At 55.8% G+C, this 57442-nt stretch carries 53 protein-coding genes and 7 pseudogenes (1 of these 60 cut by a window edge); 26 read left to right on the top strand and 34 right to left on the bottom strand.

Features of this window, described 5'->3' with window-relative positions; all coding sequences use genetic code 11:
* Positions 1-504, bottom strand: partial view of an acyl-CoA synthetase gene (locus tag A3OI_RS0104930; RefSeq protein WP_018403210.1) — the beginning only. It extends 1125 nt beyond the left edge of the window; the window shows 504 of its 1629 coding nt (coding positions 1-504); the start codon lies at positions 502-504; its stop codon lies beyond the left edge, outside the window.
* Positions 505-685: 181 nt separating this feature from the next.
* On the opposite strand from A3OI_RS0104930, the gene A3OI_RS21065 reads away from it, so the two are divergent.
* Together A3OI_RS21065 and A3OI_RS0104920 are read left to right on the top strand one after the other, a co-directional pair.
* The gene (locus A3OI_RS21065; RefSeq protein WP_177313683.1) at positions 686-1411 is read left to right on the top strand and encodes a response regulator transcription factor; all 726 of its coding nucleotides are present in this window, start codon (positions 686-688) and stop codon (positions 1409-1411) included.
* The gene (locus A3OI_RS0104920; protein ID WP_018403208.1) at positions 1411-2595 is read left to right on the top strand and encodes a BaiN/RdsA family NAD(P)/FAD-dependent oxidoreductase; all 1185 of its coding nucleotides are present in this window, start codon (positions 1411-1413) and stop codon (positions 2593-2595) included. The genes A3OI_RS21065 and A3OI_RS0104920 overlap by 1 nt, the downstream gene beginning before the upstream one ends.
* Before the next feature lie 55 nt (positions 2596-2650).
* Here A3OI_RS0104920 and A3OI_RS0104915 read toward each other — a convergent pair whose 3' ends face one another.
* Together A3OI_RS0104915 and A3OI_RS0104910 are read right to left on the bottom strand one after the other, a co-directional pair.
* Complete coding sequence (locus A3OI_RS0104915) at positions 2651-3592, bottom strand: universal stress protein (RefSeq protein ID WP_018403207.1); 942 nt, start codon at positions 3590-3592, stop codon at positions 2651-2653.
* Between the two features lies 1 nt (position 3593).
* Complete coding sequence (locus tag A3OI_RS0104910; protein WP_018403206.1) at positions 3594-5081, bottom strand: SulP family inorganic anion transporter; 1488 nt, start codon at positions 5079-5081, stop codon at positions 3594-3596.
* Between the two features lie 201 nt (positions 5082-5282).
* Here A3OI_RS0104910 and A3OI_RS0104905 point away from each other — a divergent pair, with 201 nt between their 5' ends.
* Together A3OI_RS0104905 and djlA are read left to right on the top strand one after the other, a co-directional pair.
* Positions 5283-6569: an MgtC/SapB family protein gene (locus tag A3OI_RS0104905; protein WP_018403205.1), complete on the top strand. Its 1287-nt coding sequence runs from the start codon at positions 5283-5285 to the stop codon at positions 6567-6569.
* A gap of 118 nt (positions 6570-6687) precedes the next feature.
* Positions 6688-7467: a co-chaperone DjlA gene (gene djlA, locus A3OI_RS0104900; protein WP_018403204.1), complete on the top strand. Its 780-nt coding sequence runs from the start codon at positions 6688-6690 to the stop codon at positions 7465-7467.
* Here djlA and A3OI_RS21675 read toward each other — a convergent pair.
* Positions 7428-7904, bottom strand: a pseudogene (locus A3OI_RS21675) (hypothetical protein); the annotation flags it as partial. The gene djlA and the pseudogene A3OI_RS21675 sit on opposite strands and share 40 nt — an antisense overlap.
* A 661-nt stretch (positions 7905-8565) precedes the next feature.
* Here A3OI_RS21675 and ilvG point away from each other — a divergent pair.
* Entirely contained in the window at positions 8566-10311 is a 1746-nt protein-coding gene (gene ilvG, locus A3OI_RS0104890) for an acetolactate synthase 2 catalytic subunit (protein ID WP_018403202.1), read from the top strand.
* The gene (locus A3OI_RS0104885) at positions 10308-10604 is read left to right on the top strand and encodes an ACT domain-containing protein (protein ID WP_218185812.1); all 297 of its coding nucleotides are present in this window, start codon (positions 10308-10310) and stop codon (positions 10602-10604) included. Before ilvG ends, A3OI_RS0104885 begins: the two co-directional genes overlap by 4 nt.
* 167 nt (positions 10605-10771) lie before the next feature.
* Here A3OI_RS0104885 and A3OI_RS0104880 read toward each other — a convergent pair whose 3' ends face one another.
* The 3 genes from A3OI_RS0104880 to A3OI_RS0104870 are packed head-to-tail and all read right to left on the bottom strand — an operon-like array spanning position 10772 to position 13969.
* Positions 10772-11965 carry an acetyl-CoA C-acyltransferase gene (locus tag A3OI_RS0104880; RefSeq protein ID WP_026224004.1) on the bottom strand — a complete coding sequence of 398 codons (1194 nt, stop codon included), beginning with the start codon at positions 11963-11965 and terminating at the stop codon, positions 10772-10774.
* Between the two features lie 53 nt (positions 11966-12018).
* Positions 12019-13170, bottom strand: a complete 1152-nt coding sequence (locus tag A3OI_RS0104875; RefSeq protein ID WP_018403199.1) for an acyl-CoA dehydrogenase family protein — start codon at positions 13168-13170, stop codon at positions 12019-12021.
* A 37-nt stretch (positions 13171-13207) separates the two neighbouring features.
* Complete coding sequence (locus tag A3OI_RS0104870; RefSeq protein ID WP_018403198.1) at positions 13208-13969, bottom strand: SDR family NAD(P)-dependent oxidoreductase; 762 nt, start codon at positions 13967-13969, stop codon at positions 13208-13210.
* A gap of 91 nt (positions 13970-14060) precedes the next feature.
* Between A3OI_RS0104870 and A3OI_RS0104865 the strand changes: the two genes are divergently transcribed.
* The 12 genes and pseudogenes from A3OI_RS0104865 to A3OI_RS0104815 form a co-directional block, all read left to right on the top strand.
* Positions 14061-14474 (top strand): MerR family transcriptional regulator, encoded by a 414-nt coding sequence (locus tag A3OI_RS0104865; RefSeq protein ID WP_018403197.1) that lies wholly within the window; start codon positions 14061-14063, stop codon positions 14472-14474.
* A gap of 24 nt (positions 14475-14498) precedes the next feature.
* A complete protein-coding gene (locus tag A3OI_RS0104860; RefSeq protein WP_018403196.1) occupies positions 14499-15665 on the top strand; it encodes an isovaleryl-CoA dehydrogenase in 1167 nt (388 codons plus the stop codon).
* 179 nt (positions 15666-15844) lie between these two features.
* Positions 15845-17452, top strand: coding sequence for a carboxyl transferase domain-containing protein (locus tag A3OI_RS0104855; protein WP_018403195.1), 1608 nt, complete (start codon positions 15845-15847; stop codon positions 17450-17452).
* Between the two features lie 13 nt (positions 17453-17465).
* Entirely contained in the window at positions 17466-18311 is an 846-nt protein-coding gene (locus A3OI_RS0104850; RefSeq protein WP_051078066.1) for an enoyl-CoA hydratase/isomerase family protein, read from the top strand.
* Positions 18311-20317: an acetyl/propionyl/methylcrotonyl-CoA carboxylase subunit alpha gene (locus A3OI_RS0104845; RefSeq protein WP_018403193.1), complete on the top strand. Its 2007-nt coding sequence runs from the start codon at positions 18311-18313 to the stop codon at positions 20315-20317. Before A3OI_RS0104850 ends, A3OI_RS0104845 begins: the two co-directional genes overlap by 1 nt.
* Positions 20317-21228, top strand: a complete 912-nt coding sequence (locus tag A3OI_RS0104840) for a hydroxymethylglutaryl-CoA lyase (RefSeq protein ID WP_018403192.1) — start codon at positions 20317-20319, stop codon at positions 21226-21228. Before A3OI_RS0104845 ends, A3OI_RS0104840 begins: the two co-directional genes overlap by 1 nt.
* A 31-nt stretch (positions 21229-21259) precedes the next feature.
* The gene (locus A3OI_RS0104835; protein ID WP_018403191.1) at positions 21260-21838 is read left to right on the top strand and encodes a peroxidase-related enzyme; all 579 of its coding nucleotides are present in this window, start codon (positions 21260-21262) and stop codon (positions 21836-21838) included.
* Between the two features lie 66 nt (positions 21839-21904).
* A complete protein-coding gene (locus A3OI_RS0104830; protein ID WP_018403190.1) occupies positions 21905-23608 on the top strand; it encodes an AMP-binding protein in 1704 nt (567 codons plus the stop codon).
* 4 nt (positions 23609-23612) lie between these two features.
* Positions 23613-23846, top strand: a pseudogene (locus tag A3OI_RS0104825) (NAD(P)-binding protein); the annotation flags it as partial.
* 74 nt (positions 23847-23920) lie between these two features.
* Complete coding sequence (locus A3OI_RS0104820; protein ID WP_018403188.1) at positions 23921-24610, top strand: aspartate/glutamate racemase family protein; 690 nt, start codon at positions 23921-23923, stop codon at positions 24608-24610.
* 156 nt (positions 24611-24766) lie between these two features.
* Positions 24767-24904, top strand: a pseudogene (locus A3OI_RS21670) (spermidine/putrescine ABC transporter substrate-binding protein PotF); the annotation flags it as partial.
* A pseudogene (locus A3OI_RS0104815) lies at positions 24894-25148 on the top strand (ABC transporter permease subunit); the annotation flags it as partial. The pseudogenes A3OI_RS21670 and A3OI_RS0104815, both read left to right, overlap by 11 nt.
* A 68-nt stretch (positions 25149-25216) precedes the next feature.
* Here A3OI_RS0104815 and A3OI_RS0104810 read toward each other — a convergent pair.
* From A3OI_RS0104810 to A3OI_RS0104755, 12 genes are all read right to left on the bottom strand, one after another.
* Positions 25217-26212, bottom strand: a complete 996-nt coding sequence (locus A3OI_RS0104810; RefSeq protein ID WP_018403186.1) for a branched-chain amino acid ABC transporter permease — start codon at positions 26210-26212, stop codon at positions 25217-25219.
* A gap of 2 nt (positions 26213-26214) precedes the next feature.
* Entirely contained in the window at positions 26215-27102 is an 888-nt protein-coding gene (locus A3OI_RS0104805) for a branched-chain amino acid ABC transporter permease (protein ID WP_018403185.1), read from the bottom strand.
* Positions 27103-27209: 107 nt separating this feature from the next.
* Positions 27210-28424: an ABC transporter substrate-binding protein gene (locus tag A3OI_RS0104800; protein ID WP_018403184.1), complete on the bottom strand. Its 1215-nt coding sequence runs from the start codon at positions 28422-28424 to the stop codon at positions 27210-27212.
* A gap of 104 nt (positions 28425-28528) precedes the next feature.
* Positions 28529-29266, bottom strand: coding sequence for an ABC transporter ATP-binding protein (locus A3OI_RS0104795; protein WP_018403183.1), 738 nt, complete (start codon positions 29264-29266; stop codon positions 28529-28531).
* Positions 29263-30048, bottom strand: a complete 786-nt coding sequence (locus A3OI_RS0104790; protein WP_018403182.1) for an ABC transporter ATP-binding protein — start codon at positions 30046-30048, stop codon at positions 29263-29265. Before A3OI_RS0104790 ends, A3OI_RS0104795 begins: the two co-directional genes overlap by 4 nt.
* 142 nt (positions 30049-30190) lie before the next feature.
* Entirely contained in the window at positions 30191-30607 is a 417-nt protein-coding gene (locus tag A3OI_RS0104785; protein ID WP_018403181.1) for a PaaI family thioesterase, read from the bottom strand.
* A complete protein-coding gene (locus A3OI_RS0104780; RefSeq protein WP_018403180.1) occupies positions 30604-32253 on the bottom strand; it encodes an AMP-binding protein in 1650 nt (549 codons plus the stop codon). Before A3OI_RS0104780 ends, A3OI_RS0104785 begins: the two co-directional genes overlap by 4 nt.
* Before the next feature lie 514 nt (positions 32254-32767).
* Positions 32768-33655, bottom strand: a complete 888-nt coding sequence (gene mmsB / locus A3OI_RS0104775) for a 3-hydroxyisobutyrate dehydrogenase (protein ID WP_018403179.1) — start codon at positions 33653-33655, stop codon at positions 32768-32770.
* A gap of 60 nt (positions 33656-33715) precedes the next feature.
* Entirely contained in the window at positions 33716-34810 is a 1095-nt protein-coding gene (locus A3OI_RS0104770) for an enoyl-CoA hydratase/isomerase family protein (protein ID WP_018403178.1), read from the bottom strand.
* Between the two features lie 33 nt (positions 34811-34843).
* Positions 34844-35644 carry an enoyl-CoA hydratase gene (locus A3OI_RS0104765; RefSeq protein ID WP_018403177.1) on the bottom strand — a complete coding sequence of 267 codons (801 nt, stop codon included), beginning with the start codon at positions 35642-35644 and terminating at the stop codon, positions 34844-34846.
* A gap of 34 nt (positions 35645-35678) precedes the next feature.
* Positions 35679-36845: an acyl-CoA dehydrogenase family protein gene (locus A3OI_RS0104760; RefSeq protein WP_018403176.1), complete on the bottom strand. Its 1167-nt coding sequence runs from the start codon at positions 36843-36845 to the stop codon at positions 35679-35681.
* Between the two features lie 24 nt (positions 36846-36869).
* Positions 36870-38363, bottom strand: coding sequence for a CoA-acylating methylmalonate-semialdehyde dehydrogenase (locus tag A3OI_RS0104755; protein WP_018403175.1), 1494 nt, complete (start codon positions 38361-38363; stop codon positions 36870-36872).
* Positions 38364-38549: 186 nt separating this feature from the next.
* On the opposite strand from A3OI_RS0104755, the gene A3OI_RS0104750 reads away from it, so the two are divergent.
* The 4 genes from A3OI_RS0104750 (at position 38550) to A3OI_RS0104735 (ending at position 42031) form a co-directional block, all read left to right on the top strand.
* A complete protein-coding gene (locus A3OI_RS0104750) occupies positions 38550-39425 on the top strand; it encodes an AraC family transcriptional regulator (protein WP_026224002.1) in 876 nt (291 codons plus the stop codon).
* 147 nt (positions 39426-39572) lie between these two features.
* Positions 39573-40307, top strand: coding sequence for a YebC/PmpR family DNA-binding transcriptional regulator (locus A3OI_RS0104745; protein WP_018403173.1), 735 nt, complete (start codon positions 39573-39575; stop codon positions 40305-40307).
* Positions 40308-40325: 18 nt separating this feature from the next.
* Positions 40326-41072, top strand: a complete 747-nt coding sequence (locus A3OI_RS0104740; protein ID WP_018403172.1) for a glutamine amidotransferase — start codon at positions 40326-40328, stop codon at positions 41070-41072.
* A gap of 98 nt (positions 41073-41170) precedes the next feature.
* Entirely contained in the window at positions 41171-42031 is an 861-nt protein-coding gene (locus tag A3OI_RS0104735) for a DMT family transporter (RefSeq protein WP_018403171.1), read from the top strand.
* A 679-nt stretch (positions 42032-42710) separates the two neighbouring features.
* On the opposite strand, the gene A3OI_RS0104720 is transcribed toward A3OI_RS0104735, so the two are convergent.
* Positions 42711-43364, bottom strand: a complete 654-nt coding sequence (locus A3OI_RS0104720; protein WP_026224001.1) for a class I SAM-dependent methyltransferase — start codon at positions 43362-43364, stop codon at positions 42711-42713.
* 182 nt (positions 43365-43546) lie between these two features.
* On the opposite strand from A3OI_RS0104720, the gene rluF reads away from it, so the two are divergent.
* The gene (rluF, locus tag A3OI_RS0104715; RefSeq protein WP_018403167.1) at positions 43547-44500 is read left to right on the top strand and encodes a 23S rRNA pseudouridine(2604) synthase RluF; all 954 of its coding nucleotides are present in this window, start codon (positions 43547-43549) and stop codon (positions 44498-44500) included.
* A 66-nt stretch (positions 44501-44566) separates the two neighbouring features.
* On the opposite strand, the gene A3OI_RS0104710 is transcribed toward rluF, so the two are convergent.
* Positions 44567-45265 (bottom strand): SDR family oxidoreductase, encoded by a 699-nt coding sequence (locus A3OI_RS0104710; RefSeq protein WP_007350900.1) that lies wholly within the window; start codon positions 45263-45265, stop codon positions 44567-44569.
* A gap of 159 nt (positions 45266-45424) precedes the next feature.
* Here A3OI_RS0104710 and A3OI_RS0104705 point away from each other — a divergent pair, with 159 nt between their 5' ends.
* Positions 45425-46510 (top strand): alpha/beta hydrolase, encoded by a 1086-nt coding sequence (locus A3OI_RS0104705; protein WP_177313684.1) that lies wholly within the window; start codon positions 45425-45427, stop codon positions 46508-46510.
* Here the strand turns inward: A3OI_RS0104705 and arfB are convergent.
* The 8 genes from arfB to A3OI_RS0104675 all read right to left on the bottom strand — a co-directional run bounded on the left by arfB (position 46507) and on the right by A3OI_RS0104675 (position 51667).
* Positions 46507-46920 (bottom strand): alternative ribosome rescue aminoacyl-tRNA hydrolase ArfB, encoded by a 414-nt coding sequence (gene arfB / locus A3OI_RS0104700; RefSeq protein ID WP_018403164.1) that lies wholly within the window; start codon positions 46918-46920, stop codon positions 46507-46509. The two genes, A3OI_RS0104705 and arfB, sit on opposite strands and share 4 nt — an antisense overlap.
* Positions 46921-47086: 166 nt before the next feature.
* Complete coding sequence (locus tag A3OI_RS0104695; RefSeq protein ID WP_018403163.1) at positions 47087-47695, bottom strand: LysE/ArgO family amino acid transporter; 609 nt, start codon at positions 47693-47695, stop codon at positions 47087-47089.
* 70 nt (positions 47696-47765) lie between these two features.
* Complete coding sequence (locus A3OI_RS0104690; RefSeq protein ID WP_018403162.1) at positions 47766-48350, bottom strand: copper chaperone PCu(A)C; 585 nt, start codon at positions 48348-48350, stop codon at positions 47766-47768.
* 90 nt (positions 48351-48440) lie between these two features.
* On the bottom strand, positions 48441-49688 hold the full coding sequence (locus tag A3OI_RS23675) for a putative bifunctional diguanylate cyclase/phosphodiesterase (RefSeq protein WP_267283279.1): 1248 nt from the start codon (positions 49686-49688) through the stop codon (positions 48441-48443).
* A 21-nt stretch (positions 49689-49709) separates the two neighbouring features.
* Positions 49710-50081, bottom strand: a complete 372-nt coding sequence (locus A3OI_RS23670) for a hypothetical protein (protein WP_228702893.1) — start codon at positions 50079-50081, stop codon at positions 49710-49712.
* Positions 50082-50143: 62 nt separating this feature from the next.
* Positions 50144-50710, bottom strand: coding sequence for a PDC sensor domain-containing protein (locus tag A3OI_RS23665; RefSeq protein WP_228702892.1), 567 nt, complete (start codon positions 50708-50710; stop codon positions 50144-50146).
* Between the two features lie 146 nt (positions 50711-50856).
* Positions 50857-51192 (bottom strand): zinc ribbon domain-containing protein YjdM, encoded by a 336-nt coding sequence (locus A3OI_RS0104680; RefSeq protein WP_018403161.1) that lies wholly within the window; start codon positions 51190-51192, stop codon positions 50857-50859.
* Positions 51193-51250: 58 nt separating this feature from the next.
* The gene (locus A3OI_RS0104675) at positions 51251-51667 is read right to left on the bottom strand and encodes a GFA family protein (protein ID WP_026223999.1); all 417 of its coding nucleotides are present in this window, start codon (positions 51665-51667) and stop codon (positions 51251-51253) included.
* 292 nt (positions 51668-51959) lie between these two features.
* On the opposite strand from A3OI_RS0104675, the gene dacB reads away from it, so the two are divergent.
* A complete protein-coding gene (gene dacB, locus A3OI_RS0104670) occupies positions 51960-53531 on the top strand; it encodes a D-alanyl-D-alanine carboxypeptidase/D-alanyl-D-alanine endopeptidase (RefSeq protein WP_018403159.1) in 1572 nt (523 codons plus the stop codon).
* Between the two features lie 259 nt (positions 53532-53790).
* On the opposite strand, the pseudogene A3OI_RS22605 reads toward dacB, so the two are convergent.
* From A3OI_RS22605 to A3OI_RS19380, 3 genes and pseudogenes are all read right to left on the bottom strand, one after another.
* Positions 53791-53883: pseudogene (locus tag A3OI_RS22605) on the bottom strand (short-chain dehydrogenase); the annotation flags it as partial.
* A 38-nt stretch (positions 53884-53921) separates the two neighbouring features.
* Entirely contained in the window at positions 53922-54332 is a 411-nt protein-coding gene (locus A3OI_RS19385) for a histidine phosphatase family protein (RefSeq protein ID WP_228702891.1), read from the bottom strand.
* A pseudogene (locus tag A3OI_RS19380) lies at positions 54332-55039 on the bottom strand (acyl-CoA dehydrogenase family protein); the annotation flags it as partial. The pseudogene A3OI_RS19380 and the gene A3OI_RS19385, both read right to left, overlap by 1 nt.
* 13 nt (positions 55040-55052) lie before the next feature.
* On the opposite strand from A3OI_RS19380, the pseudogene A3OI_RS19375 reads away from it, so the two are divergent.
* Positions 55053-55608, top strand: a pseudogene (locus tag A3OI_RS19375) (LysR substrate-binding domain-containing protein); the annotation flags it as partial.
* Here A3OI_RS19375 and A3OI_RS0104645 read toward each other — a convergent pair.
* Entirely contained in the window at positions 55605-55961 is a 357-nt protein-coding gene (locus A3OI_RS0104645) for a hypothetical protein (RefSeq protein WP_018403155.1), read from the bottom strand. The pseudogene A3OI_RS19375 and the gene A3OI_RS0104645 sit on opposite strands and share 4 nt — an antisense overlap.
* Positions 55962-56171: 210 nt before the next feature.
* A complete protein-coding gene (locus A3OI_RS21060) occupies positions 56172-57425 on the bottom strand; it encodes an RNA-guided endonuclease InsQ/TnpB family protein (RefSeq protein WP_456085378.1) in 1254 nt (417 codons plus the stop codon).
* Positions 57426-57442: the final 17 nt, after the last annotated feature.

Raw genomic sequence — 57442 nt, 5'->3', positions numbered from 1 at the left:
TTCTTGCAAAAAGGCTTCGTAATCCAGATCGCTGACCTTAACGCCTTCACCGTATTCAGGGTCGTCTACATCAATTATCAGCGGCTTTTTGTCCAAACGGCTGACGGCGTCCAGAATCACTTCGCCAAATTCGCGATCAACCAGGATGACTTTGGCTTCTGCGTGCTCAAGCATGAAGGCAATCACTTCGGCATCTAGCCGAACGTTCAGGGCGTTCATGACGGCGCCGGTCATGGGCACACCAAAATGACACTCGACCATGGCTGGAATATTGGGCAGCATGACGGCGACGGTATCGCCTTTTTTGATGCCGCGGCCGACCAGCGCCGACGCCAGGCGCAAACTGCGCTCGTGGGTCTCGGCCCAGGTTCGGCGAATGGCACCGTGAATAATCGCAGGATAATCCGGATAAACACTGGCGGTGCGAGTGATAAAATCGATAGGTGTTTGAACGGCGTAATTGGCATCAACGGGCGTAAGGCCCTGGTCGTAGATCGAAGTCATTCTGTGTGGTCCTATAGGTAGGCATAACGCTGTTTTGCTTGGTATATTCTGACGAATCACCAAATTAGTTATAATTTACAGCTGAACAAATAGTATTAAATAGAAGTCTTACTATAAATTGCACCAACGTATTATAGTAAAAATACTATAAAATTGACCGCATATCGAAGATCTGCTTGCCATGAACGCAAATTGCTTTGACTTATCAATGGGCTTTGCCGCCACCGATCCGCAACCACTGCTGATTGTTGACCACAAAAGCCGCACGCTGAGTATGAATCCGGCCATGAAAAATCTGGTTGAAGCGATTGATGAGTCGCCCAATGCGGCTGACCATTCCGGCGCGATGGCCGACCCGGTACTGCTAGAGCAGGTGCTCATCAACCTGGTGCGCAACGCCATCGAAGCGAATGTGGAGGCCCGTGTTGATACCAGCTCCGAATCGGCCATCATCGTGACCATTCGGGTGAACAATCTGGGCGAAACCCTGGTCGAAGTGACGGACCAAGGGCCGGGGTTGAACGCCGATGTGCCCATTGTGGTGCGCGCGTTCAAATCCGGCGCCTTTGATTTTATTGAAAAGCCGTTTAACGAGCAGTTGCTGCTAGACAGCGTGCAGCAGGCACTGCAGGAGCGGCAACAGACCCGCCATCAACAGCAGGACAGCAGCCAGACCACAGCATTGCTGGATACCCTTACCCGTCGCGAGCGCGATGTATTTCTACCGCCGGCCAAAGGCTACACCAGCCGTGAAATCGCCGAACAGTTGGGGGTAGGCGTAAAAACCATCGACCTTTATCGTGCGCGGGTGATGAAACGGCTAGGGGCAGACAGGCTGCCAGACGTCACTGGCATCGCCCTTTCTGCGGGTTTGGTGGATGCGCTGGATTTGCGAGGCAATCAATAATGGCCATTACCGAATACGACGTCATTATCATCGGCGCCGGCGCGGCCGGGCTGATGTGCGCCGCTACCGCTGGTTATCGCGGCCGTAAAGTGCTGGTGCTGGACCATGCTAATAAGGCCGGCAAGAAAATTCTGATGAGCGGCGGCGGGCGTTGTAATTTCACTAATCTGAACAGCACCACCGCGAACTTTCTGTCAGACAACCCGCATTACTGCATTTCGGCGCTGAAACGCTACACCCCCAGGCATTTTCTGGAGCTGGTGGAACGGCACGGAGTGGAGTACGAAGAGAAGGCACCGGGCCAGTTATTCTGTCAGCACAGCGCCAAAGACATTCTGAACATGCTGCTGACTGAATGTGAATGGGCCGGCGCTGAAGTGCGCCTGAAAACCGGCGTAACGCAGGTGGCCAGAACGCCCAAAGGTTATTGCCTGACGGCGGGTGGCCAGGCATTAACCTGTGAGTCTTTGGTCGTTGCCTGTGGCGGGCTGTCTATCCCCACCCTGGGGGCTTCCGGCTTCGGCTACGACCTGGCCCGCCAATTCGGGCTGGAAATACTACCCACCCGCGCCGGGCTGGTGCCCTTTACCCTACACCCCGAGCTGAAGATGACACTGGCGCCGTTGGCTGGCATCAGCTGCCCGGTAAGCGCGGAGTGCAATCATGAACAGTTCCAGGAACCAATGCTGGTTACCCACCGCGGTTTAAGTGGCCCAAGCATGCTGCAAATTTCCAGCTTCTGGCAGCCCGGTGACGAACTGCACATCAACCTGCTACCGCAGCAGCAGGTTGAGCAAGATCTGCTAGGCCTGCGCAAGCTCAAACCGCAAAGCACGCTCGAACACTATCTGAACGCGCACCTGCCAAAACGCTTCGCGCAAGCCTTCAACGAGCTGCAGCGCTGGGCGGGCCCGCTTCAAAGCTACCGCAACCCGGATATCGAGCACATCAGCCGCACGCTGCAGCAGTGGACCATAAAGCCCGCAGGCACCGAAGGCTATCGCACCGCGGAAGTGACCCTGGGCGGCGTAGATACCCGCCAGCTGTCCTCTAAAACCATGGCGGTTCTGGAACAGCCGGATTTGTACTTTATCGGTGAAGTGGTAGACGTGACTGGCCACCTGGGCGGGCATAACTTTCAGTGGGCCTGGGCATCGGGGGTGGCGGCCGGGCAAGCGGCGTGAGTTTGGGAGCCAGACCGGGGACAGATTTGAAATCTGTCCCCTAGTGCGTAATTTCTCAGCGCAGAATAACCAATGGTTTTTTGGCCGTTTTCAGCATGTTGGTGGTGGTACTACCGAGCAGGAACCTGCGGATTTTTGAGTGGCCGTAGGCTCCCATCACCAGCAAATCGATGTTGTGCTCGTCCTGATAACTGTGCAGCACTGGCTCTACCTCACCACTGCGGATGGCCAGGGTTATTTCGGCTTCCAGCGGCGCCAGCATGGCTTCGGCTTTGCGCAACTGCACCATGGCCTCTGGGCTTTCCTCGCCCACCATCACCAGGTGCAGCGGCATGCCTTTCAAAACCTGGCTGGCGGCTAAGTGTTCTACTCCACGAAACGCGGTAGCACTGCCGTCAAAAGCCAACATGGAGCTTTGCGGCGCGGAAAAGTTGTCTGGAACCAGCAGAATTGGGCGGCTCATGCTGCGAATCACCGTCTCCAGCTGACTGCCAATGCGCACATCGCGGTCGGAGCTGCTTTCGCCATAAAGGCCCATCACCAATAAGCGCGTCTGTTCCTGAAGCGCCAGTAGGGATTCGGTTAGGTCGCCGTGGCGCTGACGCTTTTTGATGTCGCTGATGCCCGCCTGCTTAACTCGCTGCTCGGCGTTTTCCAGCATGTGATTGCCGTGCTCCAAAGCGAGTTTAGAGCGTTTGCGATCCAGTTCGGCCAGTTCGTCCAGCAAATGCTCGCGGCTGCCCAGGCCAATGTTGCCGGCCAGGTCCGGCTCTGACGGGTAGCGCTCTTCGTCCAGCACGTGCAGCAGGGTCAGCGGCGAGTCCATATATTTGCTCGCCCAGGCAGCGTAGTCACACACCGCCGGCGCAGCGCGTGAGCCGTCAATGCAGGCCACCACGTACAAGGTGTCTTGCGGCGCGTTTTGCTGCGTCTCTTGTGACGCTTGTTGTGACGCCTGTTGTGAAGGATGCTTGGCGTTCGGTGTCGTATTTTGCATATTAATGGCCTATAAGCTGGTCAACGCCTTCCGGCTTGTCGTGCACACCAAAGCGGTCAACGATGGTGGCACTGGCTTCGTTCATGCCAATGACTTCTACCTCGGCGCCTTCGCGACGGAACTTGATAACAACCTTGTCTAGCGCACCCACGGCGGTAATGTCCCAGAAGTGAGCGCGACTCACATCTATTACTACCTTATCGACCACTTCACGGAAGTCAAAGGCGGCTACAAACTTTTCCGACGAACTGAAGAATACTTGCCCGGTAACCGTGTAGGTACGAGTGCTGTCGGCCTCGTTCAGAGCACTATCCACGCCCATGTAATGGCCAATTTTGTTGGCGAAAAACAGCGCCGCCAACAACACACCGGCAAATACGCCCAGTGCCAGGTTGTGAGTGAACACGACAACCACGACCGTCACCAGCATCACGATGTTGGACGACAACGGATGGGTTTTCAGATTGCGGATAGACTCCCATGAGAAGGTGCCGATGGACACCATAATCATCACCGCCACCAACGCGGCCATGGGAATGCGCACCAGAAAGTCGTCCAACACCAGAATCAACACCATCAGAAAAACACCCGCGAACAGCGTCGACAGGCGGCCACGGCCACCGGATTTTATATTGATGATCGACTGGCCAATCATGGCGCAGCCCGCCATACCGCCCAGCAAGCCAGAACCGATGTTGGCAATACCCTGCCCCTTGCATTCGCGGTTACGGTCGCTTTCGGTATCGGTCAGGTCGTCCACGATGGTGGCTGTCATCATCGATTCCAGCAGGCCCACTGACGCCAGCGGTATGGCGTAGGGCAAAATAATCATCAGGGTTTCAAGATTCAGCGGCACATCTGGCCACAGGAAAATCGGCAGTGTGTCCGGCAGATCGCCCATATCACCCACGGTACGCACGTCGATATCAAACAGGAACGCCACAACCGTCAGCCCCACAATGCAAACCAACGGCGACGGCAGCACCTTGCCCAGCTTCGGTATATAAGGAAACAAATAGATGATGCCCAGGCCCGCCGCTGTGAGTGCGTAGACGTGCCAGGTAACGTTGGTCAGTTCCGGTAACTGTGCCATGAAAATCAGGATGGCCAAGGCGTTGACGAAGCCGGTCACCACCGAGCGTGATACAAAGCGCATCAGGCTGCCGAGCTTTAAATAGCCGGCCACCAGCTGAATAAGGCCTGTTAGCAAGGTGGCTGCCATCAGATATTCCAGGCCGTGTTCTTTTACCAGGGTGACCATTAACAGCGCCATGGCGCCGGTGGCGGCAGAAATCATGCCCGGCCGGCCGCCAACAAAGGCGATGATCACGGCAATGCAGAATGACGCGTAAAGCCCTACTTTCGGGTCTACGCCGGCAATAATGGAAAAGGCAATGGCTTCGGGAATCAGCGCCAGCGCCACCACCACGCCCGCGAGTAAATCGCCGCGCACATTCGACAGCCATTGATGTTTAAGGGTGTTCACCATATCGGGTTCCGTTTTTACTTAAGAGCTTCTTAAGAGTTGCTTAAGGGTTACTCAGGTCGGGTCATTGCGACAGCCGCTATCGCCAGCAACCGTCTGCGGTTGTGGTAATGGGTTGTAAGCGTGAAAATAGCTGTGAAAAGGCGACAGAGTTTAGCAGATTGTGTTGCCTGGCAAAAACCGCTGTGCAGGACAGTTATTACCATGGACAACGTAACCACCGATTTTTTGGCCACTAATCAATCCACTATCCGTTTGGCCATTGCTTTGTTGCTGGGCGCCATTGTGGGCCTGGAACGGGGCTGGGATGCCCGCGAACAGAAATCCGGCGATCGTATTGCGGGTATTCGCACCTTTGCGCTCGTCGGCTTACTGGGCGGGGTGGCCGCGCTGATTACCCGCGAACTTTCAGCCTGGGCATTCCCGGTATTGCTGATTGCCGTGGTTGCGACAGGCCTGGTTGCCTACAACAGCCGTTTGCAGTACATCCGCAACTTCAGCATTACCGGAATCATCGGCATGGTGCTGACCTTTTGTTTTGGCGCCATTGCGGTGGCCATAGATCCTGTGATTGCCACGGCAGCAGCGGTGGTCACGGCTATCATTCTGGACAATAAGGAAGAGATTCACAGCCTGGTACATAAACTTCAGGCCAGCGAGCTGGACGCAGCGCTGAAGCTACTGCTGATTTCCGTGGTGATGCTGCCCTTGTTACCCAATCAAAGCATGGGCCCCGGCGGTGTGCTGAACCCGCGGGAAATCTGGTGGATGGTGGTGATGATTGCCTCCATTTCCTTTGTCGGCTATTTCGCTATGCGTTTGGCCGGCACTCAAAAGGGTATTCTGTTCACCAGTCTGTTCGCCGGCTTGAGCTCGTCTACCGCGCTGACCCTGCACTTTGCGCGGCAGTCTGCAAAGGCGCCGCAAATAGCGCCGCAACTGGCGGCCGGCATTTTGATTGCTTGCGGCACCATGTTTCCGCGCATTCTGATTTACTGCTTTGTGATTGCGCCGGCTCTGCTTCCCAGCCTGGTGCTCCCGGTTCTGGTGATGACGGCGCTGCTTTACGGCCCGGCCCTGATAATCTGGTATCGGCACAGCCACAACAGCAATGTCAGCCAGCCGGTGCTAAGCCAGAATCCGTTGGACTTAACCTCGGCCCTGGTTTTTGGTGCTCTTCTGACCGGCATCCTGCTGTTGGGTGAGTTCCTGAAAAACTGGCTGGGCGATACCGGCATCTATGTGCTGGCCGCCAGTTCAGGCATCGCAGATGTGGATGCCATTACTCTGTCGCTCACCCGCATGTCCCTCGCTGGTCTGGACAGCAATACCGCGGTAATAGGCATTGTGATCGCCGCGGCGGTGAACAATCTGGTGAAATCCGGCATGGCACTGGGTATTGGCAGCCGCCAGACTGGATTGCTGGTGACGGTGCCCATGGTATTGTCGCTGGCGGCCGGTTTGCTAACGGCATTGTTACAAGCGCCTTAAACCCGGTCCAGAAGCCGAGAATTGTGCGAAAAAATACCCTTGTAACGCGCTATTCATGTATTAAGTGGCAAAAACCCGTATATTTCCACGATCTAAATCTTTTACAAAGGATACCTTAATGCTGTTTGCAATCATTCTGGGTGGCCTGATTGGCTCGGCCTTTGGCGGCTTCGCCGGCTTCGTTATTGGCGGCGCGATTGGTGCATTTTTACTGAACCGAATAAAAAGCCGGTTAATCGGAAAACTGCAAAATATTCAAAGCGGTTTTGTTGAGTCTGTGTTCGCGGTCATGGGTGCGGTGTGCAAAGCCGACGGCGTGGTTTCACAAAATGAAATCGCCGTGGCAGAAGCCATGTTTACCCGCTTTCGCCTGAACGAAAGCCAGAAGACCAACGCCCGCGCCGCGTTCAACCGCGGCAAAGCACCAGAGTTTGATCTGGACGCCGAACTGCAACGCTTTATGCGCGTCAGCGGCGGCCAGCCGGCTTTGCTGCAGATGTTTCTGCAGGTTCAGGTATCGGCTGTAGCCGCCGATGGCGTAGTGCACCCGGCCGAGCACGAGATGCTGGTTAAAATTGCCCGTGGCCTGGGGTTGCCGGAAAGCCAGGTTGACCAGCTGGAAGCCATGCTGCGTGGTGCCCATTACAGCCAGACCGGCGGCGGCCAGCGCTCCAGCGTCCAACAGACCGACGACGCCTATAAAGTGCTGGGCGTGTCGCCCCAAGACAGCGATGACGACATCAAAAAGGTGTACCGCAAATTGATGAGCGAGAACCATCCGGACAAACTGGCCGGCCGCGGATTACCGGAAAGCATGCGCGAGATGGCCGAAGAGCGCACCGGTGAAATCACCCATGCTTATGACGTAATCAAAGACGCCCGCAGTGCAAATGGATAGTGCGACTCCCGGGGACAGGCTCTAGGGGACGGATTTGAAACCCGCCCCCTAGCTCCCAGCAACTGTTTCACTTTTTGCCCGCTTTGCTCACCCAATACCAGCAGCGCCGGTGTTAGCAGCAGCGTAAGCAGGGTTGCGAACGTCAGCCCGCCGGCAATGGCGCTGGACATCTGGGTCCACCATTGGGTGGATGGCGCGTTTAGCCCTAGTGACGGCGTAATCAAATCTACGTTTATGCCCAGCACAATGGCCGACAAAATCAAAAAGCTTTGGTACAGCGAGTTGAACTGGGTCACCAGAATCAGCAGCATCAGCCCTATGGCCACCAGCCGCACGGCATTGCCGATGCTGGCCACGTCGGTACCGAAACGGGCAGCCGCTTCGCGATTCACCTTCAGGCGCCATTCAATGCCGTCAAGGCTGCGGTCGTCGGTGAGGGTGAGGGTGAGGGTGAGTAATGTTTGCCCCTGGCTGACGGTGTCACCCAGTTCCACCACCAGTGATTTCACCGTTGCGGATACCCGGGCCGACACCATAACGGATCGCCACGGTAAGACCTGCCCTTGTACCAACAATTCGGGCTGATAATTACGAGCGTTCAGGGTTGTGACCTCTACCCGGCTCAACTCGGTGTTCTGCTGTGCCGATCGTTCCGGCGCTTTGGTTTCTGTCTGTTTGATTTCGCCGCTGGCCATCCAGACTAGCAACGCCACAATTAACACGACGGACAGGCCGACAGAGCTCCATTTGAATTTGTTCATACTGCTCTCATAGAAAAAACCGGTTGTTGCGAACACCACTGAAAAAACAGGTTGCCAGGCGCATAAAAATCAGGTTAGATTCTACACAGATTCGGTAAATGAATTTTAAAGAGACACGTATTAAATGAACTTTAACGTTGTTGTTGTCCTCGTGAAGCTAGTCCTGGTGGTGATGGTATCCCCCGGGGGCTTTTGCGTGGATACACAGTTGAGGCGAGATTTCTAAACCGATACTGCAAACACCAAAGCCCCCGGCACCGAAAGGTCCCGGGGGCTTTTTTTTGGCCTTTTTGAAAACACTTTAAACGGTAAACCAACACTCGCAGGGACTCAGACCATGAACGGCGCGCAGCACATACTTCAGACTTTCCAGCAGCACAGTATTGCCACGGTATTTGGCTATCCCGGCGGTTGCATCATGCCGCTATACGATGCTCTGGTGGGTGATGTGAGTGTGGAACATGTGCTGTGCCGCCATGAGCAAGGCTGCGCCCTGGCCGCCGACGGCTACGCCCGCGCAAGCGGCAACTTGGGCGTGTGCATTGCCACGTCCGGCCCGGGCGCTACCAACCTGATTACCGGCGTGGCCAACGCGTTTCAGGATTCGGTGCCGCTGCTGGTCATCACCGGCCAGGTGCCCTCCGAGCTGATTGGCACCGATGCGTTTCAAGAGACCGATGTACTGGGCATGACTCTGGGCATTGTTAAACACAGCTATCTGGTGGATGACGCCGACAGCCTGCCCGGCATTCTTATTGAAGCGATTACTTTGGCGCAAAGCGGTCGGCCAGGACCGGTATGGATCGATATTCCCAAAGATATTCTGCTGACTCAGGTAAACCCGGAAACAGCTGATCATGAAGGGTGCGAACATTCTGAGAGTACAGAGCCACGAACCGATTCAGCCACACATAACGCCGCTATTGATAAAGGTATCAACGAGACTCTGCGCCTGCTGCGCGAGGCCCGTCAGCCATTATTGTACAGCGGCGGTGGCATCACGTTAGCCGGCGCTGAGGACAGCTTTCGCGAGTTTGCTGAACACTCTGCCCTGCCCGGTGTTGTAACTCTAAAGGGCATTGGCAACCCGGGCCGGCACAACCCGAACCACTTGGGCATGCTAGGCATGCACGGCTGTCGTGCGGCCAATCGCGCGGTGGACGAATGTGATCTGCTTCTGGTGTTCGGCGCCCGCCTGGATGACCGTGCGACCGGCAAGCCGGAAACCTTTGCTCCCAACGCAAAGATTATTCACATCGATGCCGACAGCGCCGAGTTCAACAAGATAAAAGCCGCGGCTGTGACCATCAACGCCAATTTAAATGACGTGTTGCGCGCCCTTACCCGCGAGGTACAAGCACAGCCGCTGAATATTGAAGCCTGGCAGAAGCAATGCCGCACCTGGCTCACCACCGGTGGCTTTCAGGCGGCGGATAACGAGGAAGCCCTGGCACCCATCACCGGCCCGGCGTTTGTTCGCCAGCTGTCCCGCATTGCCGGTGATGACACGATTATTTCTTGCGACGTGGGCCAGCACCAGATGTGGGTGGCACAGCACTACCAGTTCAATCACCCGCGCCAGCACCTGACCAGCGGCGGCCTGGGCACCATGGGTTTTGGCCTGCCGGCGGCCATAGGCGCGCAGTTCGCAAAGCCTGGTACCGCGGTTATCAACGTAGCCGGCGACGGCTCGTTCATGATGAACGCCCAGGAGCTGGCTACTATTCGCCGTTATCGCTTGCCGCTGAAAATAATCATTCTGGATAACCAGTGCCTGGGCATGGTGCGCCAGCAGCAGGAGCTGTTTTACGGCAACCGCGAAAGCCACATTAACCTGGACGACAACCCGGATTTTGTCGCTATGGCGCGGGCTTTTGATATTCCAGCGTTGCACATCAACCGCACCGATCAGATTCGCCGGGGCATCGAGACTATTTTTGCTTACAAGGGCCCGATGCTGTTGCACGTGGCTATTGCTCGCGAAGAGAACGTTTGGCCGACGGTAAAACCCGGCGGTAGCAACCGAGACATGATGGAAAATACCAAACCAGCGAAGAAGAAAACCGAGGAGAATGCAGCATGAGCCAGGCCATCACATCCAGCATAACGACATCCGGAACAACTATATCCAACCGGCATGTTTTGCATTGTCGTATGCAGTCAGAGCCGGCTGGCCTTGAACGCTTGTGCCGCGTGGTGCGGGTTCGGGGTTTTCGGATTGCGGGTATGTCAGTTGAGAGCAGCGGGGAGCATTTTGATATTGCTCTGACTCTGGAGGGTAGCCGGCCGATTTCTATGCTTCAGTCGCAGTTGCTGAAGCTGCATACGGTGGGTGAGGTTGTTCTGGGCGCTCAGCAGGCTCGCTCTGTTGCGTGAGCATTTACACTCGGTAGCCTGTTGATTTGGTGGCGGGTACGCGGAGTGGAGGTGTCTTTCTGTCAGGGAAAAGGTGTCTGAGCGAAGCGAGTTCTTTTCCCAGAAGAAAGGTACCCCCGCCTCGCTGCCCTCCACCACTGTCAAAATACGGAAAAAACAACCCAAGGTCAGACCAATTCAATGGCGACCGCCGTGGCCTCGCCACCGCCAATACACAGTGCCGCAACGCCACGTTTCAGGCCTTTTTGCTTCAATGCGTTGATCAGGGTGACCAGGATGCGGGAGCCGGAGGAACCGATTGGGTGGCCAAGGGCGCAGGCGCCGCCGTACACGTTCACTTTATTGGCATCCAGGCCCAGTTCGTTGATGGCCAGCAGGGAGACTACCGCGAAGGCTTCGTTGATTTCGTAGAGATCTACGTCGTCTTTGCCCCAGCCGGCTTTTTTCAGGACTTTGTCGATGGCGCCGATGGGGGCCAGAGTGAACTCTGCGGGTAGCTGGGCGTGGGTGGCGTGGGCGATGATTTTTGCCTGTGGGTGCAAACCACGAGCTTTGGCTTCTTTTGCAGAAGCCAGTACCAATACTGAGGCGCCGTCGCTGATGGAGCTGGCGTTGGCGGCGGTTACGGTGCCGTCTTTTTTGAACGCGGGCTTCAGCGTGGGGATTTTGTCCGGGCGGGCATTGCCGGGCTGTTCGTCTGTATCTACCACTGAATCGCCACCGCGACCAGCGACGCTAACCGCACAGATTTCCGGCGCGAACCAGCCGTTGTCGATGGCGGCATTGGCACGGTTGAGGGATTCAATGGCAAAGTTGTCCATTTGCTCGCGGGTGATTTTGTAGTCATCCGCGCTCTTTTGTGCAAAAACGCCCATCAGACTGCCTTCGTAGGCGTCTTCCAGGCCGTCCAGGAACATGCTGTCCATTACCTGGCCATGGCCCATGCGCATTCCGCCGCGGGCTTTGGGCAGAAGGTACGGTGCCTGGCTCATGTTTTCCATGCCACCGGCAATCATGATGTTGTTGGTGCCGGCTTTGATCTGGTCGTGGGCGATCATCACCGCCTGCATGCCCGATCCGCACATTTTGTTGACGGTGGTGCAGCCAGAGCTGTCTGGTATACCGGCACCGCGGGAGGCCTGGCGCGCGGGTGCCTGGCCCAAGCCGGCCGGTAATACGCAACCCATGATGACTTCGTCAATGTCAGCCGGCTTCAGGCCGGAACGCTCGATGGCGGCTTTTATCGCAACCGCGCCCAACTGCGGCGAAGGTACGCTGCTCAGCGAACCCATCATGCCGCCCATGGGTGTGCGGGCGGCGCCGGCTATGACTACGAAATTATCATTAGAGGTGTCAGTCATCATTGCTTGTCCCCGTTTTATTGAAAGGTTTGGTTGTTATTGGCCATCGTTAATCAGGCGCGCCCGAAAATTGAGCGTGCAATAATTTCCTTCATAATTTCCGACGTACCGCCGTAAATGCGCTGCACGCGGGCATCCGCAAAGGCCCGTGAAATCGGGTACTCACTGGTATAGCCGTAACCGCCAAACAATTGCAGGCAGCCATCGGTCACCCGGCACTGCATTTCAGTCGCGCTGTATTTGGCCATAGACGCCGTCGCAGCATCCAGAGTGCCGGCGACGTATTCGTTGATGCACTGATCCACAAAAGCCTTGTTGATGCGGTATTCGGTTTCCATGCGGGCCATTTCGAAACGGGTGTTCTGCAGCTGCGCCAACTTCTGGCCGAACAGCACCCGCTCCTGGCAGTAAGCAACGGTCAGGTCGAGGGCTCCACGGGCAGCCGCAACGCCCAGCGCGCCAATTACCAGGCGTTCACGGGGTAGCTCCTGCATCAAGTAGGTAAAGCCTTTACCGGCCTCGCCCAATAACGCCGACGCCGGCACCCGCATATCCGCAAAGAACAATTCGGAGGTGTCACCGGCATGCTGGCCAATCTTGTCCAGATTGCGACCAACGCCATAACCTTCCAGCTTGGCGTCCACCAAAAACAGGCTGACGCCCTTGGCACCGGCGGAAGGATCGGTTTTGGCGGCCACGATCACCATATCGGCGTGCTGGCCATTGGTAATGAACGTTTTGGAGCCGTTCAGAATGTAGTCGTCGCTCTCTTTTACGGCACGGGTGCGCATGGCCTGCAAATCACTGCCGGCGCCGGGTTCGGTCATGGCGATGGCGCCCACGGCTTCACCGGAAACCATTTTTGGTAGCCACTGCTGTTTTTGCCCGTCGTTGCCCAAGTGGCTCAGGTAAGGCGCGACAATGTCGGAGTGCACCATCACATTGGTGGACAGCGCACCAAAGCCCATCCGCGCCAATTCCTCGCCCACCACCACCGAATACTGAAACGGCGCGTCGCAGCCGCCACAGTCCTCGGGCACGTCTACGCACAGCATGCCGGCGTCGCCCAGGGTGTTCCAAAGCTTGCGTGGGGCAATGCCGTCTTTTTCCCACTGCTCGTAGTGGGGTTTGATTTCTTTTTCCAGTGCCTTGATTACCGACTCACGGAACAACGCTAACTCTTCTTGATCGACAGTCGCAGTCATACAGACTCCTGCTTATGACGAATTGCTGAAAGACCGCTTATCGCGGGGCCATACGCAAAGCGCTATCAAGACGGATGACTTCACCGTTTAACACCGGGTTCCGCACCATCTGGTCCACCATCATGCCGAACTCTTCCGGCTTACCCAGGCGCTTGGGAAACACCAAGGTTGCCGCCAGGCTGTCTTGTACTTCCTGGGGCATGCCGGCAATCATCGGCGTCATAAACAGCCCAGGGGCAATGGTGTTCACCCGAATACCCTCACGCGCCAGCTCACGGGCGGCCTGCAGCGTTAGGGCAACAACGCCGCCCTTAGACGCACTATACGCTGTCTGGCCAACCTGGCCTTCATAAGCGGCAATAGACGCGGTATTGATAATAACGCCCCGTTCACCGTCGGCATTGGGTTCACGCTGGGCCATATCCGCAGCGGCCAATCGCAATATGTTAAAGGTTCCGATCAGATTGACTTGCACCACCTTACTGAAATTTTCCAGTGGCAGCACACCCTCGCGCCCCAGAATTTTGCCTGCGGTGGCGACGCCTGCACAGTTTACAGCAACGCCGCAAAGCCCATGGGCCTCACGGGCTTTAGCAAATGCCGCTTCAGCACTTGCGGCGGAACTGACGTCGCACTCAACAAAGATTCCGCCCAACTCTTTTGCAACGGCTTCACCGCGTTCTTTCTGTAAATCGAAGATCGCTATTTTACAGCCGGCTGCCGCCAGCGCCCGCGCTGCACCTTCGCCAAGGCCAGATGCACCACCTGTTACAATAGCCGCTACGTTCTGAAATTCCATCGGATACTCCCGTTGCTGTGGATAACAATACAATCAAATGCTTTACGTTTACGTAAACTTTAACTAACCTGACAAAAAAAGGAAATACTCAATGGTCCAAAAGAAAACCTACAGCATCAGCGAACTGGCTCAGGAGTTCGATGTAACAACCCGTAGCGTTCGCTTTTACGAAGATCAGGGCTTGCTAAAGCCCAGCCGTAGGGGCCAGACCCGCATCTTTAGCTCCAAAGACCGGGTGCGCCTGAAGCTGATCCTGCGCGGTAAGCGCATGGGGCTGTCGCTGGCCGAGACCAAAGAGTTGTTTGACCTGTGGGATGAAACCACCAGTGGTAATGAAAAACAGCTGTTGCTGATGCTGCAAACCATCAAACGCCGCCGTGAGGCGCTGGCGCAGCAGAAAGAAGACATCGCGATCGTTGAGATGGAAATGGAAAACGCCGAGGCCCGCTGCCTCGAAGCATTAAGCGAACTGCAAATTAAAAAACAGACGGCAACACAGCGCTGACGCCCCAACAACAAGGTGACCATCATGAAATCGCAATACTCGGAACTGAACTTCGGCCTTGGCGAAACCCTGGACATGCTGCGCGAACAAATCAACGGTTTCGCCACCCGCGAAATTGCACCGCGTGCGGCAGACATTGACCAGTCCAACGAATTCCCCATGGATTTGTGGAAAAAGTTTGGCGACATGGGCCTGCTCGGCATCACCGTCGACGAAGCCTACGGCGGTTCCGGCATGGGCTACCTGGCCCACGTAATTGCGATGGAAGAAATCAGCCGCGCCTCCGCATCGGTAGGTTTGTCCTATGGTGCCCACTCTAACTTGTGTGTGAACCAGGTTCACAACAACGGCACCGAAGAGCAGAAACAGCACTATCTGCCCAAGCTGCTCAGCGGCGAACACATAGGCGCTTTGGCGATGTCTGAACCCAACGCCGGTTCCGACGTCATCTCCATGAAACTGAGCGCCAAAGACGCCGGTGACCACTACGTGCTGAACGGCAACAAAATGTGGATCACCAACGGCCCGGACGCTCACGTTTACGTGATATACGCCAAAACTGACGTGAAAGCCGGTTCCAAAGGCATCACCGCCTTCATCGTAGAACGCGACGCACCTGGCTTCAGCCGCCACCAGAAACTCGACAAACTGGGCATGCGCGGCTCCAACACCTGCGAACTGGTGTTTCAAGATTGCAAAGTACCCAAAGAAAACATCCTCGGCCAACTCGGTGGCGGTGCCCGGGTGCTGATGAGCGGCCTCGACTACGAACGCCTGGTACTTGCAGGTGGCCCGCTGGGCATTATGCAAGCTGCTATGGACGTGGTTGTGCCCTACATCCGCGAACGCAAACAGTTCGGCCAGGCCATCGGCGAATTCGAACTGGTACAAGGCAAAGTGGCCGACATGTACACCTACATGAACACCGCCAAATCCTATGTCTACATGGTTGCCCAATCTGCCGACCGCGGTGAAACCACCCGCAAAGACGCCGCCGGTGCAATCCTCTACTCCGCCGAAATGGCCACAAAACTGGCCCTGGACGCAATCCAGCTGCTGGGCGGCAACGGCTACATCAACGACTACCCCACCGGCCGCCTGCTGCGCGACGCCAAGCTGTATGAAATCGGTGCCGGCACCTCGGAAATCCGCCGCATGTTGATTGGACGAGAGCTGTTTCTGAACAAGTGAAACACCGGGGAATTCAGCAACCAATCTACAACGAGGGTCTGGGGTGTTTGGCGTTCCGGGAATTTCTGTGGCCATGGATGGCCACAGCGAAGCGCACATGGATGTGCTCGTAGCGTTTCCCGGAACGCCAAACGCCCCAGACCCGATGCACCGAAACCCGATGCACGGGAACCAAGGCTATGACAATACTCCAAAGCAAAATCAACTCCAGATCTGAAGAATTTCAGGCCAAACACCAATCCATGGCCGACGCCGTAGCCGACCTGCGGGACAAAGTGGCCACCATCCAGCAAGGCGGCGGCCCCAGCTACCAGGAACGCCACATCGCCCGTGGCAAACTGCTGCCCCGGGAACGCATTAACCGCTTGCTGGACGACGGCTCGCCGTTCCTCGAAATCGGCCAGCTCGCCGCCTATGACGTCTATGAAGACGACATACCCGCCGCCGGTCTGATCGCCGGTGTCGGCCGCGTTAACGGCACCGAATGCATGATCATCGCGAACGACGCCACCGTAAAAGGCGGCACCTACTACCCGCTGACCGTTAAGAAACACCTGCGGGCCCAGGAAATCGCCCTCGCCAACCGCCTGCCCTGCATCTACCTGGTAGACTCCGGCGGCGCCTACCTGCCGCGCCAGGATGAAGTGTTCCCCGATCGTGATCACTTCGGGCGCATCTTCTACAACCAGGCCCGCATGTCCGCCGAAGACATCCCCCAGATTGCCGTGGTGATGGGCCTGTGCACCGCCGGCGGCGCCTACGTACCGGCCATGGCCGACGAATCCATCATCGTGCGCAACCAGGGAACCATCTTTCTGGCCGGCCCACCTCTGGTCAAAGCCGCCACCGGTGAAGTGGTCAGCGCCGAAGATCTGGGCGGTGCCGACGTACACTGCAAAGTGTCCGGTGTGGCCGACCATTACGCCGAAAACGACGCCCACGCTTTAGACATCGCGCGCCGCTGCGTGTCTAACCTGAACCGCCGTAAACCCGCAGACGTGCAAATTCGCAAACCCAAAGCGCCCCTGTTCGACGCTAGCGAAATTTACGGCATTGTCGGCACCGACCTGCGCAAACAGTTTGACGTGCGCGACGTTATCGCCCGCGTTGTCGACGGCTCGGAATTCGACGAATTCAAACGCTATTACGGTCAGACTCTGGTCACCGGCTTTGCCCATGTGCACGGCTATCCCGTAGGCATTATTGCCAACAACGGCATACTGTTCAGCGAATCCGCCCAAAAAGGCGCGCACTTCATAGAGCTTTGCTGCCAGCGCAATATTCCGCTGCTGTTCCTGCAAAATGTGACCGGCTTTATGGTGGGCCAGAAGCACGAAGCCGAAGGCATTGCCAAACACGGCGCCAAAATGGTGATGGCCGTCGCCTGCGCCAACGTGCCAAAAATTACCGTACTGATCGGCGGCAGCTTCGGCGCCGGCAACTACGGCATGTGCGGCCGCGCCTACAGCCCTGATTTCCTGTGGATGTGGCCTAACGCCCGCATTTCCGTAATGGGTGGCGAACAGGCTGCCGGTGTGCTGGCACAGGTTCGCCGCGACGGCATGGAACGCGATGGCGAAACCTGGAGCCGGGACGACGAAGCCGCCTTCAAACAACCCATTATTGACACCTACGAACACCAGGGCCACCCCTACTTCGCCAGTGCCCGCCTGTGGGACGACGGCGTGATAGACCCAGCCCAAACCCGCGAAGTAGTGGCTCTTAGCCTGTCGGCCACACTCAACCGCCCCGCCCAGCCAACACGCTTCGGCGTGTTCCGCATGTAACGGGGGGATGACCATGACCGAACCAAATTCTGTCCCAAATTCTGTCTCAAACTTGGCGCCAAACTCTGCCGTTGTGATCAACACCCGCAGCTCCGGCGTGACCGAGGTGGTGTTAAACCGCCCCGAAAAACGCAACGCCTTTGACGACGTGATCATCGGCCAGCTGATTGCCGCGTTCGAACAGATCGGGCAAGACAGCAGCACTAACGTGGTGGTACTGCGCTCCGAAGGCAAACACTTTTCCGCCGGAGCCGATCTGGGCTGGATGCGGCGCATGGCCGACAACAGCCAACAGGAAAACCTGAACGATTCGCGGCAGCTCGCGCGCCTGATGTCGGTGCTGAACAGCCTGCCACAGCCAGTGATTGGACTGGTTCAGGGTGCCGCTTTTGGCGGTGCCGTGGGCCTGGCAGCCTGCTGCGATATGGTGATTGCGACCGAACAAAGCAAGTTCTGCTTAAGCGAAGTGAAGCTGGGGCTGATTCCAGCGGTGATCAGCCCTTACGTGGTGCGTGCCATCGGCGAACGCCAGGCGCGGCGCTATTTTCTGACGGCGGAAGTATTCGATGCCCAGCAGGCCTGCGAGTTCGGGCTGGTCCACATTGTTGCGAGCGACAACGACGACCTGCAAACCCGCTGCGACCAGATGCTGCGGCAGCTTGCCGGCAATGGCCCGCAAGCCATGGGCGCCGCCAAAGCGCTCATTTTTGCCGTCAGCCAACAGCCACTAAGTGCAGATGTGATTGAAGACACGGCCCGGCGCATTGCCGATATCCGCGTGGGACAAGAAGGCCAGGAAGGCCTTGCCGCTTTCCTTGAAAAACGTGCCGCCAGCTGGGTTCCGGAGGACCAACACTGATGTTTACAAAACTACTGATCGCCAACCGCGGCGAAATCGCCTGCCGGATCATAGAAACCGCACACGCCATGGGCATCCGCTGCGTGGCTGTCTATTCCGATGCCGACGCCAACGCCCGCCACGTGGCCATGGCCGACGAGGCCTTTCGTATTGGCCCCGCTGCCAGCTCTGAAAGCTATTTACGCGGTGATATCATTATTGAGGTCGCGCTGAAAAGCGGCGCCCAGGCCATTCACCCCGGTTACGGATTTCTGTCCGAAAACACCGGCTTTGCCGAGTCCTGCGAGGCTAATAATCTGGTATTTATTGGCCCGCCCTCCTCGGCCATCGCCGCCATGGGTTCCAAATCCGCCGCCAAGGAGATTATGGGCAAAGCCGGCGTGCCGTTGGTGCCCGGCTACCACGGTGCCGACCAGGCACTGGCAACCCTGCGCGCCGAAGCCGAAAAGTGCGGTTTTCCGCTGCTACTGAAAGCCGTCGCCGGCGGCGGTGGCAAAGGCATGCGAGTAGTGGAGCACATAGGCGAGTTTGATGAAGCCCTGGCCGCCGCCCAGCGTGAGTCCAAAAACGCGTTCGGCAACCCGGATATGCTGATCGAGCGCTATCTGACCCAGCCCCGCCACGTGGAAATCCAGGTGTTTTGCGACCAGCACGGCAACGGCGTGTACCTGGCCGAGCGCGACTGCTCGGTACAACGGCGCCACCAGAAAGTGCTGGAAGAAGCCCCCGCGCCCGGTCTGAGTGATGAAACCCGCAAAGCCATGGGCGAAGCCGCGGTCACTGCCGCTAAGGCAATCCACTATGTCGGCGCCGGCACCGTTGAATTCCTCTACGACGTCGACGGCTCGTTCTTCTTTATGGAAATGAACACCCGGCTGCAAGTAGAGCACCCGGTCACCGAAATGGTCACCGGCCAGGATCTGGTGGAATGGCAATTGAAAGTGGCCTGGGGCGACCTGCTGCCACTGGCGCAGGACGACGTAAAAACCCGTGGCCACGCACTGGAAGCGCGGATTTACGCCGAAGACCCGGACCAGGACTTTCTGCCCGCCACTGGCACCCTGCGCTATTTGACCACGCCCGATGAAAACGCCCACGTACGGGTAGACACCGGTGTGACCGAAGGCGACGAAATCAGCATTCATTACGACCCGATGATTGCCAAACTGATTGTGTGGGATGAAACCCGGGAACAGGCCATCAACCGCATGGTGCAGGCGCTGGAGAGCTACCGCATCGCAGGGGTGAAAACCAACATCCGCTTTTTGCACGCTCTGGCCGACGCCCAGCCCTTCCGCGAGGCCAAGCTAACGACCGGGTTCATCGACGACCACCACGATTTGCTGTTCCCGAAATCACGGTTAGACACTCAAAAAGCCCTGGTACTGGCCGCTGGCTTCGTACTGGAGCAGCGTAAAGCCGGTGAAGTGAACGCCCAGGATCCCTGGTCGCCGTTCGGTCGCCAGAACAGCTGGCGCATGAACTCGGAATACGCCCAACCCTTGCAGTTCAAAGTGGGCGACGACATCCACGAATTGAAGGTGTTGGAGCAAGACGACGGCTATCAGGTAACGGTTAACGGTAGCCTATACAACCTGACTGCCCGGCTCGACGATGATCACCTGCAAGCGGTGGTTAACGGCCACCGTCTGAGCGTGCACGGCAACCTGCATAACGATCAGCTGGTGCTGTTCCATCAAGGGCAGACTTTCCCGTGTGTGGTCTATCGTGAAACTTACGGCTTTGAAGAAATGGCCAGCGAGGGCAGCTTGGCCGCACCCATGAACGGCGCAGTAGTGGCGATTCAGGCCAAAGTAGGCGATAAAGTAGTCAGCGGCCAAACTCTGGTAATTATGGAAGCCATGAAAATGGAGCACGCCATTAAGGCGCCAGCCGATGGCGTAGTCACCGACATCTTCTACGCCGAGGGTGATCAGGTGGCGGAAGGCGCAGAATTGATCGCAGTGCAAGTAGAGACTGAAAGCGAGCAACAGGAGGCAGGCTAATGGCCTTTCCCAAGCGTGTAAGACTGGTAGAAATGAGCCCCCGCGATGGCTTGCAGAACGAGCCCGGCCCGGTGATTCCCACCGCGGTCAAGGCGCGGCTGATCAAGCGTTTGGTAGACTGCGGGCTTACCCATGTGGAAGCCGCCAGCTTTGTATCACCACGCTGGGTGCCGCAAATGGCTGACGCCAGCGACGTGATGGCACTGATCGAGCGCAAGCCCGGTGTGTGTTATGCAGTGCTGACGCCCAACTTGCGTGGCTTTGAAGGCGCTCTGGCCGCGGGTGCCAGCGAAGTGGCCGTGTTTGGCGCGGCTTCAGAATCGTTCAGCCAGAAAAACATTAACTGCTCCATCGCCGAAAGCCTTGAGCGCTTTGTTCCGGTCATGGAAGCCGCAAAGCACAACGGCATTCCGGTGCGTGGTTACGTGTCCACCGTGCTGGGCTGCCCTTACGAAGGCGAGGTTGCCCCGGCCAAAGTGGCCGAAGTAGCCAAAGCCCTGTTTGACATGGGCTGCCATGAAATTTCACTGGGCGACACCATTGGTACCGGCACCCCGGCCAAGGCCAAGCGTATGCTCGAAGCCGTTGCCCGTCATGTGCCGGTTGAACACCTGGCGGCACACTTTCACGACACCTACGGCCAGGCCCTGGCCAATTTGTACGCGGTGTTGGAAGAAGGCGTTGCGGTCATAGATGCCTCGGTAGCCGGCCTGGGTGGCTGCCCCTACGCCAAGGGTGCGTCTGGCAATGTAGCCACCGAAGACGTGCTGTACATGCTGGACGGACTGGGCATTGAAACCGGCGTTGATTTGCGCCAGCTGGTGGCGACAGGAAACTGGATCAGCCATCGCCTGAAGCGCCGCAACGGCTCCAAGGTCGGACTGGCTCTGGCAGAACCTGACGCTCGCTAATGGCACCTTGAACTTAATAAAAGGATCTGACATGAATCATAAAAACAACGCTGTCGCTCTTGATCTTCCTATTCCCGAGCTTGCTGAGTTACCGGACGACGTTCGCAAGTACTTTGAGATCTGCCAGCAAAAGCTGGGCATGATTCCAAACGTGCTGACCGCCTACAGCCAGAACCTGAAACAGCTGGATGGTTTTTCCCGCCTTTACAACGAGCTGATGATGGGCGAAGGCGAGCTCAGCAAACTCGAGCGGGAAATGATCGCCGTGGTGGTGTCCTCGGAAAACAAATGCTTTTACTGCCTGGTGGCCCACGGCGCCGCGGTGCGTGTTATGAGTGGCGACCCGACTTTAGGCGAGCACCTGGTGATGAACTACCGAACCGCAACGCTGGATAAACGCCAGCGAGCCATGCTGGATTACGCCTCGCTCCTGACCCGCTCACCCGCCACCGTCGGCGAAGAGCAGGTGCAAGCCTTGCGCGATGCTGGTTTTAGTGACGGCGGCATCTGGGATTTAGGCAACGTGATCGGTTTCTACAACATGTCGAACCGCGTAGCGATCACCAGCGATATGCGACCTAATCCCGAATACCACAGCCAGGCCCGCTAACGGTACCGTTAACTTTTTTAGCCGGTGCGCCGGCCCGGCCTAGACAACAATAATCGGAGGCAAACAATGAGCCAGACACTTTCAAGTAATCCTTTACCTAGTTATAGCAGCGGCCCATCCACCACCCCACTGCTGGGCATGACCATCGGTGAAATGCTCGACCGCACCGCTGAGAAGTTTCCCGATAACGAAGCCCTGGTGTGCCTGCATCAAGACATTCGCTGGACCTATAAAGAATTCTTGGCCAAGGTCAACCAGGCCGCGCGAGCTTTCCTGGCCATCGACGTCAAGCGTGGCGATCGGGTGGGCATCTGGTCACCCAACCGTTACGAATGGACCGTTACCCAGTTTGCCACCGCCAAAATAGGCGCCATTCTGGTGAATATAAACCCGGCCTACGGTGCCCATGAGCTGGAATACGCCATGAACCTGTCGGGCATCAGCGTGCTGGTCACCGCTGACCGATTCAAAGCGTCTGATTACCGCAAAACACTCTATGAACTGGCGCCCGAACTGAAAGCCAGCACCGCTGGCAAGATCAAAGCCCGGCGCCTGGCGGACTTGCGTGTAGTGATCAATATGGACACAGAACAACACGCAGGCATGTGGAGCTGGGACGAATTTATTGGGTTTGCCGATCAGGTCGACCAGAAAAACGTCGACAAGATCCAAAGCCAACTCCAATTCGACGACCCTATCAACATCCAGTTCACCTCTGGCACCACCGGCAGCCCGAAAGGCGCCGCCCTTACCCACCACAACATCCTTAACAACGGCTTTTTTGTCGGCGAAAGCCAGCGCCTGAGCGAGAAGGACCGGTTGGTCATTCCGGTGCCCCTGTACCACTGCTTTGGCATGGTGATGGGCAACCTTGGCTGCGTCACTCACGGTTCTACCATGATCTACCCCGGCGAAGGCTTCGAGCCAAAAGCCGTGTTGCAGGCCGTGCACCAGGAAAAAGCGACTGCGCTTTACGGCGTGCCCACCATGTTCATTGCGGAATTGGCTGAGCCAGAGTTTGAAACCTACGACTTGTCGACCCTGCGCACCGGCATTATGGCCGGCTCTATCTGCCCGGCCGAGGTGATGAAAAAGGTCAACGGCAAGATGAACATGAAGGAAGTTCAAATTGCCTACGGCATGACCGAAACCAGCCCGGTATCTACCCAGACCAGCGCCCAGGATCCGTTCGAAAAGCAGGTGACCACCGTAGGCCGCACCCAGCCCCACCTGGAAAGCAAAATTGTTGAGCCGGCCAGTGGCAATATAGTGCCCCGCGGCGAGATTGGAGAGCTGTGCACCCGCGGTTACAGCGTCATGCTGAAATACTGGAACAACGCCGAAAAAACCCGCGAAACCATAGACGATGCAGGCTGGATGCACACCGGCGACCTGGCCACCATGGATGAGGACGGCTATATCCAGATTGTTGGCCGAATAAAAGACATGGTGATTCGCGGCGGTGAGAACATCTATCCGAAAGAAGTTGAAGAGTTTTTGTACACCCACCCTGCCATTGAAGAAGTTCAGGTAACCGGCGTTCCAGACGAAAAATTCGGTGAAAAACTGGTGGCCTGGGTGAAACTCCGGCCCGATGCAGACCCGGTCGATGCCGATGACCTGATCGCATTCTGCAAAGGCAAAATCGCCCACTACAAGATTCCGCGGAACTACAAATTTGTGGAGGCGTTCCCGATGACAGTGACCGGCAAGATCCAGAAGTTCAAAATGCGGGAAATGTCCATCGAAGAAATGGGGTTAAAAAAATAACACCGATGCCATTGTGATTGGCTCTGGCATTGGCGGGCTAGCCGCGGCGGCTTGCATGAGCAAACTGGGTAAAAAGGTGGCAGTGTTTGAACAGCACTACACCGCCGGCCTATACCTGACAGGCCAGGACATCATGACGTGCGGCGTAGTAGGCGCCATGATTGACGGGCTATTAACGGCAGTGGCAGTGAGCGGTTTACGCGGCCTGCCACTGGCCAAAAAGATGTTTGTAGGCTGACACCGTCTTTGCCTGAGACACGCACTCATTATTTTACGCCCAGGAAACCGGCGCCTTGTTAACAAGGAGGTTACATGAAAACCATTGGCCTTATCGGCGGTATGAGCTGGGAATCAACTCAGACTTATTACCGCCTGATTAACCAGAAAGTACGCGAACAGCTCGGCGGGCTCCACTCGGCAAAACTCATACTCTACAGCGTGGACTTTTCCGAGATTGAAGCGCTCCAGCACCAGGACGACTGGGAGGGAGCGGCCAAAATACTGGTAGCCGCAGCGCAATCCGTGCAATCCGCCGGGGCCGATTTTCTGGTTATTTGCACCAACACCATGCACAAGGTTGCCCCGCAAATTGAGCAGACCACGGCCATGCCCCTGCTTCATATTGCCGACGCCACCGCTAAAGCGCTGCTCAACGATGGAATAACCTCGGTGGGACTGCTTGGCACCCAATTCACGATGGAACAGGCGTTCTACCGGGAACGGCTTGAGCAAAAGGGCATCACCGTTATCATTCCAAGTGATAACGAACGGGCTGTGGTCCACCGAATAATCTACGACGAACTGTGTCAGGGCATCGTTAATCCTGAGTCAAAGGCCTGGTATCTTGATGTGGTCGCTGCATTGGCCGCTCGAGGGGCGCAGGCCGTTATTTTAGGGTGCACCGAGATCGGCCTGCTCATCCAAGCCTCCGACACACAGGTTGCGCTTTATGACACAACAGACATTCATGCCGACCAGGCTGTTACGCTCGCACTGAATTGAACGTATCGAGCCTGACCCTAAAATACTCACCAAAATGCCCCGGGAAGGCTGAGAACCTGCGATCACCCTCAGTCGCCAGGACGAGAAACACACCGATCCGTACAAACCTAAAGCCCGCAACTAAAATTTTTGTAGCGCTCCGTGCGTCCTCGTGGTGAAGTCATTTATGACGTGTACGACAGCAACGAAGTGCTGGAAGCCGCCCTCTTGTCGGGCCGCTCCGGCTACGATTTGGTGGTGCCATCCAACCACTGCGTGGCCAGGCAGATTTCGGCCAAAGCCTTTGACCGGCTGGCCTGCCGACCGAGGCATGGTGACCATCTGGATTGCCCACACCACCTTTTGCAGCGCTTATGTGGCTGTGGTGGTTAGCGCGCGCTTGCAGGAAGTGGACCGCTCGATTGAAGAAGCCGCCATGGATTTGGGCTGCACGCCGTTGAAAACGTTTTTTGTGGTGACACTGCCGGTGATTACCCCGGCGCTGGCGTCTGGCTGGTTGCTGGCGTTTACCCTATCGTTGGACGATCTGGTGATTGCCAAAACCGGGGACCGATTTTGGGGACAGATTTGAAATCTGTCCCCTACTTTATATCTCCTATCTTATGATTAACCGATATTTTTCTTCATGAACTTCTGTACCTGGCCAACAATCCCGCTCTGGAACATCAGCACGGTCAGTACAAAGATAGCGCCAAGAATCGCATCTACCCAGTCACCCAGCGGGCCTTGCGACAGCTGATATTCCAGGTTAACCACAAAAGCCGCGCCCACCACCGGGCCCAACAGGGTTCCGGTGCCGCCCAGCAACGTCATCAGAATGACTTCGCCGGACATGTGCCAATGAGCATCATTGAGAGAGGCCAGCTGGAATACCACGGTTTTCATGGATCCGGCCAAACCTGCCAGGCCTGCTGAAATCACAAAAGCGATGATCTTGTAACGGTTGACGTTATAGCCCAGGGAAATCGCCCGTGGCTCATTCTGCTTGATGGCTTTGAGCACCTGGCCAAAAGGGCTGCCCACAATCCGCTGAACAAAAAGATACCCGGCTAGAAACACCGCCAGCACAAAATAGTACATGTTGAGATTATCATTCAAATCGATCAGCCCCAGGAACTGACCACGGGGTATGCCGTGCAAGCCGTCTTCGCCGCCGGTGAAACTCGATTGCACAAAGAAGAAAAAAACCAGTTGTGACAGCGCCAGGGTGATCATCGCAAAGTAAATACCCTGGCGGCGAATAGCCACCAGTGCAAAGCCAAGACCCAGTAAGGTTGCCACCAGTGTGCCGGCGATAATGCCAAGCTCAGTACTCAAACCCGAAAAAGTGGTTAACAGATAACCGGTGGTATAGGCACCACTGGCCAAGAAGGCTGCATGGCCAAACGACAGCAAACCGGTGAAGCCCAGCAGCAAGTTAAACGCGACCGCAAATAAGGCAAAGCACAGGATTTTCATCAGAAACACCGGGTACATCACCATCGGTGCCGCCACAAGCAGCGCTAGCAACACCAGATTCAATATCAAGCGTCTACGATGATCTGATTTTTGCTGATCAAGCATGGTTTTGTGAATATCCGCCGGATTTACGGAATTGCTCATGGTTACGCCTCCTTTCCAAACAAGCCGGATGGGCGCACCAACAGCACAACCACCATCACCAGAAAAATCACTGCCGACGAGGCCGGTGGGTAGAATGTTTTGGTCAGCCCTTCCACCACCCCCATCAGAATCCCGGTAATGATTGCACCGGAAATCGAGCCCATGCCGCCGATCACCACCACCGCAAACACCACAATGAGGATATGCGAGCCCATCACCGGTGTGACCGAGTAAATCGGTGCCGCCAGCGCGCCGGCAAAAGCCGCCAGCATCACCCCAAAGCCGAAGGTAAGGCTGACCAGCAAGGGCACGTTGATGCCAAAGCCCTGCATCAGTTGCGAATCTTCGGTGCCGGCCCGCAGATAAGCACCGAGCTTGGTTTTTTCAATCATGAACCAGGTACCAAAGCACACCAATAGCGCAATCACGATCACCCAGGCGCGATAATAAGGCAGGAACATGAAGCCCAGATTCATGCCGCCTTTGAACACGTCAGGCATGGAGTAACGCAAGCCAGACACGCCGTACATGTTGGTCAGCACGCCCTGAATGATCAGCGCGACGCCAAAGGTCAACAAGAGACTGTAAATATGATCCTGACCCGCGATTTTACGCAGCAGGAAATACTCAATGGCAACACCCACACAGCCCACCAGAATCGGCGCGACAAACAGCGCCGCCCAATAGCTGATACCCAGGGTATCGAACAGAATGACTGTGGCCATGGCGCCGAGCATATACAGGGCGCCGTGGGCAAAGTTGATAATTTTCAGAAGACCAAAAATGACAGCGAGGCCCAGGCTCAACAGCGCGTAAAAGCCTCCGTTAATCAGCCCAAGCAGTAACTGGCCGAAGAGCACAGCGACGGGGACTCCCAGAATCATGGACATGTAGCTAACTCCAAAAGCAATGCAGGGGGCACCAGGGACTGGTGCCCGTTCTGCTTGATTCCGAGGGCTCCCCGCCGGGAATGCCGGGAGCCCCATGGTTCAACCGCTTACTTGCTGGTTACCAGCGGGCACTGGCTTTCAGACAGCGGGCGGAAAGCTTCCTCAGCCGGAATGGTGCGCACGATGTTGTACAGATCCCATTCGTTTGTGGACTCGGCCGGGGTTTTCACCTGCGCCAGGTACATATCGTGGACCATGCGGCCGTCTTCACGAATGCGGCCGTTGGTGGCGAACATATCGTTGATGGGCGTTGCTATCATCTGCTTGCGCACTGCTTGAGCTTCGTCCGAACCCGTGGCTTTTACCGCATTCAGATATTGAATGGTGCTGGAGTAGATGCCGGCATGAACCATGGTTGGGCGCACTCCGGTTTCTTCCATAAAGCGATCGGACCAGGCACGGGCGTCGGCATTCATATCCCAGTACCAGCCGGTGGTCAGCTGAATACCCTGGGCCGCTTCAGCGCCGAGTGCGTGTACGTCGGTGAGGAACAGCAGCAAGGCGGCCAACGTCTGGCCCGACTGGGTGAGCCCAAACTCGCCAGCCGTAGTGATAGCGTTGGTCGTGTCCGCACCGGCATTGGCAAGCGCTACAACGTCGGCGCCAGAGCCCTGTGCCTGCAGAATAAACGAGGAGAAGTCCGGTGTCGGGAATGGGTGGCGAATATTACCGATGACTTCACCGCCGTTGGCTTCCACTACCTTTGTTACGTCTGCCTCCAGAGCGTGGCCAAAGGCGTAATCGGCGGCGAGGATAAACCAGGTTTTGCCACCCTCTTTTACGATGGCGCTGGCGGTGCCGTTGGCCAGTGGGTAGGTGTCATACACATAGTGAATGTGGTTAGGCGTGCAATGCTCGTTGGTAATGCTGGAGGCCGCAGACCCGGACACAATGCCCAGTTTGCCACTTTCTTCCAGAATGTCGCTGACCGCGATGCTGACCGACGATGCCACCAGGCCGGCAATCATGTCGACGTTGTCATTTTCAACCCAGCGACGCGCCGTGCTGGAGGCAACGTCCGGGCTGTTGCGGTCATCTGCGCTGACGATTTCAATTTTTTTGCCGTTCACCTGGCCACCAACGTCGGCCACAGCCATTTCCAGGGCTATCAGGCCATTTGGACCCGCCAGGTCACGATAGGTGCCTGACATATCGGCCAAGTAGCCGATTTTAACCATATCATTGGAAATTTCTGCCTGGGCAGCGCCTGCCATCAAGGTAGTTGCTATGGCGGTGGTCAGCAGCTTTTTTATCATTGTCATTGTTATTTCTCCACTACGTTCATGCGTGATTTTTATTGGTTTTCGACGTCGATTACTGCACTTACACTTGTTTTTACTGAACCCCGTTCCTCAAGTTTTTGTGATTACACCCCCAGATAGCCGTTCAGCAAAGAGCGCTTGGAGTCCAGCTCTGAGGCACTTACTTCCTCCGCAATCTGGCCATGCTCGACCACGTAGTGCCGATCCGCCAGAGGCGCAGTGAAGTGGAAATTCTGCTCTACCAGAATAATAGTCAGACCTTTACTTTTGAGATTCATAAGAACCTCACCCAGCTTTTCCACAATCACCGGGGCCAGGCCCTCGGTAATCTCATCAAGCAGCAGCATATTGGCACCGGTGCGAAGAATGCGTGCCAAAGCCAGCATCTGTTGCTCGCCGCCTGACAGTTTGGTGCCAGGGCTGGCGCGGCGCTGATACAGGTTAGGAAACATGGTGTAAATTTCTTCCAGACTCATACCACCACTGCGCACAACAGGCGGCAACGTCAGGTTTTCCTCTACGTTCAGCGCCGCGAAAATTCCGCGGTGTTCGGGACAGAACCCCACGCCCAGATGCGCTATGTGGCGGGGCGCGCAACTCATGGTTTCTTCACCGTTGATCATGATCGAACCGGTGCGCCGGCCCACCATGTTCATAATAGCTTTGAGCGTGGTGCTACGCCCGGCGCCATTGCGCCCGAGCAGGGTAACCAGCTCACCCCGATTCACCACCAGATCAATACCGTGAAGGATGTGGGATTCGCCGTAAAACGCATGCAAGCCAGAAACACGGAGCTGTTCGTAGTCTTTTTTTCCAACTTGGTTTGGGACAGCCGGGCTCATGCGTTTACCTCCTTTTCTGACGCCTTAGAATCGCTGGCGCTGCCCATATAAACTTCCCGCACCCGCGGGTCTGCCGACACGGTTTTGTAGTCGCCTTCGGTAAGCACCGCCCCCTGGGCCAGCACAGTGATGCAGTCGCAGAGTTTACTGACAACCCCAAGATTGTGTTCCACCATCAGCACGGTGCGGCCCACGGCCGCTTTGCGCACCAGTTCGACCACCTGATCAACATCCTCAGCACCCATTCCCTGGGTGGGCTCGTCCAGCAACATCAACTGCGGTTCCATCGCTAGAGTGGTGGCCAGTTCCAACGCGCGCTTGCGGCCGTAGGCCAGCTCGACGGTGGTAATGTGGGCGAACTCTGCGAGCCCTACCGAATCCAGCAACTCCATTGCGCGATGGTTCAATTTGTTCAGGCAGTTGCCGGATTTCCAAAAACTGAATGAGTTGCCTTCAAAGCTTTGCAACGCCACCCGGATGTTCTCCAGGGCCGTCATGTGAGGGAACACCGCCGAAATCTGAAACGACCGCACCACGCCTTCGCGGGCAATAGCGGCGGATTTCATCGTGGTGATATCGCGACCATTGAATAAAATCTGGCCTCGAGTAGGAATCAGGAATTTTGTGAGCAGGTTAAACACCGTGGTCTTTCCTGCGCCATTAGGCCCTATCAGCGCGTGAATATGGCCTTTGCGGATGTTCAGGTTAACGTCGTCAACGGCGACAAAGCCTTTGAATTCCTTAACGAGGTTGCGCGTTTCCAGCACGTACTCTTCGCTCATGAGCCAATCTGCCTTTGTTATTGTTGTACATCAGAACTAATCATAGATTGGATTGACGTATACGTAAACGTCAATTTTTAATTCCGCGATTTTTCCGTGTTTTTTGCTGACCAACTGTGGGCACAATGCTGGAGCCCCTCTGTCAGCGTTGCGGCGGTATAGAGTAGGTCATCGTAGAGTGCGCGACTGGCTCCTCGACTCCGCGCGAGTATATAAACACCTCCCCTACCGCCATTGTTTTACCCACCTTAAGCATGGTGGCACGGGCCCATATGGCCTGGTGCGCCACTGGCTTGCGTAGAAAATTAATATTCAGGTTGGTGGTAACCGCCAGCGGCACCAAGCCGATTTTGGACAGCAGCGCCGCGTAGAGCGTGACATCCGCCAGCCCCATCATCACCGGCCCAGACACGGTGCCGCCTGGGCGCAAATGGGTTTCGTCTACGTCGAGCATCATTTCGGCGGTGCCATCGCCCAGCTCGCACAGGGTGCCGAACGCGGCGCCTTGCGGAAACTGCTCGTCCAGAAAAGCCTGCAACTGCTCCATTGTCACCATCATTCGCTGGCGTCTTCCCTGGCGCGATCGCGCAGAATAAAGCGCTGTATCTTGCCGCTCGGCGTTTTTGGCAGCTCGTCAACAAACTCAATTTCCCGTGGGAAAGCGTGGGTGGACAGACGCCGGCGCACATGGTTCTGCAGTTCTTCTCTCAAAACCTGGTCATCGGCTGGAATCTGGTCGCTTTTGATCACTACGTAGGCCTTGATGATGGCGCCACGCTTTTCATCGGGCTTGGCTACCACACCAGATTCCGCCACAGCCGGATGCTCCAACAATGAGCTTTCAACATCGGCTGGCCCCACTCGATAACCTGAGGTGGTAATGATGTCGTCGTCGCGCCCACTGAACGAGAAACTGCCGTCGCCGTTGTTAATGGCCATATCGCCGGTCAGGTAGTAACCATGGGCGAACGGATCTTTTTCACTCCAGGTGTAGCCATCGAAATGAAACAAAGGTGATGCAGCCACATCAATGGCGACCTGCCCGGCTTCACCGGCACCCACCTCTTCGTGCTTTTCATTCAGCGCTACCACACGATGGCCTAGCGATGAGAAACCCATGGCACCCTCTTTTACCGGGTGCGCCAAACCATGGAAGTTGCAGCAGGTCATGCCCGTTTCAGTCTGGCCGTAGTGATCTTTTACCTCGCAGAAATGACGACGGCGAATCCAGTTAACCACTTCTGGGTTCAAGGGCTCACCGGCGCTACTCGCTACCCGTAGCCCGAGATTTTCACCTTCAGGCAGCACGTGATCATTCGCTTTTAACAACCGATAGGCCGTGGGCGCCGCCGCAAGATTTGTGATTTTGTACTTGCGGATCATGTCGTAGGTGCTTTCAGGGGTGAACGCGTTGGGATTGAAGTGGGTAGCGTGACCCATCAGCAGCGGCCCGATAACCGCATAGTACAAGCCGTAGGCCCAACCCGGGTCTGCCACGTTCCAGAATGTGTCGCTGTCACGAAGGCCTACGGCATCGCGCATGTAAACGTAGAATGACAACAATGCCCGGGCTGGAACAGACACTCCTTTGGGCTTGCCCACGGTGCCCGAAGTAAACATTTGCAGGAAAGGATCAGTGCCTTTAATCAGCACCGGCTCACAGTGATCGGACTGCTCGCCCAGCGCCTGGTAAAAATCAGCGTCACCATGGCCAGCTTCCGCCGAATCGACACACAATACCGGCGGGCAGTTTTGAACATCGTCCAGTTTTGAACGGTTTGCCGGGTTGGTAACAATCAATTTGGTGCTCGCCCGTTCCAGGCGGTATTCGATGGATCCAGATCCGAACGCCGTAAACAGCGGTTGATAGACAGCGCCAATGCGCCAAGCGCCCGCCATAACAATGAGCAGCTCCGGTGTGCGCGGTAACAAACCCGCAACACGGTCGCCCTTGCCCACCCCCTGCAACTTCAGGTAATTGGCAAAACGGGCGGACGCCTGTCTCAGCTCGGCAAAGGTAAGAACGCCGTCACCGCCGTCTTCCGTCTCGTAATACAGCACAACTTTTTCGGCATTGGCTGCCCATTTATCGCAAATTTCATGGCAAACATTCAGCCCGCTGTCCAGACGACCATCCAATACCTCGGCCTCCAGAGCAGCAAGGTCAAAATTGTTGTACGCATCGACGTATTCCGGAAGGCTCATTTTTTGCTCCTGTTATTTTTGTCTATGACTCTACATACACCAGATTTATCACAGGTACTAGTTTACGTAAAGGTAAACTTTAGGCCAAGACCCCGCCGGGCAACCGTTATCTGCTTCTTAGCGTGCAATAATTTTATAAACTGTAAACTGGACGGAGGCGTGGAATCTGTTTTAGTACAACTTGAATGACTGTCATCAGCGGCACAGCCAGTACTACACCAACAGGCCCCACACTGCCGGGTCGGGCAGGCCAATAGCCCGTAAATGGGGGTCGCCAAATCGGCGATGGTTTTCTGCCGCGACGGCTCGGGCTCCCAGGGACTCACTGTGTGTTTTTCTTCCATGCTCGCAATAGGCCTGCTGCCGTGCGGCAAAGCCCCCTGAAGAGGCCACTGCCGGCAAATGTGTGGACGCCTCATAAACCACATGGAACACCGGCGGCTAACAAAGCTTACAGACAGTTTACCTGCGCCGCTGAGCTGGCGCATTACCGTAATATATAAGCTCTTCCACTTTACTCAGGACTGTAAAGCCGCTGAATACTGGAAAAATCCAGATCCGCGTTGCCCTGCCCCGCGTGCAGCGAGAACAGGTTACGAGCCAGTGAACCCATGGGAATCGACGCCTGGTTTTTCACCGCGTTGTCGAACGCCAGGCCCAGGTCTTTGGTCATCAGCTTTACCAAAAAACCGCCTTCGTAGTTGCGTGATGCCGGCGCCGCTTCCATCACTCCCGGCCAGGGGTTATACACGTTCAACGCCCAGTTACCGCCAGAGCTTTGCTTCATGATTTCCGACAGTACAGCTGGGTCCAGCCCGTTCTTAACACCCAGAGCCAGTGCTTCGCTGGTGCCCGCCATCAGAATGGCCAGCAACATATTGTTGCAGATTTTGGCCACCTGCCCCGAACCGTGTTCACCAGCTCGAAAAATATTCTTACCCATGTCCTGCAGAATGGGCTGGGCCGCCGCGTAATCGGCCTCGGAGCCTCCGCAGATAAACGTTAGCGTGCCGGCCTTTGCGCCACCGACGCCACCGGACACCGGTGCATCCAGAAAGCGAACTTTGTGTTCTGAGGCTTGCGCCGCTACTTTTTTGGCCGTTTCCGGGGCAATGGTCGAAGAATCAATCACCAGGGTGCCTTCAGGCAGAGCTGCCAGTAAGCCTTCAGCGCCCAGGTAAACCGCTTCTACGTGCTGGCCAGCGGGCAGCATAGTGATCACGCACTCAGCGCCTTTTACGGCTTCATGAGCGGTGTCGGCGCTGCTTGCACCTTCGGCTTTCAGCGCGCTAACGGCGTCTGCCGACAAATCAAACACGGTGACCTGGTGGCCGGCTTTCAGCAGATTGCTGGCCATAGGGCCGCCCATATTACCAAGGCCAATAAATGAAATAATTGCCATCGTATTTCCCTCTTTTGTTTTAGTGTGGCTTCTTTTGTTAAGTGCTGTTAAGTGCCCTGCTCATGGCGGCTCTAACAGGCTCAAACAAACAAAAAAGCCGTTAATCCATTCGTTATCGATGTCCGCCAGGGTGGCGTAACGCCATCTTGGTTGCTGGTCTTTGTCGATCAGCAGAGCCCGCACGCCCTCGGCAAACTCACCTTTGCTAAGGCAGTTGGTCGACAGCAGCAATTCTTTGTCAAATACCTGCTTCAGGCCATCCAGGCGGCAGCGGTGCAGGTGCTCCCACACCAACGCGAGAGCCACCGGCGACGCTGCCGCGAGTGGCTTCACGGCTTTGGCCAGCCAGCCATCGCCAGACGCCAGTTCCTTCAACTGGGCAATGGTCTGCCCCAGGGTGTCGGCGTCGGTGGCACGGTTGATCTCGTCAAAGTGATCGCGAACGGGTGAAGCCGGCTGCGCCTCGGCGCTCTGCAGCTCAAACTGACGCAATACCGAGCCTACGACCTCTTCGCCGTGACGGTTGTGCCAATCGGCGCCAGTCAGCTCAGCGACAACCTGAGCCTTCAACTCGTGCTTTATAAAACGGTCAGCCAACCCGGTGAAAAGCGCATCAGCGCCGTTCATTCGGGCGCCCGTCAGGCCCAAAAACAGGCCGGTGCGGCCGGGGCAGCGATTGAGAAACCAGCCGCCGCCCACATCCGGGTAAAGCCCGATGGTGGTTTCAGGCATTGCCAGTTTTGAGCTTTCGGTCACTACCCGATGGGAAGCGCCCTGCATGATGCCCATGCCGCCACCCATCACAATGCCGTGGCCCCAGCACACAACCGGTTTGGGGTAGCTGTGAATCAGATAGTCCAGTTCGTATTCTTCGGTAAAGAACGCCTTGCCAATATCAGCGCTTCCGGCCTCCGTCATACTGCGATACAGCGCAACAATGTCGCCGCCGGCACAAAACGCACTGTCGCCTTCGGCTTCCAGCCACACAGCGCGTACCCGGTCATCTTCAGCCCAGGCTTTCAGCTGTGGCGTCAGCAGGCGAATCATTTCCAGTGACAGAGAGTTCAGCGAGCGCGGCGCGTTCAGGCGCACGACTCCGATGGTGGCGTCGCCTGACGTTTGCCACTGCTCAAATACAATCGGTTGATCCCTCATGGTGAATCCTTTGGCCCATGTGTCGGATTGGCGTTAGCGGTTTTTCCACTGCGGCTTGCGCTTGCCTAAAAACGCAGTGACGCCTTCTTTCTGGTCTTCAGTAGAAAACAGCTCGATGAACAGTTCCCGCTCCAAGCGCCAGCCGTCCTCATGGTTATGACCGTCGCGCACGTTCATGATCAGATTCTTACAGCGAGCAATGGACGACGGACTTTGCTTGCAAGCGCCTTCTGCCAGCTCCATAGCTTTCGCCAAGCCTTGGCCGGTGGGAACCACTTCTTCCACCAGACCAATGCTCAGGGCTTTGTCGGCTTTCAGGCGCTCACCACACAGAATCATGCGCTTGGCCCAACCTTCGCCCACCAGCCATGGCAGGTTTTGAGTGCCGCCAGCGCAGGGCAGCAGGCCGACGGCTGCTTCTGGCAGAGCCATTTGCGCGTGCTCTTCAGCAATTCGGATATCACAGGCCAACGCGCATTCCAGGCCGCCACCCATGGCGTAACCGTTAATGGCCGCAATGGACACGCCGCGGAAGTGGGTTAGCGCGTCAAACGCTGCGCCAAAAGCCCGGGACAGTTCTGTGGCGCGGGCAATGTCGCCGTCGGCAAAGGCATTCAGATCCGCTCCGGCAGAGAAAAATTTCTCGCCTTGGCCGGTAACCACCAACGCAAAAATGTCTTTGTCAGCGTTCAATTCAGCGATGGTGTGTTGTAGTTTGCTTAACGAATCGCGGGTCCAGGTGTTCGCCGGTGGGTTGCTGATCGTCAGCACGGCAATGTGGCCGCGCTTTTCCAGTTGCAGCTTATCGCTCTTAAATTCGAGTGTGTCGCTCATAAGATCTCCGCAATGTGATGTTGAATGGTTTCTGCTACTGAATCGCTTCCGCGACGCCCTGCTCCAGAATGCGGCGAGCCACAATCAGGCGCATGACTTCGTTGGTGCCTTCCAGAATCTGGTGCACCCGCAAGTCCCGTAGGTATCGCTCAAGGGGGTATTCCCGAATATAGCCGTAGCCACCGTGCAGTTGTAGGGCGTCGTTGACCACGTCGAAACACACGTCGGTGGCAAAGCGTTTGGCCATGGCGCAGTGCAGTGTGGCTTCAGGGTCGCCGTTGTCTAATTTGAACGCGCCCAGGCGCACCATTTGCCGCGCTGCAACCAGATTGGTGGCCATATCCGCCAGTTTAAATTGCAGAGCCTGAAACGCCGCCAGCGGTTTACCAAACTGGGCGCGGGCGTGCATGTAGTCACGGGCACGTAGCAACGCCGCCTGGGCACCGCCCAGGGAACAGGTGGCAATGTTCAAGCGGCCACCGTCAAGGCCCTTCATGGCAATGGCAAAACCCTCGCCTTCGGCGCCAAGGCGGTTCGCCACCGGCACCCGCACATTTTCAAGTGTGACCGAGCGGGTCGGTTGGCTGTGCCAGCCCATTTTTTTTTCATTTTTGCCATAGGACACGCCGTCGGCGTCCGCCGGAATCAAAAACGCAGAAATGCCTTTGGCACCGCTGTCCGGGCCGCCGGTACGAGCCAGCAGAATCAACACATCGGTTGCGCCAGCACCGGAAATAAAAACCTTGCTGCCGTTAATGACGTAATCATCGCCATCCCGTTCGGCTTTGGTGCGCAGGCTTGCTGCATCGGAACCTGCGCCGGGCTCGGTCAGGCAATAAGACGCCAGTTTTTCACCGCTGGCCAGGGTAGGCACCACATTCTGCTTGACCTCGTCTGTGCCAAAACTGGCCAGCATCCAGGTCGCCATGTTGTGAATGGTGATGAACGCTGCGGTAGAGGGACAAGCCGCGGCCAGCTCCTCTACAATCACCGCGGTATCTTGGCGCGAAAGCCCCATGCCACCAAAGGCTTCGGGCGTATAGAGCCCACAAAAACCCATTTCTCCCGCCTGACGCAGCACGTCTCTCGGGAAAATACTCTCCTCGTCCCAATGCGCGGCGAAAGGCGCCATGGATTTTTGCGCAAATGCCCGAGCCGCTTCGCGAAACGCCTGTTGGTCTTCGGTCAGGTCAAAGTTCATAGCTGGCTCCTGTTACCGACAAAATCAATGCAACTGAATAGAAAAGTTGGCTTCGGTGCTGGTGGCTTCCGAACTGAACCAGCGCGAGGTGACGGTTTTGGTTTCGGTGTAGAAACGCACGGCCTGCTTGCCGTAGGCATGCTGATCACCGTAGAAAGAACCTTTCCAGCCGGTGAACGAGAAGAACGGCAGGGGCACCGGAATGGGGATATTCACACCCACCTGGCCGACTTCAATTTCGTGCTGGAAGCGACGGGCTGCACCGCCAGAACCGGTAAAGATAGACGTACCATTGCCGTAAGGGCTGCGGTTGATGAAGTCGATGGCTTCGCCCAGGGAATCTACTTCGGAACAGCACAGCACCGGGCCGAAGATCTCTTCGTTGTAAATGTCCATTTCGCTGGTCACACCGGCGAACAGTGTAGGGCCTACCCAGTTGCCATTCGGCAAACCGTCCACGGTGCAATTGCGGCCGTCCAGCAGCAGCTGGGCACCCTGGGCTTCACCCGTTGCGATCAGCGCCTCGACACGCTCTTTGGCTTTCGGGCTGATAACCGGGCCGTAGCTGGCGCCGGAATCGTTCCAGGCGCCGGGGCGCACTTTGGCCATAGCTTCTTTTAATTGCGGAATCCACTGGCGGGCTTCGCCTACGAACACGGCAACGGAAATGGCCATGCAGCGCTGCCCTGCGGCGCCTACAGAGGCGCCTACAAGAGCGTTGAGCACCTGCTGCTTGTCGGCATCCGGCATGATAACCATGTGGTTTTTAGCGCCTGCGAAAGACTGCACACGCTTCATATTGCGGGTGCCGGTTTCATAGATGTAGCGCCCAACAGGCACAGAACCAACAAAGGAAATCGCTTTGACGGCAGGGTCGTTCAGCAGGGTATCTACCTGCTCTTTACCACCGTGAACGACCTGCAAAACGCCCTTGGGCGCGCCGGCCTGTTCGAACAACTCAGCAAGACGTGTCGGTGTCAGGGGATCCTGTTCCGACGGCTTCAGAATAAAGGTGTTACCACAGGCAATGGCCATGGGGAACATCCACAGGGGAATCATTGCGGGGAAGTTGAACGGAGTAATACCTGTGCACACGCCCAAGGGCTGAATCCAGGAATGGGTGTCGACTCCGCGGGCCACGTTTTCAACGGTTTCGCCCATCATCATCGACGCTACGTTGGCGGCGTGCTCAACCACTTCGATACCGCGCCACACATCGCCCTTTGCATCATCAAATGTTTTACCGGTTTCCTGGGCCAGGATTTCGGCAATTTCATCGTGGTGTTCTTTCAGCAACGCCTGATAGCGCAGCATCACCCTTGCCCGCTCTGACACTGGCACTTCTTTCCAGGTTTTGAAGGTTTCAGCCGCAAAATCGATGGCCTTGCGCATCTCTGCAGGCGTGGTACTAGGGGCCCTGGCGATGACTTCATTGGTGGCGGGATTGGTCACGTCAATCCAGCTGTCGGTCTGGCTTTGAACAAATTCACCTGCAAGGTACAGAGGGACATTTTTCATGGGGCGGATCCTGCGTGTTGTGTAGATCGAGAGTTTTGTTGTTGTGCAAATGTTGAGCGATGCCGGATTATTGTGCGGATTAGCTCAAGCGTGTCATTCAGACTAGCACGGTAATTGGGGCCGTGTGATTGACTAAGTTTCGCCAATAATGGACTATCTTTCGATCACGAAAAGTGGGAATTCCATATGGCCCTAACGTCGCAATGGCCGGCGCCGCCCGACAGCGTGCGCTACTTGCTACCCGAGCCCAGTGTTCAACTTCTAAGCTCGCACCCGCTTACCCGCGAGCTCTATCCCATCGCTTTCGGCCACTATCGGCGGGCGAGCGGGCACCACATGCACCGGGAGCAGCCTGCGGATCATTTGCTGATCTATTGCAGCGATGGCCAGGCTTTTCTTAATGTGAATGGCGAAGCTTTTACCGTTAGCGCGGGAGACCTGGTGTTGCTGCCGGCCGGCGTTAGCCACCGCTATACCGCCGATCCGGCTAACCCCTGGACGATTCACTGGGTACATTACACCGGCCCGTTGGCCGATGCTTTTACTGGCCACATGGGATTCGACCAGCAAACACCGCTGATTTATATCGGCCGCCAGCCAAGGCTGCTGGTGGATTTCAACGGTTTGCTGTCGGTGCGGCAAACCGGCTTTCGCACCAGCGGATTGATTCACGTAGCCAATCGCCTGCGCCAACTGCTGGCGGCAATACCCATGATTGCGGAACACAGCGAACAAGACGCCGGTCCGGATCTGGAAGTGTTGAATAGTTATATGCGGGAAAATCTGGAACAAAGGCTGACACTGGAGCAGCTGGCGGAATTGGCGGGTTTGTCGCCGGCGCATTTCGCTACCCGCTATCGCGAGCGCACGGGCATTTCACCCATCCAGCACTTTTTGCGTTTAAAAGTGGAGCGCTCTTGCCAGTTGCTGGATAGCACAACGCTGCCGTTCGCGGCTATAAGCCGCCAGTTGGGCTACGATGACGCCTACTACTTTTCACGACTGTTCAAGAAAATCATGGGGAAATCACCGCGGGATTATAGACACACCGCACGGCACTAACTTGCGGCTTAAGATACGCTTGAGAGTGGGCACCAGTGTCTTGTGGATTATATATAAGGAAAATAACTCCTGTTGCATCCCTGCGTTGTCCAGTAAAATCTTCACTTCTTCAAAGAGCCCCACTCAGCAATCAACGAGGCAGCGCACATGGGCAGAGCCTATCAGAACCGCAAACAATCCATGGCCAAAACGGCCGACGCCAAGACCAAGGTTTACAGCAAGTACGGTCGTGAAATCTATATGTCGGCTAAATCCGGCGGCACCGACCCAGACGGCAACCTGTCCCTTCGCGGGCTGATCGATCGCGCCAAAAAAGACCAGGTCCCCAGCCACGTTATTGAAAAGGCCATCGACAAGGCTCGCGGCGGTACTGGCGAAGACTACTCACCAGCGCGCTATGAAGGCTATGGCCCAGGCAACTGCATGGTGATTGTGGACTGCCTGACCGACAACCCCAACCGCACATTTGGTGATGTGCGCCTGGCGTTTACCAAAACCAAAGCCAGAATCGGCACGCCGGGCACCGTTGCCCACATGTTCGACCATTGCGCGATTTTTGCCTTCAAGGGGCAAGATGAAGACGCTGTTCTGGAAGCGTTGATGGATGCGGATGTAGACGTAACCGACATCGAAACGGAAGACGAACTGATCACTGTGTTCGCGCCCCACAACGAATACGCCAAAGCCCGGCAAGCGCTGGTAGACGCGTTCGAAGGCATTGATTTCGACGCTGACGACATTCAGTTTCTTGCAAAAACCACCACAGAGGTGAGCGGCGACGACATTCCGATGTTCGAGAAATTCCTGGATATGCTGAATGACCTGGACGATGTTCAGAACGTGTTCCACAACGCGGAACTGCCGCCAGAACAAACATCTTAAGCAGGAAATTTTTCGCCTATGACGACTCCGCTCGCTGACACGCGCAAGCCCCGCGTTATTATTGTGAAAACTGGCGAAACCTACCCACAGATTCGCGAACGCTGCGGTGATTTTGAATCTTGGTTTGTTCGCGGGCTGTCTTCGGCACTGGAATTGTCTGTGGTGAACGTGGTGGCCGGCGAATCACCGGGCGAACCTTCAGACTGGGACGGCATTGTGATCACCGGCTCTCCGGCCATGGTGAGCAACCGCGACCCCTGGAGCGAGCAAACCGCGCAGTGGCTGGCCGCTGCGGTGACGGCAAAGGTGCCGCTGCTGGGTGTGTGCTATGGCCACCAATTGTTGGCTCACGCCCTTGGTGGCACAGTGGATTACCATCCTGAAGGCCGTGAAAGTGGCACTCATACCGTTACACTCACAGAATCAGCCGCAAGCGACGCGCTTTTTGGCACCATGCCCTCCCAGTTTTCAGCCCAGCTAACTCACAAGCAGTCGGTGTTGAGTTTGCCGCCACAGGCGGTGCTGTTGGGTACTTCGGATTTCGAGCCGCATCAGGCTTTTCGGATTGGTGAATGCGCCTGGGGTGTGCAGTTTCATCCGGAGTTTACCGATGAGGTGATGCGCGTTTATCTGGCGGTTCAGGCTTTGGATATAGAGTCTGAAGGAAGCGATGCGGCGGCTTTACTGGCCGCGGTTAAACCTGCGCCGGAAGCCAGCAGTTTGCTGCAACGGTTTTCGGAACTGGTTCTTTCGGGGCGGTATTAGAACACTGCAGCTGGCATTTACACTTCGGTGATAGGTTTTATGGTGGGCACCTTCACTGGTCAAAGAACAATTCTGCATAGTGGGCTTACGCGTTGAGTTTGGCCATTGTAATATTCGGCGTGCTGGGCGCGGCTCTGCTACACGCAATCTGGAACACTATCGTTAAAGGGCATTCTGACAAACTTACGATGATGCTTACCATCGCCATCGTACAATTCTCAATAGCTGTGATGATGGTTCCTTTTCTTGGATATCCTGCTCCAGAAGCATGGATTTGGTTGAGCTTGGCCGCCGTGCCGCATACAACATATAAAATCGCTCTGGCAAAGGCCTATGAACGTGGCGAGATGACTAAAATCTATCCAATATCGCGCGGGTTCAGTATTGTATTGGTTACATCCGTAAGTATGTTGGTTCTTCAAGAAGAATTAACAGGTGTAATGCTTCTAGGTATCCTAATTATCGTTCTTGGTGCTTTCGGTCTATCAGTGCCTGAAAACAGCAGTGCTGTACGGCTTAGTGGTGTTGCCCTAACGTTGTGTCTTGGGGCCGGATTGAGCGTAGCCGCATACACCCTGCTCGACGGGGTCGGGGTTCGAGTCGGTGAAAATGCGACCACCCTCAAGTCCATCGCTACTTTTGCAGCTTGGCTCTTTATACTTGATGGATTGGGTATGATGACCTTCATGTACTTTTATCGTGGCCGGTCCGCATTTATAGCAGCAGTCGAAACCCGGGGCCGTGGCTTGCTCGCCGGTTTCGCAGCTTTTGCATGTTTTTGGATCGCGATCTGGGCGTTCGCCCACGCGCCTATTGCTTTGGTAGCAGTACTGCGCGAGACCAGTGTTTTGTTCTCTTTGATCCTTGGCAAACTTTTCCTCTCCGAAAAAATAGGCGTTCGCCGTTCATTCTTTGCGCTAGTCACTTTTTTTGGAATTGCTGTCCTACAATTTTCTTAGATCTAAGGAGCGAGAAGCGGTCAGCATGACCCCGGCAGCTTGTGCACAAGATTACAGCTGCTTGTTCCCCCTGTCTTCCCGCTCCACTAAAGCGTGATTAGCCCAAAATCCTCTGGCCTGGTATAGGCCGCGCCCGACTTGTGCCTTTCCAAATAGACACGAAGATCGACAATATTCCCAAAGTTCTCCTGAGACACATCGAATCGGCCGATACTATTACTGACTCCGGCTGGCCCTCGATCCAATTCCAGCGCCTGGATCATCGTAGAGGCCACCTGATTGGCGTGATATCCGATATCGACTGCGGGAAACGCATCATTTGAATTATCCGTGTCTTCGCCACTTCAGGGCTTTCTTGCGGCATCTTATAAATTTTATCAACGATATAGCCACCAGTATCCGGTAGGCTATTCTTTGCTCCATGATAAACCACGATTAGTTGAAGGATGTCCATTTTGCTGTTTCCTTCTAAACTCTTTCCTTAACTGGGCCATCTTTGTCGTCAATCACGGAAGCTATCTGCTCAACAGATTTTCCGTCGGTATTCGGCTTCGCGTCTGCGATCCGAGATTCGCCATTATCAAAATTCGCTGCTGCTCCTGAGTTGAAGCAAATGCATCTATTTTCATCCGTTGAGCAACCGGCGTCTCATTTCACCCAACGCTACGTTCAGACCTCCTCATTCTGCTTTGGTAAAAATAGCCACATCCTTTCTCGGTATTTCCAGCGCCCATTTATACTGTTCAGCGATTAACACTAGGGTTTCTTCTTTGTAAAACACCACATGAGTGGGATCGCGCCGGTAATGCCAGCTTGCAAAACGGGTGTCGTCAGTCTGAAAGCAGGTCATCACAGCCAGCAAGCCGCCAGGCTTTAACAGGCCATCCAGCTGACGTAACACCGCGGCGGGCTGATGAAGGTGTTCCAGCACTTCAGTGCAGGTGATGAAGTCGTATTGTTGCTGCAAGCCATCAGGCTGCGGATGGAAGAACGGATCGTAAAGCACCATGGTCATACCCGCTTCCTCCAGCATGCCAGCCAGCACCGGGCCGGGACCACAGCCGAAATCCAGGCCGTGAGCTCCGCGGGGAAGTCGGGCCAATAAGGGATCTGCTACCTTAGACAGGAAACGACGATAACCGGAATCACCCGGGTTGTTGTCGTGGTATTGGTAGATGGCTTTTTCCTGCTCGGCACTTAAACGGCAGTCAGGATCCATCGCGGTGCACTGGCATTCCGGGCAGCGCAAATAGTGCTGTTTTTTGATGGCCTGGAAGTGTTGTAACTCGGCCTGCTCGCAGACAGGGCAAATTATTGAAAGCGTTGAGGGCATAGGGCGGTTCTAGGTGGTTTAAGCGGGCGTTATCGGGCAACAATGGCAGAGGCGGGTATTCACGTCCAGCGCTCTGGTTAACACTCTGACGATTAAACCCTTGCCTGCTGTCGGCTGCTACCGGCGCGCTCGCCTGTTATGATGCACGGCTTAACTGAACCCACACCCAGCCGGTGCCCTGCATGACCCAGTCTTCTTCCACACGCCTGAACAAATACATCAGCGAGAGCGGCATTTGTTCGCGGCGTGAGGCCGACCGATACATCGAGCAGGGTAATGTGCGAATCAACGGCAAGCGCGCCAGCGTTGGCGATCAGGTATCGCCGACGGATACGGTCATGGTCAACGGCCAAATCATTGAGCCCCGTGCTGAGGAAGATCAGGTATTCATCGCTCTGAACAAGCCGGTGGGCATTGTCAGCACCACCGACAGCGCCGAGCGCGACAATATTCAGCGCTTTGTCGGGCACACGGTGAGAATTTTCCCTATCGGCCGGCTAGACAAGGATTCTCAAGGGCTGATTTTTATGACCAGCAACGGCGATCTGGTCAACAAGATCCTGCGGGCGGGTAATAATCACGAGAAAGAGTATTTGGTCACCGTTGATAAGCCCATCACCAAGACCTTTATTGATGGTATGGCCGGCGGAGTGCCAATTCTGGGTACGGTTACAAAAAAATGCCGGGTGTCGCAGGAATCGCGCTTTGTGTTCCGCATTGTTCTGGTACAAGGCCTGAACCGGCAGATTCGACGCATGGCGGAACATTTTGGCTTTGACGTAACGCGCCTGGAACGGCAGCGCATTATGAATATTAGCCTGGGCAATCTGCCCGTAGGCCAATGGCGGGATTTAACATCGAAAGAACTGGCGGTGCTGATGGACAGCATTCGGGATTCGTCATCCGATGCCCCGGCTGCGCCTCAAAAGCCCGCCGGTAAGACGAAGCCGGCCACTGCTTCGGCACAAAAGCGCGAGAGCCACAAGCCACGCGCCGGCAATAGGCCCCCTTCCCGGCCAAGCGCCAAATCTGCAGGAAAGCCCGGCGGACGGCCCGATAACCGCCCCGGCTCAAAGCCTGCGGCGCGGCCAAAACCCAAGCCGAAGAAACAGCGCCAGCGCAGCACTAAACGCTAACGCAGGCTTTCATCTGTTTTCTCTATCTGCACTATTTTCGGCAATCTTTCCGGCACTATTTTCGGTCTACGCGTCTTTGATCGCAGGCGTAGGCCGCACCAGTATTTCGTTAACGTCTACATGTGCCGGCTGGGCCACGGCGTACATGACCGCGTTGGCAATGTCGTCTGGCTGCAGCGCGTTGTCTGGCTGTTGGTCAAAGAAGGGCGTGTCTACCATGCCCGGCTCGATCAGGGTTACTCGAATACCGGAGCCCCGCAGTTCTTCGCGAGCGCCATAGCCAATGGCCGACACGGCCCACTTGGTGGCGCTGTACATAGATCCCGGAATGGTTACCCGTCCCGCGGCAGAGCCCGTCAATAACAGGTGCCCACGGCTCTCCCTCAGCGCCGGCAGGCAATGCTGCACAGTCAGGCCAACACCGTAGATGTTGGTCAGAATCATATCTTTCCAGACTTCCGCATCTGCACCACTGAAGCCGCCGGGTTCACCCCCGCGGCCGGCGTTGGCGAATACGGCATCGATGCGACCAAAACTGGCCAGCGCCTTTTTCACCATTTCACGCTGGTCTGTGTCGCTTTGCACGTCGCAGCGCACCGTTAATACCTGCTCTTTACCGCCAAGTTCCTGTTGCAACTTGTGCAGTTTAGCCTCCGAACGAGCCGCCAGAACCAGGCGATAGCCCTGTTTGGCCGCTGCCCGTGCGGTAGCCGCCCCAATACCTGAAGATGCGCCTGTAATCAGCAGTACGGGTTGATCGCTCATGATTCGCTTCACCGTGGTCATTGAATGTTGATAGCCCTTACTTACTTTAGGCCGCCGGCTCACAGTTTCAACCGCGAGCGGTATTGAATCTGGCAACCAACGCGTGCTTATGCAATGCTTAAAACAGAAACTGCAAGCGGCTGGCGAGGCATTTTTATGATGTGGGCTCTGTATTTACTGATCTTCATCGGTCTGTCTTTGCTGGTTTTTTTAGCCGTGTCGTTCGTGCTGTTCCGGCCAGAAGACTATTCGACGTTTGATAGTCATGAGTTCAAATCGCGGACCGCACTGCCTAGCATCGCCAACAAAGAGGTGATCGAGCGCGTACGCAATATGGGGCAAAAGCTGCATGGCGTTAGGGGGCGGGCGCGACTTCTTGCCATGCGCGATTATATGGACAGCATTAGCGATGACCTGCACATGGTGTCTACCGTGACTGCGACCGACCAGCCCCGCGGTGAGTGGGTGGTAGCCCCCGGCGCCGATACCCGTCGGCGTATTCTGTACATTCATGGCGGCGCCTGGATGGCAGGTAGCCCGCGCAGCCATCGCAGCATGACCGACCAGCTGTCGCAAATTGGCAAGGCTGCGGTGTTTGCGGTGGACTATCGGCTGATGCCGGAATATCGCTATATGGCCGGCGTGGAAGACTGCCGCAAGGCCTATGAGTGGCTGTTAGAAAACGGCCCGGAGGGCAAGCAGGAGGCTCAGATTATGGTGATTGCGGGTGATTCGGCCGGGGGCAGCCATACCTTGGCTCTGATTGCCTGGCTGCGCGACCAGAAGCTGCGCCAGGCCGATGCGGCCATTGCGCTGTCGCCGTCCACTGACATGACCATGACCGCGCCCAGCAATCGAAGCAATATAGCCACCGACCCCATGCTAGGCCCAATGTTTGGTGGCCTGCAAAAAGTGCCGCTGCCGGTTTTGTGGTGGTTCAGTACGGCAACTTTCCGCATGCGACCGGCCAGCCCCGTGGCTTCGCCACTACGCGGGCCGCTGCATGACCTGCCGCCCACCCTGATTCAGGCCAGTGACTGCGAAATGCTGGTAGATAACGCAAGGCGCTACGCCGCCAAGGCGCAAGCAGAAGGCTCACCGGTGGAACTGCATATCTGGCAGGGAATGGTGCACGTGTGGCAGATTTTCGGCCCGATGCTGCCAGAAGCAGACGAGGCTTTTGACGATATGGCGGAGTTTCTAAGAGTTCACACCGGCGCGGCAGAACAGACTCGAGCGGGCTAAACCTGAACCTTTCCCCGCAACGCTTTGGTACGGCCCTTTTGCACTTTACCGTCGGTGCGCTTGCGCTTGGCGGATTTGCTGGGTTTTGTGGCGCGGCGAGCTTTTTGCGGTTTTGCGGCTTGCAGAATCAACGCCTTCAGGCGCTGCAGAGCATCGTCCTTATTAAGCTCTAACGTTCGGTGCGACTGCGCCTTGAGCATGAGCACGCCGTCTTTGCTGATACGCTGATCGCTCAGCGCCATCAAACGTTCTTTATAAAACGGTGGCAGCGACGAGTTCAGAATGTCGAAGCGAAGGTGCACCGCAGAGGAGACCTTGTTGACATTCTGCCCACCGGCACCCTGAGCGCGAATCTGGGTAATTTCGATCTCCCAGTCCGCAAGTTCAACAGCATTAGTTAATTTAAGCATGACTTACTTTACCACGCCAGCCAGCGAATTTTGCTCTTAATCCTGGCAAACACGCGGCGAATGGATTTATTCATGAACACGCTCAAAGTGGTGTTTTGAACGCTGCGTTGATCACGGCTGGTTTCAGGGCAGCGTAATACGCATTCGGGGTAAAGGTAAAAGGGCGCTACAGACTGCCATTAAGGGCCAATTGCAACGCTATCGCCGCCATCATTAAACCAATCAGGCCGTCAATAACGCGCCAGGCCAGTGGCCGCGACAGCACGGGTGCCAAAGCTGCACCGCCCCACGCCAGCAGGCTAAACCACACCACCGAAGCGGTGCTGGCGCCGATCACAAAAGCCACGGCACTGCTCTGCTGGGCACCAATCGCCGGCACCAGCAACAATGTGTCGAGGTAAACCTGAGGGTTCAGAAGAGTGACCGCCAGCGCGGTCAATACAACCTTGCGCAAACTGCCTCGAGTGGCCGCGCCAATTTTTAACGCAGCGCGGCCCCTCCAGACACGCACGGCCGCCTGAAGCGCCAGCCAGCCCAAAAACATCACGCCTAGCCAGCGCAAAAACTCCAGCGCCTGGGGCACCGCCATCAGCGCCGCGCTAACGCCGAACATGCCCAGGGTGAACAGACTGGCATCGCACACGGCACAAATAGCCGCCACCGGCCAATGGTGCTCCCGGCGAATGGCCTGGCTCAACAAGTACGCATTTTGAGCGCCAATGGCAATAATTAAACCGCCACACACCAGTAAGCCGGTTAGGTAACTTTCAAGCACACGCAGATTCCTTAAAAAACTTGGTTTTTTAGAAGCTGCGCAGAATATCGGCTTTACCCCACAATCGCCATTAATGATCCATATCGGAGTGGTTCATGCTGGAATGATCTATTGCGGAGTGATTCATCGTCGAATGGTCCACTCCACCATCGTCTTCGCCACTGTTATCCAGCGACCTGACGTCCAGTACGGCGTTCTGCGCCGGGATGCGTTCAAATTTAAGCGTCACAGGAATTTTCTGCCCGACCTTTAACGGCTGTTTTAAACCTTCCAGCATCAGGTGATAGCTCAGGGGCTTGAACTCCACGCTCTGACCAGAGTCTATGCTCACGCCATCCGGTAGCGGTTTCATACGCATCATGCCGTTGTCTGCGAGGGTTTCATGAATGGAAACGTCTGTGGCAACCTCGCTGGTGGCGCCGGTGAGGCGTACCGCTGCGTCAGTGTGGTTGTGAATGACCATGTAGCCAACCCCGACCGCTGCGCCCGGCGGCGTTGGCCGGCTCCAACCGTGCTCCACCATGACACCGCTAACATGGGGATTGGGAGCGGTGTGGGCGGCAGCCATCAGCGGAATGCAACTGGCGACCGCGGCAACAACAGCGACCGTACTAACATGACGGGCAAAGCGACGAATCAAGGAAGAAGGTTCCATCAAAAGCTCCTGCAAGGTCAAAATCAATAGTCAGCATAGCCTGCCACAAACAGCCACAGCAACGCTGCGACCAATTGTCGCTGGGCCAAATCAGCCAGACGAAACACTATTAGTGGGGGGCTTTGGCCCAACAGAAAGAGCGGCCGGACGGCCAAAATAGTAGCCCTGAAACAATTTGCAACCCATTGCCATTAACGCCAGGTATTGGCCTTCGGTTTCTACGCCTTCGGCAACAAGTTCAAGCTGATGACTGCGGGCAATGCTGATAATGCTGGCGACCATGTTTTGAACTTTGTGATCATCTAACAGGCCGTCAATGAAGCTCTTGTCAATTTTCAGCTCGTCAAGCGGCAGGGTTCTCAGCAAGCTTAGCGACGAGTAACCGGTACCAAAATCGTCCATCGATACCCGCACACCCTGTTTGCGCAATTCGTTGAGTACGGCCAGTACATCGTCAAAATTGGAAATAAACAGACTCTCGGTTATTTCCAACACCAACTGCTTGGGCGACAGCCCATATCGCGATAGCAAAGACAAAACATCATTGGCAAAACCCGGCTGCAAAAATTGCAATACCGATATGTTCACCGCCAGTTTTCGCATTTCACCCTGAGCACCCACAAACTCGGAAAACTCGCGAACGCTGGTTTCCATTACAAACTGACCCAACGCTGGCATAAGTCCGCTGGACTCGGCAACCCCGACAAATTCATCAGGGCCGACCTGACCGAGTTCCTCGTCGTACCAGCGCACCAGCGCTTCGTATCCATAAACGACTTTGACGTGATCAACCTGGGGCTGAAACACCATGGTCAGCTGCCCAAGGCTCAACGCTTGGCGCAAGCGTTGTTCAAGCTGCACCCGGCGGATGTAGGCCTGTTCGAGTTCTTCCCGATACAGACACCAGTCATTACGGCTCTTCTTGGCCTGATACAGGGCCAGGTGCGCGCTGCGTAAAAGTGTGTTCACCGAATCACCATCGCGGGGGTACACCGCGACACCGATGCTAGCGCCCAGCTGCAGGGGAAACTGTCCCAGTTCCAGAGGCTTGTCCAGTTGGCGGCTAAGCTGGCGCGCATGACTCTCGAGCGCCTGTAAATTCACCGCCTTAATCAGTAACACAAACTCATCGGCGCCCAAACGAGCCACTACGTCCTTTTCGTCGACTACGCTGAGCAGCCTGCGTGCAAATGCGCAGAGCACCTGGTCACCGTATTCTTGCCCAAAGCGGTCATTAACACCGCGAAAGTGGTCGATATTGACGACAGCCACCATAAAGCTCTGTTTGCGCCCAAGCAGGCTGTCGATGCTAACGCTCAGCCCCGAACGATTGTCCACTCCGGTCAGTTCATCGTGCCGCTACAGGTACATCAGCTCTTTGAGGCGCTTGGCTTCGGCTACCGCGATAATACGAAAGATGATAAACAAAGCCAGAAAACTGCCGAAGAAAATGCTGACGTATAACAGTGCGGTTTTAAAAAACGTCACCCACAACGGGCGCATCAGGGTTTCAGACATCACCCACATTTGGAACCGGTTGTTGAATTGGGCAGCTCCCAGATAGTTTTTCTGATCACGATGAATGCGATAGGTATAGGGTGTATCTGACTGCTGCGTGTCTGCCGGGGACAAATTCTCCGACTGAGGAATTTGGCCCACAAGCGTTTGGGCCTGATAATGGAGTTTGGAATACTGCTCCGGACCCATGCCCCGCTCTGAAATAAACGGCACATAGCCGTCTGACGCCCGCGTCAGCGTGACCCGATCGTAAGCGCCGCTGTGTAAGGAGTTGCTCAGGACACCGGCGGGCCGTCAATACGAAGGCCAGCCGTCATTACCGCAACCACCTCACCCTGTGGGTTGCGCAGCGCTTTGCGCACTGGAATTATCCACTTGTCCATGGCGCTCATAAAATAAGTGCGCCCCAATACCATGGTGTCGGTTGCCACAGCTTCTTGAAAACTGTCTTGCGAGGTTTCGGATCGCAGTAGGTTCGGCAACAAATCCAGATCCAGATTAGAGCTCACCAGCATTAACTGTCCGTCTGCACGGGCCATTCCCAAGCCAGTAGCAACAGGATTTTCCAGCAGGATGCGGTCCAGTTCAGGTGAATGCTGGGGCGTCTGTGGCAGATCGCCAGCGCGAAGAATTTCGCGACCAACAACCGTCAGCAATAGCTCTTGGGTACGCAAAACGCTGTCCATAGACTGCGCCACCAATGCCACCCGCGCGCTATGGACTGATTTGTGCTCGGCAACAATCGATTGCCAGGACGACAACAGAAGCAGAACAAGAATCACACTTCCCGCTGTCAGCGTCAGCAGAAAGAGTGTCCATAAATTGCGTTTTAATAGGGCCAAAGAAAAAACTTCCGCTGGGACTGCAGATTTTGACGTATTTTCACGATGATCATTTGAGGTTAGCCATCTGCGAATATTCCTTCTTATTAATCCGCATATTAACAGCTAAACCTCAGATTTTCATAACCTGGCGCACAAACCCGGCATCAGGCTTTCTTGACAAACTCCGACTTCAGTTTCATCTGCCCAATTCCGTCTACTTTGCAATCAATGTCGTGATCACCGCCAACCAACCTTATACTTTTAACCTTTGTGCCCACTTTCACCACCAGCGAAGAACCCTTCACTTTAAGGTCTTTGATCACCGTTACGCTGTCGCCGTCTTGCAGTTCATTGCCGTTAGCGTCACGAATGGCTTTCTCTGATTCTGCGGCGGCCTCAGTTTCGCTCCACTCGTGGCCGCACTCGGGACACACCAGCTGGGCGCCGTCTTCGTAGGTAAATTCAGAGGCGCATTGGGGACAAGGTGGCAACTGTGACATGGCAGGTTTCCTCGGTGATTGGATAGGGTGCGCATTATAGCAGAATTGCCCATGCAGCTCAGTGGGGGTCGTTCGTGCGCTCCGTTTTATCAAACTGTGGTAGCGAATCGGTGATCTTAAACCAGTCTGACTGCGCGGCTACATACACGTGTTGGGCCGCGACTTTACCCAGAGGCTTTTCCAGCGCGCCTACCCGCAGCCGCAAAATAGCGGGAATGGCGTCTACCCTGCTATACAGCTGAGAGCCGCAGCGACCACAAAAACCGCGGTATTTGCCCGGACTGGAAGCGTATTCTTTTAGTTGGTCTACGCCGGTCAACCACTGCATGTGAATTGCCTGTGCCGGCGCGCTGGCAGAAAACGCACTCCCGTGCGCCCGCTGACACTGTTTGCAGTGGCACAAGACCACCGGGCCCAAAGGGCCGTCATACTGGAACTGGATATCGCCGCAAAGACATCGGCCGCTGTACGCCATTAATAAAAACCTCTCATCATCGAGTCGCCGCGTAACATCCTCAGTGAGCGCGCTGAAGGCCTGGTACGAAAGACTGTTGGTATAAATGTCGTAACCGCACCAAGAACGCTGAATGTGTGCGTCAAAGTGTTGCTCATTCGATGTCCTTTTATAAAAAAATAACGAGCTAGGAATAATATTTAATGTTTTCCCGAGCTTTGTGAATGGTAGCTGTGGGGAAAATAGGCTACTGTTTAACGTGTCAAAAGTTTAATCAACAAGCAACGCCCGCCATGGCACTTCGGACCCTATTATGCACTGCTCGTTTCCCACTGTGAACGCGTTTACTGCCCTGCCGGCTCCGGCTCGCCGCCTACGCGGAATGGCCTTAGCTGCACTGCTGGCATGGCCTGGGACCCAGGCACTGGCCGCAGACACGAATGGCCAAAGCGCGATGGCGCAGGCAGGTGCATGGAACGGCACCATGAGGGCCTATGCCAGCAAATCACTGAACAGCGACAGCGCCTTGAGCATGGCGGCGCTGCCTATGAACGGGCCGGGCGTAGAGCAGTTTATTAACGCCGACACCCTGATGAGCCCTGGCTCCATCATGAAAGTCCTGACTACCTACGCCGCCTTGGAGATCCTTGGTCCCAATTACACTTGGGACACGGATTTTCTCACCAACGGTGACATGTCCGACAGCACCCTCAATGGCAACCTTTATGTGCGCTTCGGCGGCGACCCGAAACTGACCTACGAGCGATTATGGTCAACGCTAAGAGAACTGCGGGACATGGGCATCACCAGAGTCAACGGCGACCTGATTCTAGACGGTAGCTATTTCCAGATTGACGGCGGTTTTCCACCTTTTCACGATAACGGCAGCAACCCCTACGCCCCGTTTCTGGTGGAACCCTCTGCGTATTTGACCAACCTCAATCTGAGCCAGCTGGAGGTTCGTTCAGACGAACGCGGCACCCGCGCATGGAGCACCCCGAACCTGGCTGAGGTGGTGATCGACAACCAGGTGATCAGCTCGGCCGAAGGCAACTGCCCGGGCCGCGGTTCATTCACCTGGACGCCGGTTTTTCACAGCGACCAAAGCGTGACTGTGACGGTTAAAGGCACATTGCCCAAAGGCTGTCGAACTACACGCTACTTGTCTCTGCAATCCCATGAGCGCTATAGCGCATCCTTGATTCGCTCGCTACTGGCAGAAATGAGTGTGGAAATCAGCGGCATCAACAGCGTAGGCATTACGCCTGAGAACGCCAAACTGGTTATGCGCACCACATCGCCAGATCTGGTAACCATGGTGCGCGACATCAATAAATGGAGCAGTAACGTGATGGCGCGTCAGCTGCTACTGGGTATTGGTGCAGAAAAACGCACAGCTGCCGACAACGATGACCGGGTAACTGGCATTCGTGCCATTTACAGCTGGCTGGAAGATAAAGGTATTAACACCACCGGTATGGTGATCGATAACGGGGCCGGTTTGACCCGACATGGTCGCATCAGCGCACGCCAAGGCGTGGACATTCTGAGAAATGCCTGGAACAGCCGCTATGCAGCGGACTTGATGGCGTCTATGCCATTGATTGCGATGGATGGCACTATGGCCCGCAGGCTGCGGAATACGGGTATGAAGGGCGAAGGCAGGATCAAAACCGGTTACCTGGAAAATGTGCGCTCCATTGCCGGTTTTACTCGTGACGAGGACAACACCACCTGGGCCGTGGTGGGCATGGTTAATCACAACCCTGCCTGGAACGGCCAAGCAGTGCTCGACCGCATTTTATATTCACTGCATCACAAACCGCCAGTGCCGACGACCCTGTCACAATCCGCAGGCCAGAGCGAAAACCGTATTGTGCAGTGATGAACAACTAGCCGGAAAACCAGCAGCGCTTAGTAACGTCTGAAAGCAAGCGGCTGTCGTAAGAATGATAACCGCTATGAGCGTGTTCCAGTGCCATACGCATAGTAATAAGTAAGCGATCTTTTAGGTAGCTTTTAATGTTTACATCCCCCCGACCACAACGCATTACACCCGCCACCTTATTGCGTTTGGCAACCACGATGGTGCTGGTGCTGGCCTTTCTTAAAACATTGAGTGACGAGCAGGTTCAGGAATTGGCGGCTAATGTGCGGGCGATGCTCTCGCCAATACCGCGGCTGGCACCGGTGATTAACGCGATTTTTCCGTTCAGATCAAACAGATTCGTGCTCATGAATTTCCCTGTTTTTAGCGAAGTTTTTGGCGAAATTATTAGCGAAAGGTTACCAGGGCGGGATCTTCCGCCTCCAGGTGACTGTAATTGTTGAACACCGCCAAACTGCGCCTGCGGCTACTATAGAGCACTCGGGTAACGCTGGTGTTGGCGATCATGCTGTTCAAGTCCAGAGTGCGTCCATCGCTCAGATCGAGCAGCGCTTGCACTATTACTGCGATGGGGCCGCCTGAGGTCGCAACCAACAGATTTTTACCCGCGGCGCAGCTGACTGCCTCGTCCAACGCCGCCAAAACCCGTGCTTTGAACCCAGGCCAGCTTTCCGCGTATTCGTGATCAAAGCGGCCACTGGCCCAGCGCTGGACCGCCGCAACAAATTCCACTTGAAACGTCTTGGCCGGCGCGATGGACGCAGCCAGATCCCGCGCCATCACGCTATGGCCCGCCATAGACGCACGTTATCAAACGCCACCACGCCATGGCCGTAAGGCTCATCGTAGGCGCCAAATACCGGCAACATGCGCTCAATGCTGACACCCGGCGCGTCTATCGGTACCAACACCATCGAATGGCGACGGTGCTTGGCAGCATCTGTATCGGTTACGCCCATAAAAATGGCGACCTTGCAGTCCGGATGGCCCACACCTGTGCTCCACCACTTACGCCCGTTCAGAACCACCTCATCGCCGTCCACCGTGGCGGTGGCCACCATAGTCGTCGCGTCTGACGAGGCCACGTCGGGTTCGGTCATACAAAAGGCCGAGCGAACTTCACCACTAAGCAGACGCGGCAGCCATTCTGCTTTCTGCTGATCTGAACCGTAATGGATCAGCACCTCCATGTTCCCGGTGTCTGGCGCGTTGCAGTTGAAGATCTCCGGCGCAATAAAGCTGCGACCGGTCTCCTCGGCAATCAGCGCGTAGTCGGAATTCAGCAGGCCACAACCGTAGGTGTCATCAGGGAAAAACAGATTCCACAGACCTTGCTCACGGGCTTTGGCCTTCAGTTCGCGGATAACGGGCAGCACCACCCAACGGTTATCCAGCGCCGCCAACTCCCGGTGGTACTGTGCCTCTACCGGAACAATCTCGTCGGCCATGAAGCGTTTTACCCGCTCCAGGTAATCCTGGCCCTTGGCTGAAATTGAAAAATCCATTGCTTTACCTCCTACGCTGGCTCTGCGCGACATTTTGGAATCGACATTTTTGCCCCAGCTGATGACCCAGCTGGCGCCCTACCCGGATCTGGACATTGTTAGCCAAAGAGTGGCGCGCCGGGACATGGAAAGCCAACTGGCGGCGGGAAAACTGGATTTTGCAATTGACGTGCTGCTGCCGGTGAGCGAACACACCGGCCACCAATGGTTGCACCAGGACCCGCTTGTGGTTCTGGCGCGCAAAGACCACTCGTGGGTGACTATGGCGCCGACCGAGACCAGTGGCGAGTTATCGGCTGAGCGCTATTTGGAAGCGTACCTGCAAGCACAGCACGTACTGGTGTCGTCGCGGGCCACAGGTTCGGGAGTGGAGGATTTCGAGTTATCAAGATTGGAGCTGCAGCGGGATATACGTTTGCGCTGTCAGCACTATTTTGCGGCCTGCCGGGTGGTGGCCAACACCGGCGCCACTGCCGCCGGTGAATGTTCATTTGTACTGGCACAAAGCCTACGAACAAGAACCAGCGCTGGTGTGGTTCCGCCAAAAACTGATAGGTGACCAGCCTTAATAGGCGCCCACCAATCCCAGAAAACCGAAGAAACCGGCTGCGGTAATGCCCAATGAGGCAACCACAATCGCAAACCCCCACCAAATTGCCTTACCCGAGTCCACGGCCAGATCATACCCCTGCAGGGTCCGGTAAAACGCCCAGGGCCCTAATACAAAAGCGCCCACAATGGCGAACACCAGGCCCACACTGATACCCACAAAAGTCCAGGTGGCCAAGTTGTTGGCGCGCTCCTGCAACTGTTCGGTAACACCCTGACGCTGCAAAAACAGTCGGCAAAACAGCCAAACCAGAGCGAACAAAATGGCCACAAAAACGGCGCCACCAATAACGGTCAAAATACGATAAAACACACACACCTGCCTTGGTAGAAAGAAATAAACAACACGCTTGTGCAGTGCACAGGCGCAAGTTTGAGCGAATTACTCCTCCATGATTTCCACGCCCTAGGCGATCACTTGGCTAACCCGTTGGTCCAACATGACCAGCATACCGGTAACCACTGCCTGTTGGTTATCATTATGCTCAATACCACGCAACAGAGTAATATCCAGCTTAGTGAACTACTCGTGACTCAAGCCACGAGCTTCTGAAGGACAAGAATTTTCTCTCGTCCGTCGAGAATTCAGAGCATCACTGATTACCGCCTGAACGTCAGGTCTTACACAATCTCCGCTTCCTGAAGACGCCAGCTCTTGCGCCTTATTCGTTTTCTTTCGTCGCACTTTGAGGGTTCGGGGTGTTTTCTCTATCGAAAACGCCTCACTCCGAACGTGCGTGATGCCTCGTTTTTTGATAACACCCGCGGCGTTATCATCGGCGTTGGCGGCAAAACCGCAATTCAGGCACTGGAACGTCGCTTGCGACGGTCGGTTGCCTTTTTCAGTGTGGCCACACTGAGAGCATTCTTGGCTGGAATAGTGCGGTTTTACCCGCACCATCAGCTTGCCACGGTCTTTCAGTTTGTACGCGGTGAACTGGCGAATCTGGCCCATGTTCACTGAGTGGATGGCTTTATTAAGCCCACGCTTCGCGCTGGCCCCGCTGGCCAGCCAGCGCCCGGTGTCTTCACAGAGTTTCGCTTTGGGTTTGCGCACCATATTGCTGATCTTGATGTCTTCAAAAGCCGCAATGAGCGGGGTGTTATCCGCAATTTTCTTGGCAATGTGGTGCGAGTTGTTGTTCTGAATGTGTGCTCTTTTTTCACTACAGCGGGCTATGTGTTGCTGAGTCCTTTTCTCGCCACCGGTACGCTTTCGCTTCACGGTGCTGGCTGTGCGGTCGTTGGCGCGGGCCATTCGAGCGTATCGACGTTGATACCGAGCGCGGCGATCTTCCAGTTTAGCCAAAGCCACAAGAGCCTCGCCCGGCAAGTGATACACATCGCCCGATGACCCTGTGACCTGGCGTTTCACGCCCAAGTCAAAGCCTTCTACTTGGCTTTTCAGTTCTTCATCGGTGAGCAAGGCGGCGTACTGCCGAACGGCGCTCTCGCTCTTCACCTCCAGCTCTTTGTCGAAACTCATCGACAACCAGAATCGGCGTCCTTTGCGTGACACATACAAGGCCTTGCCCGCGGCTTTCGCCGCGAACGGCATGACCACGCCGGTCAGGTACTGACCGCGATGGCGTTTGCCAGAATTAACCTTCAACTGAATCAGGCAGCGGTCTTCGTCTAACGNNTGAACGTCGAACAACTCATTGGTGACGTAACAGTTCCGCTTTTTGTGCTTCGCCCGAACGGTGGGCCGGCTGCGTAGACCTTTGAGCGAGGCCTGATAAGACTCAAACCATTTGGCTCCGGCATTGCGGCGGATTTGCGCGGGAAGGTCTT

Source organism: Marinobacter gelidimuriae (genome assembly GCF_000372805.1).
Taxonomy (GTDB): Bacteria; Pseudomonadota; Gammaproteobacteria; order Pseudomonadales; family Oleiphilaceae; genus Marinobacter; species Marinobacter gelidimuriae.
This window is presented reverse-complemented; position numbering and strand designations above follow the sequence as displayed.

Coding starts and splice junctions, on each gene's coding strand:
- A3OI_RS0104770 (WP_018403178.1), bottom strand. CDS start 34,810: ATGAGGGATCAACCGATTGTATTTGAGCAGTGGCAAACGTCAGGCGAC.
- A3OI_RS0104745 (WP_018403173.1), top strand. CDS start 39,573: ATGGGCAGAGCCTATCAGAACCGCAAACAATCCATGGCCAAAACGGCC.
- A3OI_RS0104785 (WP_018403181.1), bottom strand. CDS start 30,607: ATGATGGTGACAATGGAGCAGTTGCAGGCTTTTCTGGACGAGCAGTTT.
- A3OI_RS0104850 (WP_051078066.1), top strand. CDS start 17,466: ATGACCGAACCAAATTCTGTCCCAAATTCTGTCTCAAACTTGGCGCCA.
- A3OI_RS0104690 (WP_018403162.1), bottom strand. CDS start 48,350: ATGGAACCTTCTTCCTTGATTCGTCGCTTTGCCCGTCATGTTAGTACG.
- rluF (WP_018403167.1), top strand. CDS start 43,547: ATGACCCAGTCTTCTTCCACACGCCTGAACAAATACATCAGCGAGAGC.
- A3OI_RS0104795 (WP_018403183.1), bottom strand. CDS start 29,266: ATGAGCCCGGCTGTCCCAAACCAAGTTGGAAAAAAAGACTACGAACAG.
- mmsB (WP_018403179.1), bottom strand. CDS start 33,655: ATGGCAATTATTTCATTTATTGGCCTTGGTAATATGGGCGGCCCTATG.
- A3OI_RS0104845 (WP_018403193.1), top strand. CDS start 18,311: ATGTTTACAAAACTACTGATCGCCAACCGCGGCGAAATCGCCTGCCGG.
- A3OI_RS0104855 (WP_018403195.1), top strand. CDS start 15,845: ATGACAATACTCCAAAGCAAAATCAACTCCAGATCTGAAGAATTTCAG.
- ilvG (WP_018403202.1), top strand. CDS start 8,566: ATGAACGGCGCGCAGCACATACTTCAGACTTTCCAGCAGCACAGTATT.
- A3OI_RS0104915 (WP_018403207.1), bottom strand. CDS start 3,592: ATGCAAAATACGACACCGAACGCCAAGCATCCTTCACAACAGGCGTCA.
- A3OI_RS0104760 (WP_018403176.1), bottom strand. CDS start 36,845: ATGAACTTTGACCTGACCGAAGACCAACAGGCGTTTCGCGAAGCGGCT.
- A3OI_RS0104880 (WP_026224004.1), bottom strand. CDS start 11,965: ATGACTGACACCTCTAATGATAATTTCGTAGTCATAGCCGGCGCCGCC.
- A3OI_RS0104750 (WP_026224002.1), top strand. CDS start 38,550: ATGGCCCTAACGTCGCAATGGCCGGCGCCGCCCGACAGCGTGCGCTAC.
- A3OI_RS0104830 (WP_018403190.1), top strand. CDS start 21,905: ATGAGCCAGACACTTTCAAGTAATCCTTTACCTAGTTATAGCAGCGGC.
- A3OI_RS0104820 (WP_018403188.1), top strand. CDS start 23,921: ATGAAAACCATTGGCCTTATCGGCGGTATGAGCTGGGAATCAACTCAG.
- A3OI_RS0104755 (WP_018403175.1), bottom strand. CDS start 38,363: ATGAAAAATGTCCCTCTGTACCTTGCAGGTGAATTTGTTCAAAGCCAG.
- A3OI_RS0104875 (WP_018403199.1), bottom strand. CDS start 13,170: ATGACTGCGACTGTCGATCAAGAAGAGTTAGCGTTGTTCCGTGAGTCG.
- A3OI_RS0104910 (WP_018403206.1), bottom strand. CDS start 5,081: ATGGTGAACACCCTTAAACATCAATGGCTGTCGAATGTGCGCGGCGAT.
- A3OI_RS0104920 (WP_018403208.1), top strand. CDS start 1,411: ATGGCCATTACCGAATACGACGTCATTATCATCGGCGCCGGCGCGGCC.
- A3OI_RS0104790 (WP_018403182.1), bottom strand. CDS start 30,048: ATGAGCGAAGAGTACGTGCTGGAAACGCGCAACCTCGTTAAGGAATTC.
- A3OI_RS0104780 (WP_018403180.1), bottom strand. CDS start 32,253: ATGAGCCTTCCGGAATACGTCGATGCGTACAACAATTTTGACCTTGCT.
- A3OI_RS0104810 (WP_018403186.1), bottom strand. CDS start 26,212: ATGAGCAATTCCGTAAATCCGGCGGATATTCACAAAACCATGCTTGAT.
- A3OI_RS0104905 (WP_018403205.1), top strand. CDS start 5,283: ATGGACAACGTAACCACCGATTTTTTGGCCACTAATCAATCCACTATC.
- djlA (WP_018403204.1), top strand. CDS start 6,688: ATGCTGTTTGCAATCATTCTGGGTGGCCTGATTGGCTCGGCCTTTGGC.
- A3OI_RS0104675 (WP_026223999.1), bottom strand. CDS start 51,667: ATGGCGTACAGCGGCCGATGTCTTTGCGGCGATATCCAGTTCCAGTAT.
- A3OI_RS0104835 (WP_018403191.1), top strand. CDS start 21,260: ATGAATCATAAAAACAACGCTGTCGCTCTTGATCTTCCTATTCCCGAG.
- A3OI_RS0104720 (WP_026224001.1), bottom strand. CDS start 43,364: ATGCCCTCAACGCTTTCAATAATTTGCCCTGTCTGCGAGCAGGCCGAG.
- A3OI_RS0104740 (WP_018403172.1), top strand. CDS start 40,326: ATGACGACTCCGCTCGCTGACACGCGCAAGCCCCGCGTTATTATTGTG.
- A3OI_RS0104710 (WP_007350900.1), bottom strand. CDS start 45,265: ATGAGCGATCAACCCGTACTGCTGATTACAGGCGCATCTTCAGGTATT.
- A3OI_RS0104800 (WP_018403184.1), bottom strand. CDS start 28,424: ATGACAATGATAAAAAAGCTGCTGACCACCGCCATAGCAACTACCTTG.
- A3OI_RS0104860 (WP_018403196.1), top strand. CDS start 14,499: ATGAAATCGCAATACTCGGAACTGAACTTCGGCCTTGGCGAAACCCTG.
- A3OI_RS21065 (WP_177313683.1), top strand. CDS start 686: ATGAACGCAAATTGCTTTGACTTATCAATGGGCTTTGCCGCCACCGAT.
- A3OI_RS0104805 (WP_018403185.1), bottom strand. CDS start 27,102: ATGTCCATGATTCTGGGAGTCCCCGTCGCTGTGCTCTTCGGCCAGTTA.
- A3OI_RS0104885 (WP_218185812.1), top strand. CDS start 10,308: ATGAGCCAGGCCATCACATCCAGCATAACGACATCCGGAACAACTATA.
- A3OI_RS0104765 (WP_018403177.1), bottom strand. CDS start 35,644: ATGAGCGACACACTCGAATTTAAGAGCGATAAGCTGCAACTGGAAAAG.
- A3OI_RS19385 (WP_228702891.1), bottom strand. CDS start 54,332: ATGGCGGGCCATAGCGTGATGGCGCGGGATCTGGCTGCGTCCATCGCG.
- A3OI_RS0104680 (WP_018403161.1), bottom strand. CDS start 51,192: ATGTCACAGTTGCCACCTTGTCCCCAATGCGCCTCTGAATTTACCTAC.
- A3OI_RS0104865 (WP_018403197.1), top strand. CDS start 14,061: ATGGTCCAAAAGAAAACCTACAGCATCAGCGAACTGGCTCAGGAGTTC.
- dacB (WP_018403159.1), top strand. CDS start 51,960: ATGCACTGCTCGTTTCCCACTGTGAACGCGTTTACTGCCCTGCCGGCT.
- A3OI_RS0104840 (WP_018403192.1), top strand. CDS start 20,317: ATGGCCTTTCCCAAGCGTGTAAGACTGGTAGAAATGAGCCCCCGCGAT.
- arfB (WP_018403164.1), bottom strand. CDS start 46,920: ATGCTTAAATTAACTAATGCTGTTGAACTTGCGGACTGGGAGATCGAA.
- A3OI_RS0104870 (WP_018403198.1), bottom strand. CDS start 13,969: ATGGAATTTCAGAACGTAGCGGCTATTGTAACAGGTGGTGCATCTGGC.
- A3OI_RS0104705 (WP_177313684.1), top strand. CDS start 45,425: ATGTGGGCTCTGTATTTACTGATCTTCATCGGTCTGTCTTTGCTGGTT.